Source organism: Agreia sp. Leaf283 (assembly GCF_001422485.1).
Lineage (GTDB): Bacteria > Actinomycetota > Actinomycetes > Actinomycetales > Microbacteriaceae > Agreia.
The window spans coordinates 1,880,956-1,937,624 of the sequence record NZ_LMNF01000001.1 but is presented as its reverse complement, the minus strand read 5'-3'; the positions used below and the strand labels follow the sequence as shown (position 1 = coordinate 1,937,624).

The following is a 56,669-nucleotide window of genomic DNA, read 5'->3' as shown; positions in this document are numbered from 1 at the left end:
CGTTGGCGCCGGAGACGATCTCGATGACCGCCTCCTCCTGGGCCGGGTACAACGTGATTCCGCGGGAACTCGCCCAGGTCTCGAAGGCCCCGAAGACCGTGTCCTCGTCGAACGCCTCGGGGAGCAGCGACAGGAGGGAGGCGGTTTCGGCCTCGCCGATCTGCTCGGTGGCGTCGTCGCTGTCGGCGGCCTCGGGCAGAGTCACGGTCATGATGTATCGATCCTGCCCTCTGCAGGGCCGAGCGCCTAACCGGCATCGTCACCCCGTTGACAAGTTCGAACATATGTTCGAACATTGCTGAATGAATTCGGTCGCAGCTGTGGAATCACCGGCCTCGGTGAGGCAGGCTCTGCAGGCGCGCATCTCGTCGATGCAGTCCACCAGACTCGACGACGATGCATTCCCCGTGCTGCCGAAGATGCGCGGAGTCCTGGCCCGCGGCCTGCGTCGCGGAACGGTCTACTCGCTCACGGGCTCGACTTCTCTGGCACTCGCCCTCGTCGCCGCCGCGTCGCAGCAGGGCGAGTGGTGCGGTGTGCTCGACGTTCCCGACCTGGGCCTCGAGGCCGCAGCCGGCTGGGGCATCGATCTCGATCGGCTCGTCTGGGTCTCCGACCCCGGTGAGCGATGGATGTCGACGGTCGGCGCGATGGCCGATGTGCTCGGTCTCGTGATCGTGCGGCCTCCGACGCGTGTCTCGGCATCCGAATCGTCGCGGCTCTCGGCCCGACTGCGACAGGCACGATCCACCATGCTCGTTCTGGGCGACTGGCCCCAGTCCGAGTCCGAGATCACCGTCGTCTCGTCGTCGTGGACGGGCCTCGGCGACGGGCACGGGCACCTGGCCGACCGTCGCCTCGACGTCGAGGTGCGCCAAGGCCAGCGAGCGGGCGCACCGCGGCGATCACAGCTTCGCATCCCGGCGGGCACGATCCGATGAGTGCCTCGAGTTCCCGAGTCATCGTGGTCTGGGTGCCCGACTGGCCGATCGTCGCCGCGCGCCAAAACCTCCAGGCAACCGACCTCGATCTGACAGACGAGCTGCCGATGGCCCTGATCGACCGGGGAACGGTCTTCGCGTGCTCCTCGCTCGCGCGAGCAGCCGGAGTGCGCAGGGGCCTCGCTGTTCGAGAGGCGCAACTCCGTTGCCCCGAGCTGCTGGTCGCGCCCTACGACGCGCAGGCAGACTCCCGGGCGTTCGAGCACTTCGTCACGCTGATCGAAGAGCTCGTCCCCGGCGTCCGCATCCTGCGCCCGGGCTTGTGCGCAATACGAGCGCGGGGTCCTGCCCGCTTCTACGGGGGCGAGCAGCAGGCCGCGGCGACCATCCGACAGGCACTGTCCGAGAGCCTCGCCTCGGCGCGCGTCGGTATAGCCGACAGCCCGTTCGGGGCAGAACAGGCGGCCCTGCGCACGCAGGAGTCCGCCCCCGTTCGCATCATCGATCCCGGCACGACGCGGGGCTTCCTTGCTCCGCTTCCCATCTCCACGCTCGACGACGCCGCACTCGTGCCGGTGCTGCGTCGACTGGGGCTGCACACTCTGGGCGATTTCGCCGGCCTCGACCGAACAGCCGTCGGGGTGCGCTTCGCCGAAGCGGGCCTGCGCGCGCACGCCAGGGCATCCGCCACCGATCGTCTCTCGGGAGCCGAACACGCCCCTGAAGCCGACCTCGGAGCCGACGTCGCGTTCGAGCCCGCCCTCGACCGCGTCGACCAGATCGCCTTCGGAGTGCGAGCAGCAGCGGAGTCGATGATCGAACAGCTCGCGCACGCCGGCCTGGTCTGCACCGCGCTGCTCATCACGGTCACCAGCGAATCCGGCGATCGCAGCGAACGCTCCTGGTCGCATCCCCACCACTTCTCGGCAGCCGATGTTGTCGACCGCGTGCGCTGGCAGCTGCAGGGATCAGGCGGAGCCGCCGCGGGGCCGTCGGCTCCCGTCGAACGCATAGAGATCTCTCCCTCGCGGGTCGACGCGAGCACGAACCACGAGGCGGGGCTCTGGGGAACGTCCCTCGACGAGCGCGTGCATCACGCCCTCGCGCGGTTGAGCAGCCTGCTCGGCCACGGGGCTGTATCGACTCCCTCTCTGGGCGGCGGCAGGTTTCTGGCAGAGAGACGCGTGCTCGTGCCCTGGGGTGACGAGTCGCCCCAGACGCAGCGGGATCTTCCCTGGCCGGGCAGCATCCCGCCGCCTGCACCCGCCACGGTGTTCAGCGCGCCGCGCCGCGCCGAGGTGCGCGGAGCGCTCGGCGAACCGGTCGACGTCGACGCCCGGGGAACGACGAACACCGCCCCTGTCTGGATGGCATTCGACCAGGCCCCTCCGCTCACGATCTCTGCATGGGCCGGCCCTTGGCCCGTGCAGCAGCGCTGGTGGGATTCCGACAAGCGGCGAAGCGCAGCACGCTTCCAGATGATCGATTCCACGGGCATGGCCTGGCTGCTGATTCTCGAAGACCACACCTGGGCCGCGGAGGCCCGGTACGACTAGACGGAGCGCGCTGTGAAGTGGACCAATCCGCCCATCCCCTGGTCGGAGTTCGAACGGATCGCGTCGGGAACGAGCAGGCGCGACGAGCGCCCGCCCGGTGCAGACGGTGGCGACAGCCCGGCGTGGTCGCGCAAGCGCGCTCCGTACGAGCCGACACCCCGGGCCGATCGGCCGTCGGGAGCGGTCGTGCCCTACGCCGAGCTGCACGTGCACTCGAACTACAGCTTTCTCGACGGCGCCTCGTCGCCCGAGCACCTGGTCGAAGAGGCGGTGCGGCTGGGCCTGACGGGCCTCGGCCTCACCGACCACGACGGCCTCTACGGAATCGTCCGAATGGCGGAGGCGGCCGAGAGGCTCGACCTCGCGACCGTTTTCGGGGCCGAACTCTCGCTGGGCCTCGGGGCTCCCCAGAACGGAGTTGCCGACCCCGAGGGAGACCACCTCGTGGTCCTCGCCCGCAAGGAGGCCGGCTACCACCGTCTGGCCGGGGCGATCACCCAGGCGCAACTCTCGCCGGGAGCGGAGAAGGGCCACCCCGTCTATTCACTCGACGAGCTGTCGCAGACGGCGCAGGACTCCTGGCTCGTGCTGACGGGTTGCCGCAAGGGGGCAGTGAGGCGCGCCCTCCAGAGCGAAGGTGCCGTGGGCGCCGACCGCGAGCTCGGTCGTCTCATAGACCTCTTCGGCCACGACAATGTCGCCGTCGAACTCTTCGACCACGGAGATCCCCTGGCCTCGAGCATCAACGACTCGCTCGCAGACCTGGCGCGGCGCTCCGGTCTGCCGGTGATCGCCACCAACAATGTGCACTACGCGACTCCCGACGCGCATCCCCTGGCTTCCGCCCTCGCCGCGATCCGGGCACGCCGCAGCCTCGACGAGATGGACGGCTGGCTGCCCGCCACCGACTACGCGCACCTGCGCAGCGGGGCCGAGATGGCGGCACGGTTCTCCCGCTTTCCCGGGGCGGTCGAACGCACGGTCGACATCGCCGCCGATCTGTCGTTCTCGCTGCGCTCGGCGCGCCCGAACCTGCCGAAGCTCGACGTGCCCTCGGGGCACACCCCCATCACCTGGCTTCGCGAGCTCGTGCGCCGCGGAGCGGAGAGGCGCTACCCGAATGCGACCCCGGCCGTGCACGAGAGGCTCGAACGCGAGCTCGCCGTCATCGAGGAGAAGGACTTCCCGGGCTATTTTCTGATCGTCGAAGACATCGTCGGCTTCGCCCGCGGCCGAGGCATCCTCTGCCAGGGCCGCGGGTCGGCGGCAAACTCGGCGGTCTGCTACGTGCTCGGCATCACCGCCGTCGACTCGATCGCCCGCGGCCTCCCCTTCGAACGCTTTCTGTCGGCGCTGCGCGAAGAGGAACCCGACATCGACGTGGACTTCGATTCCGACAGGCGCGAGGAGGTCATCCAGTACGTGTACGAACGCTACGGGCGACGCAACGCCGCCCAGGTCGCGAACGTCATCAGCTATCGGCCCAAGAACGCCGTGCGCGATGTCGCGAAGGCGCTCGGCTACAGCCAGGGCCAGCAGGATGCGTGGTCTCGGCAGATCGAGAGATGGGGCAGCCTCACCGAGTCCCACGACCACGACATTCCGGATGCCGTGACCGAGCTCGCGCAGCAGCTCCTCAAAGCGCCGAGGCATCTGGGCATCCACTCCGGAGGAATGGTGCTGACGGAGAATCCCGTGGGCGAGGTCGTGCCCATCGAACACGCCCGCATGGAGAACCGCACCGTTCTGCAGTGGGACAAGGACGACTGCGCGTGGATGGGCCTGGTCAAGTTCGATCTGCTCGGCCTCGGAATCCTTGCCGCCCTGCAATACACCTTCGACCTCGTCGCGGAACACACCGGAGAGGTGTGGGACCTCGACAGCATTCCGAAGGAGGAGGCCGGGGTCTACGACATGTTGTGCCGCGCCGATGCCGTAGGCGTGTTCCAGGTCGAGAGCCGCGCCCAGATGGGCACGCTGCCGCGGCTCCTCCCCCGTCGGTACTACGACCTCGTCATCGAGATTGCGCTCATCAGGCCGGGGCCGATCCAGGGAGGTGCCGTGCATCCGTATCTGCGGCGCAAGACGGGCGAAGAGGCGGTCAGCTATCCGCATCCCCTGCTCGAGCCCGTGCTGGAGCGCACGCTCGGGGTGCCGCTCTTCCAGGAGCAGTTGATGCAGATGGCCATGGCCGTCGGTGGCTGCTCGCCCGCCGACGCGGATCTGCTGCGGCGGGCCATGGGGTCCAAGCGCGGGGTCGAGAAGATCGAGTCGCTGAAGGCCACCCTGTTCGCGGGGATGGCGCGCAACGGCCTCGACATCGAGACGAGCGAGGACATCTACGCGCGCATCCAGGCATTCGCCAATTTCGGCTTCGCCGAGAGCCACGCGCTCAGCTTCGCCCTGCTGGTCTACGCCAGCGCCTGGCTCAAGCTGCACTACCCGGCAGCCTTCCTCGCGGCGCTCCTGCGTGCCCAGCCCATGGGGTTCTACTCGCCCCTCACACTCACGGCAGACGCACGACGGCACGGCGTCGACGTGCGGCGACCGAGCATCCAGTCGTCTCTGCCCGACGCGACGCTCGAAGCCGTCGATCCGCATCACGCAACGCACCCCGATGGGCGGGCGGAGTGCTGCGATCCGAGCCAGCCTCCGGTCGGCCCGTTCGACCGTGGCGCTCCCGATCTCTCGGCGATGCATCGACGCGACGGTCGCTTCGCCGTGCGCCTCGGACTCGCAGGGGTCACCGGCATCGGAGCCGACCTCGCGCGACGCATCGTCGAGGAACGCACCCGGTCGGGCGATTTCGTCGACCTCGCCGACCTGTCACGCAGGGTGGGGCTGACGACGGAGCAGTTGGAGGCCCTCGCCGCCGCCGGGGCATTCGACTCGCTGGGCGTCAGCCGGCGCGAGGCGTTCTGGCAGGCCGGCGAGGCGTCGAAGGAACGCGCAGACCAGCTCGCGGGCTCATCGGTCAGCGTGCAGCCGCCGCTGCTTCCCGTTCTCTCGTCGACCGAACGCCTGGCCTACGACATCTGGTCGACGGGCATCTCGCCCGACGACCATCCGATCAGCCAGGCCCGCGCCGCCCTGACCGCGCGCGGCGTCTCGCCCATCTCGGCTCTGGCACGCGCCGAGACGGGCCGACGAATATTCGCGGGCGGAGCCGTCACCCATCGCCAGCGCCCCCAGACGGCCGGCGGAATCATCTTCATGAACCTCGAAGACGAGACCGGCATGCTCAACGTCGTCGTCAGCACGGGCGTGTGGAATCGCTATCGGCGGCTCGCTCGCGAGTCTCCCGCCCTCGTCGTGAGGGGCATCCTGGAGCGTTCGCCGGAGGGCATCATCAATGTGGTGGCCGACCGCTTCGAGGAGCTTCCGTTGCAGACGCGCACCCGATCGCGAGACTTCCGCTGACGCACCGTAGACGAATGTCGGGGGCTGGAGCGAGACTGGATGCGTGCCAGAACTCCCCGAGGTCCATGCGCTCGTCGCCGATCTGGGCGCCCGACTGCTCGGTCGCACCGTGGCTCGTCTCGACATGGTGTCGTTCTCGGCCCTCAAGACCTTCGACCCGCCTGTCTCGAGCCTCAACGGCCAGGTCGTCGAATCGATCGCCCGACACGGAAAGTTCCTCGACCTCGGCATCGGAGACGTGCATCTCGTGCTGCACCTGGCCCGTGCCGGCTGGATCCGCTGGCGCGAGACCGAACCTCCTCCGCGGACCAAGCCGTCGTCCGGCCCGCTCACCGCGCGCCTGGTCCTCGACGACGGCTCCGGCTTCGACATCACCGAGGCGGGAACGAAGAAGAGCGTCGCCATCTGGATCGTGCGCCACGTCGACGAGATACCGCAGATCGTGAGGCTCGGCCCCGATCCGCTCGACGCGGCGTTCACCCGCGAGGTCTTCCGCGGCATCCTGTCGTCGGCCGGGCGCATGCAGATCAAGGGTGTTCTGCGCGACCAGTCGCGGATCGCCGGCATCGGCAACGCCTACTCCGACGAGATCCTTCACGTCGCCCGCATGTCGCCCTACAAGCCGGCCGCGATGAGCGACGACGAGGCATCCGAACTCTACGACGCCGTTCGCGAGACCCTTCAGGCTGCGATCGACAGGTCGGAGGGAGTCAGCGCGTCGAATCTCAAGCGCGAGAAGAAGACGGCCATGCGCGTGCACGGTCGGGCCGGCGAGGAGTGCCCGGTCTGCGGCGACACGGTGCGGCAGGTCATCTTCGCCGACCGCACGCTCGAATACTGCCCCAGCTGCCAGACCGGCGGCAAGCTGCTGGCCGACAGGGTGCTCTCCCGTCTGCTCAAGTAGGCGTCTCGCCCATTCAGGGCGTCATCGTCACCAGCCGAACGACGAGTCCGGCCGGCGCGAGCCGAGGTAGGAATCGACCACCGCCGCACCGAGGTCGTCGAGCTCCGGAGAGACGACGTGCCCGCCGACACGTTTCGCCATCGAGTCGATGAACCGGGCCAGCCCCGGGTCTTCGCCCAGCCTGAAGAAGGTCGTCGACGCCCCCAGCCGCATGGAGTTCTCGAGCTCGCGCACGGCGTAGGCCACCGTGAGGGGGTGCGGCGGGTAGTCGAAGAACACCTCTCCGCTCGATTCGAGATGGGAGGTCGGTTCGCCGTCGGTGACGATGAGCAGCACGGGCTGCGCGTTGGGATGCTTCCGGAAGTGCCGGTTCGCGAGAAGGAGGGCGTGATGCAGGTTGGTGCCCTTCTCGTACTCCGCCTCGAGGCCGGTGAGCTGCTCGATCTCCATGACCTCTGCCTGACGACCGAACGCGATGAGCTGCAGGTCGTCGCCGCGGAAGCGGCTGGTCACGAGGGTGTGCAGGGCCAGCGCGGTGCGCTTCATCGGCACCCACCGGCCGTCCATGGCCATCGAGAACGACGTGTCGACCAGCAGGGCGACGCAGGCCTGCGTTCGCGCCTCTGTCTCCTGCACCTCCACGTCGCCGATCTCGATGCGCACACCCTGGCCGACGGCTCCCCCGCCACCCGCGGTGCGTGAGATGGCGTTGGTGATCGTGCGCGTCACATCCCACGGCTCGGTATCGCCGAACGCCCACTCGCGCGTGGCGCCGGAGAGCTCGCCTGCGGCACCCGCCTGGCGCACGTCTCGCTCGCCTTGGCGCCCGGAGAGCCGGGTGGCGACGTCGCGCAGCAGAGACTTGCCGAGCAGCCTCATGGCCTTCGGCGTCATCCGCAGGGTTCCGTCTGAGGCCCGCTTCATCGTTCCCGAGTCGCGCAACGCGTTCTCGAGTTGCTTCAGGGTGCGCGCATCCACCGATGCCTCGTCACCGAGCTGGCGTGCGAGGGCGTCGAGATCGAGATCGTCGAGGCGCGACCCTCCATAGCCCTGGGCCAGCTGCTCGCTCAGAGCGTCGAGTTCGGCGATGTCCTGGAAGACACCCGTGCCGTCGCCGAGGCCCAGGCTCTCGGAGCCGCTCATGCTCTCCGACCCGCGCCAGTCGGCACCGGGGCGAAGCGACTGCAGCTGCTCGTCGAGTGTGGCCAACGACGACATGAGTTCGGGCGATCCGAAGGCCTGGGATGCGAGTGCGTCGAGTTCGTCGCGCTGCTCCTGGCTCATCGAGTTGCGCATTCGAGCGGCCGCCGCGGCGCGCTCGGCGAGGGTGTCGATGAGTTCGTCGATCGTGCGGGGGTTCTCCGGGAAGAAGTCCCCGTGAGCCTGCATGAACTCCTCGAACTGCTGCTGGTCGGCCTCGCCCCGCGCGTGCCTGTCGAGCAGCCCGGTGAGGTCGGCGAGCATGGCGGCGATGGCCGCCCTGTCTTCGTCGTCGGCATTCTCGAGGGCCTGCTTCATGCCGGCGAAACGCTGGTCGAGCATCTCTCGGCCGAGCAGGTCCTTGATGCGCTCGAAGTCCTGGCGCGCCTCGGTGCTGCGCCAGGCGTAGTCGTTCAGCTCCTTCACGGCAGCCGCCGCGGAGGGCGGCAGGGCGCCGAGCTGCATCTCGGCGAGTGCCCGGGCGTCGTCGTCCATATCGACGTCGCGGGCCAGCTGCTTGCGTTCCTCGAGCACGGCCTTGTCGAGCAGCCTCTTCACTTCTTGGAGAGTGCCGTCGAGGTTGTGCTTCGCGGCGAGTTCGCGCCGTTTCTCCGCGACCCGGCGCGCGAGGTCGTCGAGTCCGGGCTTGTCGTCGGTGCCCCGGCGGAGGAACTCGCGGAGCGATGCTTCGGGAGAGTAGCCCGCCATCACGTCCTGCCCGATGGCGTCGAGGGCCTGCCTCACGTCGACGGGCGGCGCGAGCGGATCGGGCCCTCCCGCGTACTTGCCGTAGCGCGATGCGCGGGTGAGCCGTCGATTGGCCCTAGCCATAGATCGTCTCGCCTCCGCCGCTCGCCTTGCTTATCCTTCGATCGAGGAAGAGGCCTTCGAGGGCGAGCTCGATCGCGCCCGCCCGCTGCCCGTCTGTGCGCGCGTCGAGCCGGTCGGTGATCTGGTCGTACAGGTCGGATTCGCCGAGCACGGGAAGGCCTCCGAGGAACTCTCGAGCCGACACCTGCTCGCCGGTCGTCACCACCGCGCCGTCCTCGACGGCCGACACGAGCGCCCTGAAGTCGATGCCTCGCAGATACGCGTGCACCGTCTCGGCGGTGGCTCGTCGAAGGAGGTGGTCGAGGATCTCGTCCTCGCGGCCCTCCTCCCCCGACTCGAACTCGATCTTGCCGCCGAGCACGTCGACGGCCGTCTCCAGGTCGACGGGCCGGGCCACGGCATCCGGTTCGCCCTGCCGCGTGGCGCGATGGATGGCCGCCGCAGCGATCGTCTCTGCTCCGGCGATGGCGAACCGGGCGCTCACGCCGCTGCGCTGGTCGACGGACGCGGACTCGCGGAGCGCCCGCGTGAACCGGGCGAGGATCTCGACGAGGTAGTCGGGCACCTCGGCGACGAGGTCGGACTCCTGCCGAATGATAGACACCTCGTCGGCCAGTTCGAGCGGGTAGTGCGTGCGTATCTCCGCGCCGAAGCGGTCTTTGAGCGGGGTGATGATGCGGCCGCGGTTGGTGTAGTCCTCGGGGTTCGCGCTGGCGACGACGAGCACGTCGAGCGGCAGCCGCAGCACGTAGCCGCGGATCTGGATGTCGCGTTCCTCCATGACGTTGAGCATGGCCACCTGGATGCGCTCGGCCAAGTCGGGCAGCTCATTGATCGCGACGATGCCGCGATGGCTTCGAGGGATGAGGCCGAAGTGGATGGTCTCGGGGTCTCCGAGGCTCCGGCCCTCCGCCACCTTCATCGGATCGACGTCGCCGATGAGGTCGGCGACCGACGTGTCGGGAGTCGCGAGCTTCTCGGCGTAGCGCTCGTCGCGGGATCTCCAGGCTACGGGGAGCTCGTCGCCGAGCTCCTCGGCGCGACGGATGCTCTGGCTGGTGATGGGCTCGAAGGGATGCTCGCCGAGCTCGGATCCGTCGATGACGGGCGACCACTCGTCGAGCAGGCCGACCATCGTGCGAAGAAGCCGGGTCTTGCCCTGCCCGCGCTCGCCGAGCAGCACGATGTCGTGGCCGGCGATGAGCGCGCGCTCCAGCTGCGGGATGACCGTGGCCTCGAAGCCGTGAAGGCCCGGCCAGGGATCGCGGCCCTCGCGAAGGGCCGACAGGAGGTTGTCACGGATCTCGACCCGAAGGGACTTCTGCACGTGGCCCGAAGCCTTGAGCTGACCGACTGTGGAGATGAGGGGACGCGTCATCTCTGCAACGCTACTCCCGCCTCAGACGGTGCTGTCCCTGATGCGACTGTGAATTCTCGGGAGGGAGAGACGACCGCACAAAGAGAAGAAGCCCCGGCCATGGCCGGGGCTTCTTCAGTCCTGTTCTGGTGGAGCATAGGAGATTCGAACTCCTGACCTCTTCGATGCGAACGAAGCGCGCTACCAACTGCGCCAATGCCCCGGAACTGCCTTGGAAGACTATCACGACCGCGGCAGCGACTTCGAACCGAGCGGGTTGTCAGCCAGCCCTGCGGCGGGCGAGAACCTCATCGAGGTCGAGCCCCGAGCGGTCGTCGGTGTCGACGATGCCCATGGATGCGAAACGGCTGGGCAGGCGGGGCGCCACCGGCTCGGCGACGGGCGCGAGCGGCAGCTCGATGGGGGCCACCGCGGGCCCGGCGGAGGCTGCTGCGCGCAGGGCGTTCTCGGCATCCGATGCGGCCCGACGAAGATCGGCCTCGATCTCGAGCGAGACCTCGCGCGCCACGGACGGAAGGGCCGTGGCGAGCCCGGGAGCGGAGACGCGGGCGGCGTAAAGGGGCTTCGGGAGAGGAATCGGAGTCCACTCGCTGGGAGCGACCGGCACGGCGACCGGCTGCGGCTCGGCCTCGAGGAACGAGCCGCCGTGGTCGACGAGCGTCTGGTCGTGCACCGTGAGCTTCGGGGCAGGAAGACGCAGGCTTCGACCGGCCTGGGCGAGCTTGCCGAGCATCACGACGCAGAGCGACGCCACCGAGGCACCGATGGCGACGACGACCCAGGCACCCGCAAGGGAGATCTGGAAGCCGGCCAGCACGGCGACGGAGACGGAGAGCAGCAGGATGCCCGTCGTGACCGCGCGCGAACGCTTGATGCGGGCCGCGATGAGGATGGCGACGGGAGTGGCGTCTTGTGAGACCTGGCGCAGGTAGCGCTGCTGCTCGGCGACACTGCGCGCCGTGGTCGCGACGCGGATCTCGTCGGGCACCTCGCTCGTCTCGGCGAGGATGCGCAGGGTCTGCTGCAGGCGCACGGCGTTGCGTTCGGTCGCGAAGTACTCGCGTCGCCGAGACCAGGTCGGCATGAAATAGATCAGCCACAGCCCGGCTGCGACAGCGATGATGAGGCCCCCGCCCAGCCAGTCCGTTGTCATGCCTCTACGGTATGAGAGAGCGGAGCGGTTGAGGCCGTCTGCCTGCGTGTGTCGCGAAGACCCTTCAGCCAATTCGCAGTGGTGCGATCAGCGCGGCAGCGTCTCGATCGCTCGCTGCGCGGCCTCCCGGTCGCTGAGGGGCACCGTGCCTTCGCCCGCGGGAACGCGTCCGTCCTTCCATCGGCGGAGCACGCCGACCGGCAGCTCCTCGGAGACGAGGGCGAAGCAGAAGTGATCGCGCCAGTCGCCGTTGATGTGGATGAACCGGCGGCGCAGGCCCTCGTAGCGGTAGCCCAGCTTCTCGACGACGCGCAGGCTGGGGCCGTTCTCCGGACGGATGCAGATCTCGATGCGGTGGAGGCCCACCTGGAAGAACGCGTAGTCGGAGGCGAGGGCGACCGCCGTGGGCGTGATGTTCTTGCCCGCGAACCGCTCGGACACCCAGTAGCCGATGCTGGCCGACGACACCGATCCGTAGCTGATCGACGACACGTTCAGCTGACCCGCCAGCTCACCGTTGTACTCGATCAGAAAAGGCAGGCCGTAGCCGGCCCGCGCGTTGCTCTGCAGAGACCGGATGCTCGCCCGCGTGTCGAAGGACATCGGCCCGTGCGGGTTGGTCGCCTCCCACTTGCGCAGCCAGCCGCGGTTCTCCATGAGCTCGCGTTCGAGCGCCCGCGCATCACGCACCCGGATGGGGCGGATGACGATCGGACCGTCGGACAGGGTGGGAACAAACATCGGCGGTGACAGTCATTCCTTCTGCGTGGTGGTGGATCTTCGGGGCTGTTACAGGCCCTTGGCGTACTCCTTGAGCCAGGGTCGGAGGTCGGTGCCCAGGTCTTCGCGGTCACTGGCCAACTGGATGATGGCCTTGATGTAGTCGAGCTTGTCTCCGGTATCGTACCGGCGACCGCGGAACACCACACCGTACACACCACCCGCGATCGACGTGTCTCCGGCGAGGGTCTCGAGCGCGTCGGTGAGCTGGATCTCGTTGCCCTTGCCGGGAGCCGTGTTCTCGAGCACGTCGAAGATCTCAGGCTGCAGCACATAACGGCCGATGACCGCGTAGTTCGAGGGGGCGTCTTCGGCGGATGGCTTCTCGACGAGTCCGGTGATGCGCACCACGTCGTCTTCATCGGTGGTCTCGATCGACGCGACGCCGTACATGTGCACCACGGACGGGTCGACCTCGAGGAGGGCGACGACACTGGCGGTGCGCGTCTCAGCGACCTCGATCATGCGCGAGAGCAGTTCGTCGCGGGCATCGATCAGGTCGTCACCCAGGAGCACGGCGAAGGGCTGGTGGCCGACATGCATGCGGGCGCGCGACACGGCGTGGCCGAGACCGCGAGGATCGCCCTGCCTGACGTAGTGCATCTCCGCCAAGGCGGTGGCCTCGTTGACCATGCGCAGCTTGTTGCCGTCGCCCTTGGATTCCAACGTGGCTTCGAGTTCGGTGACGCGGTCGAAGTGGTTCGCCAGGGCGTGCTTGTTACGGCCGGTGACGACGAGGATGTCGTCGAGGCCGGCTTTCACGGCCTCCTCGACGACGTACTGGATGGCCGGCTTGTCGACGACAGGCAGCATCTCTTTAGGCAGCGCCTTGGTTGCGGGCAGGAAACGCGTTCCCAGTCCGGCTGCAGGAATAACGGCTTTTGTGATCTTGGTCCCCATGGGCACAAGGCTATCCAATGGCGAGCGGTCGGCGCGCCGGATTGCGAAACACGGCCGATACATCCATGCAACTAAAATCTCTTAGATGGTCACCGACCCGAGCAATATCAAGCGAGCACTGCGAGCCGAGCTCCGTGAGCGCCGCCGCACCCGCACCTCCGTCGAGAGAGCATCTGCCACCGAGGGCTTCACTCGCAACCTGCAGAAGCTGGTGACCGACTCCGGCGCGACCTTCATCTCGTGCTACCTGTCGGCCACCCACGAGCCCAACACCCGCGAGTTCCTCAACTGGGCAGAGGCGAACGGCATCCGCGTGCTGTTTCCCATCGCCCGCGAAGACGGCCTGCTCGACTGGACCCGTGGCGACGGCGAATCCGAGGCGCAGGGTCTCTTCGGCATGCCGGAGCCCGTCGGCGAGATCCTCGGGCCGATGGTGATCAACGACGTCGACCTCATCATCGTTCCTGCGGCCGCGGTCGACGCATCCGGGGTCAGGCTGGGCTGGGGTCGGGGATACTTTGATAAGACGCTCGGCAGCATGCAGAAGTGCCCTCCCGTCTACGCCGTGATCTTCGACGACGAACTCCTCGAGTCCGTTCCGCGCGAGATCCACGACCAGCCCGTCGACGGCATCGTCACCCCCACGCAGATCCACACGTTCTAGACCAGCGCCGCTCGGCACTCTTTCTCACCGTTCCAAGGAGCTTTTCCCGTGCCCACCTATTCCTACCGCTGCACCGAGTGCACGAACGCCTTCGACATCCACCAGGCGTTCACCGACGACTCGCTCACGGTCTGCCCGGTCTGCGGCGGCAAGCTGCGCAAGGTCTTCAGCGCCGTGGGCGTCACGTTCAACGGCTCGGGCTTCTACCGCACCGACTCGCGCGCGGCCGACAAGTCGAGCGGCTCGGGCAGCACGGGCGGCACGGGCAAGGCCAGTGGATCGGGCGAATCGTCGTCGGCCTCGAAGCCCGCGGCGCCGTCGACGCCGACTGCGCCATCGACCACGGGAGGCTCGAGCTCGTCGTCGGGCTCGAGTTCGTCACCCGCCGCGGCCAAGTAATACTGGTAGACGAGAACTGTAAGTACAGCTGAGGGGGCCCACCATGTTCAAAGGATTCAAGGAGTTCGTTCTCCGCGGGAACGTCATCGATCTGGCCGTCGCCGTCGTCATCGGCGCGGCATTCACCTCGGTCGTGAACTCGATCGTCGAGAATGTCTTCAACCCCGTCATCGCGGCGGCATTCAAGGCCGAAGACCTGGTGGGCGCGTTCCCGATTCCCATCGGAGACAGCGCGATCCAGCTGGGCTCCGTGCTCGCCGCGATCATCCAGTTCCTCATCGTGGCAGTGGTCGTGTACTTCGCGTTCGTGCTTCCGATCAACCACCTCAAGAAGGTGGCCTTCATCAAGAAGCAGCAGCCGACCCCCGCCGAGACGGTCAGGACTCCCCCGACCGAGGCCGAGCTGCTCACCGAGATCCGCGATCTGCTCGCCAAGCAGCAGACGTCGTCGGGCACTCAGCACGACGCCTGACCGGTTCAGAGGCAGGGCCCGCTCACCAGTGAGGCGGCTTCTCCAGCTTCAACCTGTCGTCGTTCCTGTCGCTGCCGCGCGGTGAAGGGGCACCCCACGACGCATCCGTGTCTTCGTCGGCCTTCTCGACGGCCGAACCATCTGCACGCTGGGGCGTCGGGTCGGAGCCGGCCACGGCATCCGTTGTGACCCGACGGCGCCCCGTACGCCGAATCGGCGGATGAGGGAGCGCCGCAGCGGGGTCGTGAGTCTCTTTCGGCACCTCGGGAGCCTACCGGGAGAACGGGAGCGGCGCCGTCTCGTCGGAACTGTGCGAGATGGCCGGCCGGTCGACGGCCTTGAGCTCGCGCACCCCGATGACCTGGGCGATGCGCGCTGCGACAGCCTCGGGGTCGCTGAACAGCTCGAAGCTGTGCACCCGGAGGTAGTGCCAGCCCAGCCTCCTGAGCATGTCGGGGCGCAGGCGCAGCGACTCGCGGAGGCTCGACGCGTGCACGACCGAATCCGTCTCGATGGCGATGGCCCGACCGTCGTGCGAGGCCACCAGGGTGAGCTTGCCTCGGTGTTCGAATGCCACGTCGAGGCCGCGGGCTCCGAGTCGGCGTGCAAGGTCGATGAGCAGCGCGTCGCCCGGGCTCGAGAACGTGTCGGGTGTGGGGCCGGACTCGACCTCGGTGAGGATCTGCCGCAGCGCCACGATGCCGTGGGCCATGCGCTCCTCGTCGATGTCGTGCGGGTGGAAGCAGCTGACGATGTCCATCGACCGGCGCGCGCGGGTCATGCCGACGGCCAGCAGTCGCTCGCCGCCCGGTCGGCCCAGTGCGCCGAAGTTCGTGAGCACGCGGCCGTGCGTCGTCTTTCCGTAGCCCACCGAGAAGATCACCCGATCGCGACTCTGCGCGACGGACTGGTCGAGGGTGGCGACCATGAACGGCTCGGCACGGTCCTTCAGAATGAAGTCGCTGAGATCGCTGCGCTTCGCGAATGCAGAGAGCACGGCCTGCTGCACGCGCACGGCGTGGCGCGGGCTGGCCGTGATGACCATGAGCGATTCGCCCGGGTAGTGGATGGCGTGGTCGAGCACGAGGGCCACGACGCGATCCACCTCGTCGTCGACGCTCTCGACCGCTCCGGTCTCGGCGTCGGGCATGCCGCCGCGACCCTCGACGTAGTGCAGCGCGAGGCTGCCGTGGCCGAGGAAGGTGCCGGCCCAGGGCAGCGAGTCGATCTTGCCGCCGTAGAAGCGGTGGTTCACGAGTTCGGCGAGGTCTTCGCCGCCGGCCCGGTAACTGCGGGTCAGCTGCAGCGTGGGAACGAGTTCGGCGAGTCGTGCGAGGGCCGACTCGGCGTGCAGTTCTTCGACCGACTGCTCCGGCTGGGCGCGGTTCGACGAGTCGGGAGTCGCGGCGATGGCGATGTCGAATCGAGACGGCGTCTGCGTGACCGGGTCGCCGAAGGCCACGACCTGGCGCCCGCGGCGGATGGCTCCGACGTTCTCGGCCAGGGTGGTCGCCCCGGCATCGACCAGAATCACGGTGTCGAAGTGCAGGGAGTCGGAGATCTCTGCGATCTCGTACGGCGAGGCGAGCCAGACCGGCGCAAGGACGCGGCCCAGATGCGGCGCGGCCTCGTGCAGCGCCTGCGAATCGACGCCGTCGGTGCGCAGGATGTTCTTGAGCGCGGCCGCCTCTTCCGGGTAGTCGACGAGCCCGACGCTCCACGTCTCGGCCAGCTGCCAGGCCAGCAAGGCGCCGCTGGCCGAGGCGTGCGCCTCGTCGACCAGCCTGAAGTCGGCCTCGAGTCGATCGAGCACCGAGGTGTTCGCGCCGAGCAGGGCACGGTCGTTGGCCAGCATCAGCTCGAGCACCGACTGCCACCAGGCGAGCTCGAGCTCGTCGGCGACGGCGCTCTCGGGCACGTGCCTCTGTGACAGGTCGGTGAGCAGGGGGTCGAGCGAGTGCTCGCGAAGCGTGTCGAGAAGCGCCGTGCGCTCCTGCAGGTTCGCCAGCACCTCGGAGTCGGCGGCCAGACCCTCGACCAGCGACACGAGCTCCTCGATGGGCAGGCTCGACAGCTGGCGCGCCGTGCCGACAGACCCCAGGGGCAGGTCGAGCTGGGCGAGGTCTTCGGTGACGCGCTGGTAGGCGACTTGCACATCGGCGATGCCGATCGGGATCTCCGGCGGAATGCCCGCGGCGGCGAAGCGGTACCACAGCGTGCGCTGCTGCTGGATGTGCTTGAGGGCCTCGTTGAGGTCACCGATGTGCACGCCCGGACGCACGTACTCGCGGGCGAGGCTGCGCAGCCGGCGACGGCTCGTCGACGAGAGCTGCGGCGAGTCGCGACGGTTCGACGTGGCGGCGATGAGCTCGGTCAGCGACCGGTCGAAGACCACGGGCTGGAACTTGTCGAGCGTCTCGCGCAGGTCGAGCAGCAGACGCAGGTAAACGCCGAGCTCGGTCAGCGTGGCGAAGGGCCGCATGCGGGTCTGGCCGATGAGCTCCCAGGCGCCCGACAGCAGGTTCGGCAGGTCGGTCTTGTGCAGCTTCTTCGCGAGCTGGTGGGCGCTGTGCGCGTCGTCCGACGTGGCGAACGCGGCGCCGTACCAGGGCGAGTCGTCGGGTCCGTAGCGGAACTCGCCGAGAGCCGCCGCCTTGCTGAGCGTCTTCGCGGCCTGAACACGACCGGATGCGAGCCCCTCGAGGGCATGGCGGTCGAGGCGCGCCTTGGTGGAGGGAGGCGTCTGCAGCAGTTCGAGGCGCGCGAGTTCGCGCAGCGCATCCAGAACCGAGACCTTGAGAACCGGGTCGACCCGGCCGAGCGACGAGCGGTAGTCGAGCAGCACGCCGCGCAGGCGCACGAGGGCCTCGTCGACGTCGGCGACATGGGGCTGGCGGGCCTTCTCGTTTCGGCCGATCGACTGGATGAGGTCACGGCGCAGGGTTCGGGGCGACACGGCGACGCCGGGCAGGCCGACATCGGTGAGGCGCCTGGCGATTCCCCGCAGGCTGAGGCGGCGAGGGCTCACGACGAGAACGCGCTTGTTCTGCGCGATCAGGGCTCCGACCGCGTTGACGATCGTCTGTGTTCCGCCGGTGCCCGGCAGCGTCTTCACGACGAGGGAGTTGCCGGCGCCGATCTGGGCGATGACATTCTCCTGCTCGGGATCGGCGTCGAGGAGGAGCGTGTCGGTGGCCGGCGGTCGCTGATCTTGGGGAGTGGCGTCGACCGGGTGGTAGGCGTCTTGCACGCCGCGGCGCGCCGTGACGTTGCCCGCGAGCGCGTCGAGAACCGGATGCGCGAGGTCGTCGGCGTCGTCGACCAGCGCCTGGCTCACATCGGCGAAGGTCGAGACGGCGAGCCGGGGGCTGACGCTGAACCACGCGAGCTGCGAGGTGAGGCCGCGAAGCTGGTCGATGACGGGCTGCGGCTTGAAGACGCCGTTGTTGATGGCGAGCGCCACGAGCGCGTCGGCATCGAGCTCGATCTGGAACTGGTCGGACAGGGCGCGCACGAGCTCGGGGTTGACCACGGGCCCACCCCGCAGCTTCAGCTCGAAGTCTCGACCGTAGCGTCGCACCGACACAGGGCGCAGCAGCACGGGGGCGCTGAACGACTCCTGCTCGACGCGCCATTCGGCGAAGCCGATGCCGAGGTTGACGGCGTCGATGCCGCGCACGCTGCGGAGCTCGACGCCCTTGTCTGTGATCGCGGCCGCCGCGAGGCGGGCCGTGCGCAGGGCGAGCTCGTCGCGGATGAGGCTGCTGAGGAGGGTGGCGTTACCCGTGATGAACTGGGCGAGCCCGCCCGGATGCGTCGCGGAGAGGTCGATGCGGTTGCGCGGGGAGTCGTCGAAGTGGATGAGCGGCGATGCTCCACCCACCCGACTGAGCTCGTGTCGCCAGCGTTCTCGATTCGGCTCCACCCGACTCTCACTGGTGAGGTTCGTCAGAGGTCGACCGCCCTTTTCAGGCGCGGTCTGGCTACCCCACGCCGACGAGTCGTCGTCGGCGACAGTCGGAAGTCCGTCTGCATCTAGTTTCTTATCGGCGCGCCACACACGGTTACCTTAAGCTCGCCACGCCCGAAAACGCGGCATCTGCAAGGGGTTTCGTCGCATTAGTCGGGTTTGGGCCCCTTCGGTGGTCGCTCCAGTCGTCGCTTCGGAATAGCGGCGGCCATCCGTGACGTTGATGCAATCGATGCTGAATCTCTCCGTTCTCGACCTCCTGCCCGTTCGTACCGACCAGAGCACGGCCGACTCCGTTGCGGCCGCCGTATCGCTCGCCCGCCGGGCCGACGACCTCGGCTTCACACGCTTCTGGGTGGCGGAGCACCACAACATGGAGGCCGTCGCGGCGACCTCTCCGGCCGTGCTGATCGCCCATCTGGCGGCGAACACCCGCCGAATCCGGGTCGGGTCGGGCGGCGTCATGCTGCCGAACCACGCACCGCTCACGGTGGCCGAGCAGTTCTCGCTGCTCGAGGCCATGCATCCGGGTCGCATCGATCTCGGAATAGGGCGGGCCCCGGGCTCCGACCCGGTAACCGCCTACATGCTGCGCGGCCCGCGCGCCGAGGAGACCGGCGCGGACTCCTTCCCGGGCGACGTCGAGCTGGTGGCAGGACTCCTCGGTTCGTACGACACGCCGATCTCCGATCCTTTCGACGCCGTGTCGCAGCCCTCGGTCACGATTCCGCTTCGAGGCCAGGACTACACGCTGAGGTCGACGCCGCGAACGTCGTCGTCTCCCTCCGTGTGGCTGCTCGGCTCCAGCACCTACAGCGCCCGACTGGCCGCCCGCGAGGGTCTCGCCTTCGTGTACGCCCACCACTTCGGGCAGTCGGGAATCGACGACGCCCTCGCCCTGTATCGCCGTGAGTTCCAGCCGTCGCCAGCCCTCGCAGAGCCCATGACGTTCCTCACGGTCAACGCCGTGGTCGCGGACACGCTCGAGGAGGCGTCCGCTCTCGCCCTCCCCCAGCTGATCACCATGGCGCGGCTCCGCTCGGGCGGCGCCCTCGGCCCGCGCATGACGGTCGAGCAGGCGCAGGCGGTGACGCTGAGCCCCATGGAGGAGGATCTCGTCGCCGACCAGTCCGCCCGCTGGATCATCGACACCCCCGAGGCGGCCTGGTCGCAGGTCACCGCGCTCGCCGCGAAGTACGGGGTCGACGAGGTCATGGTGTCACCTGTCGCAAGCGACCACGAAGGTCACGACGCGAAGGTCGGCGTGGCAGCAGAACGCACCCTCGAGCTTCTCGCACAGCAGCGGGGCTGAGTCGGGGCGGGGCCGACCCCGGCTCGACTACCCCGCGATGGCACGCACCACGTCGGAGTACCCCTCCGGCGCGCGACCGAGCAGTCGCGACGACGTGAGCACGGCGGCTCGACCCGTGCTCGCGACCGACAGCCCGAGCTGTTCGAGCGATGCGACCAGCCTCACGTCCTCGCCGGTCGTGAGCGGTTCGAACCCGCCGGCGGCGAGGTAGTGGTCGGCCCGAACCCCCAGGTTGGCTCCGTGCACATTGCGATGGCTCTCGCGCAGCGGGTGGCGCAGCAGGTAGTGCGCGAGCTGCTCCGCGTCGAGCCCCTCCTCATCCGGCCGGACCGCGCCGAGCAGGGCGGCATGCCCTGCCTCGGCCGCCTCCAGCTGCACCGTCAGCCAGTCCACGGGCACCGCCGAGTCGGCATCGGTGTTCGCGATCCAGGTCTCGTGCGGCTCCGCGTCTCCGGCCGCGAGCGCCCGTTCCACTCCCAGCGCGCGCGCCTCGCCCACCCTGCCGGCCGAGCTGACGACGGATTCGACCGTCGACCGGCCGGCCACGATCTCGGCCGTGTCATCCAGGCACCTGTCGAGCACGACGACGATGCGCACGTGGGGGCCATCGACCGGACGCGCCTGCCGGAGCGCCTCTGCGGCGGCGTCGAGGGCGTCGAGGCAACGGCCGATCGAGCGTTGCTCGTCTCGGGCGGGAACCACGACGGCGATGTTCCGGATGCGCTTCGTCACACGAGTCCTTCCTCTGCGGCGACCGAGGCGGTTCCCGGAACGCCGAAGACGTCAAGCAGAAAGTCCGCATCGTCGTAGCCGCCGACGCGAACGAGATCGTCGCTGTGCCGGAAAGCGTCGTGCACCTGGTCTCCGCGCAGCGGGTAGTCGGTCACCGGATGCCGCCAGTGACACACGATCACGGCGCCACCGTCGCGCAGACCGGCCGCGACCCGCCGCACGAGCTGTTCGAGGCCGTCGAGCGACAGGTAGTAGCCGACCTCCGACACGACGATCAGGTCGAATGTCTCGTCCGGCCACTCCTGAGGGAGCGTGCGCCGTTCGAAGCGCACCCCGGGCTGCCCCGCCAGACGCTCCCGCGCCACAGCCAGCGGAGCCTCGGCGATGTCGATGGCCAGGAGCCGGTCGACTCGGGGGGCGAGCTCGGCGGTCGTCACCCCGATCGAGCAGCCCACCTCGAGGGCCGAGACGTACCGCCGGCGGGGAAGCGCGGCGAGGGTGAGCGCGCGCTTGCGGCGCTCGTACCAGCGTGTCTCGAAGCCCCACGGATCGGCGCGGCCCTCATAGAAGTCGTCGAAGTAGCCCTGGGCCAGTGAGGTGTGCGAACGGCCCGGCGACGTTGCCTCGACCGCGCTCACGAAGAAGGTCTCGAAGTCGCGTTGGAAGTGCTCGGAGAACGTCGGCGACACGATGGCCTCGTCGCCCGGCATCCCCGACAGCGGCTCCGTCTGGCTTCGGTGCAGCTCGAGCGCCGCGACCTTGCGTGCGACCTCGTTCGGGCTGAGGGGAAGGGTCCGCACGCGCGCCCACGGCCACTCCGGCGAGTCGGGTGTCGACCGATGCCAGCCCCAGATCGGGTACTCGAGATGCTCGGCGCCCCGGGTCTCGGCCGCCGCGGCTGCGGCGTCGCCCGCGGCGGTGTGATCCGGATGCCCGTCGCCGCGCCAGGGCGAGACGACCAGCACCCCGGTGCGGCCGTCGATGGCCGCCGCGATGGCGTGCCGAAGAGGTTCGGTGTGCTCGCGGAGGCCCCCGTCGCGGAGTCCGAGCAGGTGCACCGCCGACCCGGGAGCCAGCTCGTCGATCGCCCGCACGACCTCGACCCGGCGGAGCGCCGCCAGCTCGGCCGCCGAGACGGTGGGCGAATCCGGATGCGAGTGCTCGCCCAGGGTGGCGACGATCACGGTCACGGGAATGCCGGCGGCGTGCGCCGTTGCCATCAAGCCACCCGCCCCGAGGGTCTCGTCGTCTGGATGCGCGGCGACGACCACGAGCAGAGTCACGCCGTCGAGGGTCAGCTCCGAGGCCTCGTCCCACGCATCGGCGGCGAGCCAGGTCGCGTTCGTCGTTCCCTCGTCTCGATGATCGAAGCTCACCACGGTCGCTCGCCCTCGAGCAGTCGACGACCCAGCCATGCCTCGTCGCGTTCCGCGTGGTGCTGACGCACATAGAGTTCGAGGTCGGCGACGCGGCGCGCGTGCTCGGAGTCGAGGGCCAGGGGCGCGGGTCCGAGAGAGTGTGCGGCGCGGCGGAGCACGTCTTCGACGACGTCGGCGACGACGATGCGCGTGCGCGCGGCGAGCAGCTTGCCCTCCGCACCCACGGCACGGCCCTCGTCGATGCGTCGGCCGGCGTCCGCCAGCACCACTCGCGCCGCGAACAGCTGCGCGTCGACGGCGCCGAGGTGCATCAGGGCGATCTGGTCGGGCTCCCGATTCGCCGACTGCGCGGCAGACCACAGCCGGCGAGCGAGACCCTCCGCTCCGCCCAGCCAGCATGCGGCCACGCCGATGCCGCCCCAGGCGAATCCCGGCCTGTCGAGGTACCAGCCGTCGGCGCCCACCGGCGAGGCGGCGACCTGCGAGAAGTCGACAGAGCCGCTCGGAACTCCCTGCAGGCCCAACGCGACCCACTCGCCCGACCGCACCTCCACACCGGGAGCCCGCAGATCCACCTCGAACAGTCGTCGATGGCCACCGTCGGTGTGCGCTGTCACGAGCGCCCGGTCGAGAACCCCGGCCACCGAGCACCAGGGCTTGGTTCCCGAGAGCACGAATTCTCCATCGACCTCGCGTGCGTCGAGTCGAACCGCAGGCGCCTCCGCGGCGAAGACGCCCCACGCGCCCGCCTGCGGATCGAGACCCGCCTCGCCGAGGATCGCGCGAGCATCCAGATGCGCCTCGACCACGCGCGCTGCCGTCAGATCGGAGCGACCCAACGCGGTGAGCAGCTCGAACAGTGCCGGAGTGTCACCGCCGCCGGGACGCGGCGCGCTCCGCCCCAGCTGGATCGCGAGGGCGACGGCCCGATGCGCGTCACCGTCGACCTCGGCCACCTTCTCGGCCCACGAATCGACGCGCTCGGCTTCATCCATCGAAAAACTCCCTGCTCGGCGTGAAGGTCTGGTGACTGCCCGATTCGACACGAATGCCGGGGCACCTGCGGTACCCCGGCATTCCTGTCGATGACGCGTCAGCCTCTGGCTGCGCGTGCGTCGTCAGTGCTTGAAAGCGTCTTTGACGTTCTCTCCGGCCTTGCGGGCGTCTGCGCCCACCTGGTCGGCCTTGCCTTCGGCTTCGAGTCGCTCGTTGTCCGTGAGCTTGCCGGTGGCTTCTTTCGCCTTGCCGGCCACGTCGGCTGCAGCGTTCTTGACCTTGTCGTCGAGTCCCATGGCATCCACCTTTCGTTCGCCGGAGTCCTTGTGAGTTCCGGTTCGCCTTCGAACCTACGCCTCGCGCATGCTCCGGGTCTGGGGCTTGTGATGCCCCGGACGATCGGTTACGGACAAGCGGGTCAGTTGGGAATCTCCTCGCCGGGAGCGTCGCCGACGAGCTCGTAGGAGACGGGCTCGGGGGTGACGGGACGAACGAGCCGCCACACCCGCTCCTGCGATTCGCCTTCGACGTCGAAGGTCTCGGTGATGGTCTCTCGGGGCTTTCCGTCGACGAAGTTCTCGACGGTCTCCTTGCCTTCGGAGAGTCCGCCCGATTGAAGCAGTGCGCGATACGTGTCAGCCATGGAATCTAACCCCTTTGTCGACTCCGGAAACGGTTCCCGGTTCACCACAGTTTCCCGGATCGCTCCGCCCCGCGTCCACCCCTCGGCACGGGCCGGGAAAACGTGCAGTCGGCGCTCAGGCCGCGGCGGTGGACGCCGACACGAGCATGAGCACGGCCCGGCCGTATGCCTCTGCGGGCTCGGCCGCGACGTGGCTCGACGGCTCGCCCCTGAAGACGATGTCGACCCTGTACTCCGGTGCCGAATCCTCGGATGTCTCGAGCCGGACGAGCGAACGGAACGCACCCCGCAGCATGTCCCGCAGCTGGTCTTCGCGCGGCAGCCACAGGGCCTCGTGCAGGTCGACGGAGTCGAGCGCCCACTCGGTGGTGCCGTTGAATCCGAGGATCGTGCCGGTGGGATAGTGCTGCGCCTCGATGGTCATGTCACTCACCGTGAAGACCTCGGCGTCGAGGGCCTCTGGGTCGAACGCCGGGGTGTCGATCGAGAATCGATCGCCCGACGCGGGCTTCCAGATCAGTCCGGCAGCGCGCAGCGATCGGGCGAGTTCGACGGTGATCATTCAGACATTATGGCTCCGGATGCTGCGCCTCGGCCCCGAGCGGCGGCCATCGGTGCACGATATGCTCCGGCGATGACCTCGACGACCTCGCGGGCCGGCTCCCTGCTGCTCGACCTGCTCGACTTCGGCTGGAAGCAGGCCCTGTCGTGCCTTTTCGCCTTCTCGATCGTGCTGGGGCTCGCGATCACCCACTTCGTCGATGTCGGGGTGGCCCGCTACGACGCGATGCTCGTGTACTGCATCATCGTGCAGATCGTGCTCGTCGCAACGAAGATCGAGACGCGCGACGAGCTGCTCGTGATCTGTCTGTTCCACGTGCTCGGCCTGGGCCTCGAGCTGTTCAAGGTCTCGGTGGGGTCGTGGAGTTATCCCGATGCCGGCCTGCTGCGCATCGGCGACGTGCCCATCTACAGTGGCTTCATGTACGCGGCCGTCGCGAGCTACATCTGTCAGGCGTGGCGCCGTTTCGATCTGGACATCGACCCGGTTCCCATGGTTCCGACGATGATCACGGCCGTGCTCTTCTACGTGAACTTCTTCACGAACCACTGGCTGCCCGACGTGCGATGGCTGCTGCTCGTCGTGGCCGCCGTCATCCTTCGGCGCACCTGGGTGCGCTTCAGGGTGCGCCGAACGATCTACCGCATGCCTCTTCTCGTGTCGTTCGTTCTCATCGGTTTCTTCATCTGGTTCGCCGAGAACATCGCCACGCGGCTGGGCGCGTGGAGCTATCCCGACCAGGAGGCGGGCTGGACGTTCGTTCACGCGAGCAAGATCGGATCGTGGACCGTGCTGGTGATCTTCAGTTTTATGCTCGTGCTCTGGTTCAAGCAGCGTAAGAAATCATTGACCGCTTGACGCGCCTGACGCGCTCGACACGCTTCGACCAGCTCCAGCCGGCCACCCTGTCGAGGCGGGCCCTGCGCTCCTCGGGATACGGCTTGTCTGCAGTCGCGATGCGTTCGAATCGACGCTGGTTCGCGCACCACATCGAGAGCATGTGCTCGTGCCGGTCGTCGTCGGAGACGTCGGCCGTGCGGGCCGGAGTGCGCCTCGGAAGCCTGCCGTGCGTAGCGACGAACTGCTCGAGCAGCTGGATCATCTGCAGCCAGGTCTGCTCTCGACGAGACGGCCAGCCCGGGGTCGCCAGCACGGCGTCGTAGCGACTGCGGCCGAGCTCGTCGTCTCGACTGGGGAGACGCTCGACCTGGTTCTTGACCCAGCCGGCGAGGCGCCGCTCGTGCGGATCGTCGGCCGTCAGGCGCGGGTACCGTCCATGCTCCGCGAAGTGACGCTCGACGGCCGCGCGCTGGTTCTCCCAGTGGTCGGATCGCGGACTCGGCCCGCGTCGCGGATTCCACTCCCAGCCCTCGACCGTCTCGAGCGCGATCTTGCGGTCGGGCCGCAGCGACTGAGAACGCTGGCCGCGGTAGAGGCGTCGCTGCTCGTGCGCCCACTCCGAGAGCCTCGCCTCGAGGAGATCGACGGACGGACGTCGAGGATGGCGCCCGTGGACGCGTACGAAAGTGCGATAGTTCTGCAGATGGGTGTTCCATCGTTCGTCATGGGGAGACGCCATGTCAGCTCCTGTACTCCCCCAACGGCGCCCAGTATGTCAGAACTTCCGTTCGTTTCGCCAGAGATGTCGCCGGGAGACGGACGAGGAGGGCGGCTACCTGTCGAGGAGGCGGTGCAGGAACTGCTTCGTGCGCGGCTCACGCGGATTCTGCAGTACCTCGGACGGCGGCCCCGATTCCACGACCACGCCGCCGTCCATGAAGACGATCGTGTCGGCCACGTGGGTGGCGAAGGTGAGCTCGTGTGTCACGAGCACCATGGTCCAGCCCTCGGTCGCGAGTTCGCGGATCACGTCGAGCACGTCGCCCACGAGCTCGGGGTCGAGCGCCGAGGTGGGCTCGTCGAAGAGCAGCAGCTGAGGCTTCAGCGCCAGGGCGCGAACGATGCCCACCCGCTGCTGCTGGCCGCCCGAGAGTTCGAACGGGTACGCGTCGGCCTTCGCGCCGAGACCGACGCGCTCGAGCAGCGCACGAGCATCCGCTATCGCCTCGGCCTTCGGCCGTTTCTGCACCTGCACCGGGCCCTCGATGACGTTCTCGAGAACCGTGCGGTGAGGGAACAGGTTGAACTGCTGGAAGACCATGGCGGAGCGGTCGCGCAGCGACGCGAGCTGCCTCTTGGTAGGACGCTCGGCGAAGTCGACCACGTCGCCGCCGGCGAACGCGACCGTGCCCGCCTCGGGAACCTCGAGGCCGTTGAGGGAGCGCAGCACGGTGGTCTTGCCCGAGCCCGACGGCCCTATCAGGGCCACGACGTCGCCGCGCGGCACGGTGAGGTCGATCGACTTGAGAACCTCGACCTCGCCGAAGCTCTTGCGGATTCCGCGGGCCACGAGCAGCGGCGCCTCGATGGGCGCGTCGAGCGGCGCGGGCGCGAGGGGGTCAGTGGGCGACATAGCGGTCCAGTCTCTTCTCGAGCACGGACTGGGCGCTCGAGAGCACGAGGCAGATCACCCAGTAGACGACGGCGGCCTCGATGTACAGCGCCATGAACTCCTGACTGAACGCCGCGATCTCCTGCGCCTGCCTGAAGAGCTCGGTGACCAGGATGAGCGAGGCGAGCGATGTGTCTTTGACCAGGCTGATGAAGGTGTTCGACAGCGGAGGAACGGAGACCCGCGCGGCCTGCGGCAGGATCACCCGCACGAGCGTCTGACCGCGCGACATGCCGATCGTGTAGCCCGCCTCCCATTGGCCCTTGGGCACCGACAGGATCGCCGCCCTGATGACCTCGGCCGCGTAGCCGCCCACGTTGAGCGAGAACGCGATGATGGCGCTCGGCCACGGATCGACGAGGATGCCGATCGACGGCAGTCCGTAGAAGATCACGAACAGCTGCACCAGCAGCGGGGTGCCCCGGATGATCGAGATGTACACCCGCGCGATGCCCGACACGACAAAGATGCGCGAGAGGCGCATCAGGGCGATGCCGAGGGCGATGACCAGGCCCAGGGCGAACGACAGCAGGGCCAGAGGGATGGTGCCGGTGACAGCCCCGCCGACGATGGGCAGGAACGACCGCAGCAGCAGATCCCACAGCGATTCGTTCATGCGTCAATCCTCGCCCACGGGGGTGTCATCGATCGACCCTACTGCGCAGCCGCGCTACTGCGTGACGTCGCTTCCGAAGTACTTGTCGGAGATCTCCGCGAGGGTTCCGTCGGTGCGCAGCTCGTCGAGCGCCTTGTCGACGGCCTGCTGCAGCTCGGTGTTGCCCTTGGTGAAGACGAAGGCGTTGAGCGACGGGTCGTCGGTCTCGGCCGCGATCTTCAGTCCGGTGTCGCCCTTCTGCTTCTCGTAGTCGAGGAAAGTGAGGTTGTCGTTGACGGTGGCGTCGACGCGCCCCTGCTCGAGCAGCGCCACGGCCTGGGCCCATCCTTCGACGGCCTCGACGTTGGCGCCGTTCTCCTGCGCCAGCTCGTACCAGTTGCTCGTGAGCGACTGGGCGGTGGTCTTGCCTGCCAGGTCGGCGAACGAGGTGATGTCGGTGTTGTCGTCCTTCACGACGATCACGCCCGGGCTCACCGTGTACGGCTCGGAGAAGTCGTACTTGGCGGTGCGCTCGTCGTTGATCGACACCTGGTTCGCGATCACGTCGAAGCGACCCGCCTCGAGGCCGGCGAAGATGGCGTCCCACTGAGTCTCCTCGAACTTCACGTCGACGCCGAGCTTGTCGGCGACGGCGGTGATGATCTCGACGTCGTAGCCCGTGAGGTCGCCGGTTCCGTCTTCGTGGTAGCTGAACGGCTTGTAGGTTCCCTCGGTGCCGACCGTCAGAACACCGGCCTCCTGGATGGCCGCGAGCGAGTTCGCCTTCAGCTTGCTGCCGCTCGCCCCGTCGTCGGATGTCGATGCCGGGCTCGCGCACGCGCCGAGGACGAGCGCGGTCGCGGCGGCGATGGAGAGGAGTCCGACAAGAGAGGTGGCGCGTTTCACGGGGGTAGTCCTTTGCTGTGGGCGGAAGTGTCCACAGTAGCCAGCGCCCGAGCCGCCCGATAAATTCCGTGACGCCGCATGACGGTCCGAGCGGGGCATCCGAAATCGAGCCGCGCGTATAGTGGAACGCAATCAGCACGCGGGCCTGGATTTGGGCTCAACGGTCCTCTGTCGAGTACCAGCCATCACTCCCCCCGCGACGAAAGATGCCGATGATCGACGACTCCTCCGTTCCTGACGTGCACGAGATCCAGGATGCGCTGGGGCGCGTCGAGCGCGGCGACACGGTCACGCAGGCCGACGCCGAGCTGCTCTTCTCGGCCCGCGGCGGCGAGCTCGACCGGCTGCTCGCCGTGTCGTCACGGCTGCGCGACGAGGGTCTCGACGCTTCCGGCCGCACGGGCGTCATCACCTACTCGAAGAAGGTGTTCATTCCGGTCACGCACCTCTGCCAGGACAGGTGCCACTACTGCATCTTCGTCGAGACGCCCAACAAGCTCGCCACCAAGGGCAAGCCCATCTACATGTCGCCGGACGAGATCCTCGAGGTGGCCAGGGCGGGCGCGGCCCTCGGCTGCAAGGAGGCGCTGTTCACCCTGGGCGACCGCCCCGAGAACCGCTGGCCGGTCGCGCGCGAATGGCTGGATGCCCACGGCTATTCGTCGACAATCGACTACATCAGGGCCATGGCGATTCTCGTGCTCGAGGAGACGGGGCTGCTGCCGCACCTGAATCCCGGTGTGATGTCGTGGAGCGAGCTGCAGGCGCTTCGGCCCGTCGCCCCCTCCATGGGCATGATGCTCGAGACCACCGCGACCAGGCTCTGGTCGGAGAAGGGCGGCGTGCACTACGGCTCCCCCGACAAGGACCCGGCGCTGCGCCTGCGCGTGCTCGACGACGCCGGCCGATCGAAGGTTCCGTTCACCACGGGTGTGCTGCTCGGCATCGGCGAGAACAACGCCGAACGCGCCGAGGCGCTCTTCGAGATCCGCGCCTCGCACGAGCGGCACGGTCACATCCAGGAGACGATCGTTCAGAACTTCCGCGCCAAGCCGCGCACGGCGATGCAGAACGAGGTCGACCTGGCCCTGCAGGAGTACGTCGCGGCCGTGGCCGTCGCCCGCGTCGTGATGGGGCCGCATGCCACGATCCAGGCGCCGCCGAACCTCACCGACGCGCACGAGCTCGGCCTTCTGCTGCGCGCCGGCATCGACGACTGGGGCGGAGTGAGCCCGCTCACCGCCGATCACGTGAACCCGGAACGCCCTTGGCCGGAGCTCGACACCCTCGCCGCGCTCACGCGAGACGCCGGATTCGAGCTGCGCGAGCGGCTCACCGCGCATCCGCAGTTCATCGGCGACCCCGATCAGTGGATCGACGTCCGCATCCGCCCCCACGTCGAGGCGCTGGCCGCGCCGAACGGACTCGCCCAGGAAGACGCTCCCGTCGTCGGCCGCCCGTGGCCCCGTCGTTCCCTGAGCCTGTCGAAGGGCCCCCGTTCCCTGAGCAGTCGTTCCCTGAGCCCGTCGATGGGCCCAGCCCTCCTCGCCGCCTCGACCACCCCCGCGGCCCTCTCCGACGCCCACTACCTCGACCTCCTCCAGGCGAGCGGCGAAGAACTCGACGCGCTCGCCTCCCTGGCCGACGACATCCGGCACGACACAGTCGGCGACGACGTGACCTTCGTGATCAACCGCAACATCGACTCCTCGCTCTACGGAGTCGACACGGTGAACAGCCTGACCCTCGACCAGATCGGCGATCTCGCCGACGAGGCGTCGGCGCTCGGAGCGACAGAGCTGTGCATCCAGGGCGCGGTGCCCGCCCACATGCCGGCCACGGCATATCTCGACATCGTGCGTGCCATCCGGTCGCGCCAGCCGGGCCTGCACCTGCACGCCTACCGTCCGACCGAGATCGCCGACGGGGCCCGGCGCCTCGGGCTGCCGCTCGACGAGTACCTGTCTGCGCTCCGCGACGCCGGGGTCGACAGCGTGCCGGGCACGGGTGCGCGCATCCTCGACGACGACGTGCGGCGCATCCTCAGCGAGGGCGGCGACCCGCCCGCGTCCCAGTGGATCGCCGCGATGACGGCCGCGCATCGCGCGGGCCTGCGTTCGACGGCGACCATGATCTACGGCCATGTCGAGACGCCCGGGCAGCAGCTCGCCCACCTGCGATCGCTCGCGCGCCTGCACGACGAGACCGGCGGCTTCACCGAGTTCATTCCGATGCCCTACGTGCGACTGGATGCCCCGGCGCAGGTCGCGCGGGTCGCCGGGCCCGGTCCGGACGCACGACAGTCACGCGCGGTGCACGCCGTGGCGCGACTGATGCTGCACGGCCGCATCGACCACGTGCAGGCGGCGTGGACGAAGCTGGGACTCGCCGAGAGCCAGTCGGTGCTGAGCGGCGGCGCCGACGACCTCGGCGGGCTGCTGCTCGACGGAACGGCCAGGCCCGAAGCAGGAGCCGAGGCGCACCGCTCGCTCACGATCGCCGACCTCGAGCGCACGGCCGCCGAGATCGGGCGCGGTGTACGTCAGCGCACCACAGGCTACGGATCCCCGACGACCGAGCAGCTGGCGTTCGCGCGCCGGGCCGACGCGCCGCCTGCCTCGAGGCTGCAGCTGCCGATCTCAGAGCGGCGCAGTCTGCTCGAGCCCGCCGGGCGATGACTCTGCACGACGAGGCGCGCACGGCGAGGGCTACGAGCGCTACGTCGGGTTCCGCCGTCGTGCTGTTGCACGGGCCGGGTGGCGGAGCGACCGAGGAGTTCGACTTCCTCCGGCCGATGCTGGCGCGCACCCGCGACGTGCTCTCGATTCGTGTGCCCGACCCCGCCGGCCGCCGCGCCATCGACTGGAACGAGTGTCTGGCTGACACCGTCGGAGACGCCACTGTCGTGGCGATCGGTGGTCATTCTTTCGAGGCGATCAGAGCGGCACGCCACCACGGTTCGCTCGTCGGGCGCATCGTGCTCATCGATCCCGGGCCCGCCGACGCGGGTGCGAACGGCATCGACGCGTCGCGCGTTCTCATGCTGTCCACCGGCGCCGACCGTCGCACGCTGCGCGACCAACCGGCCCGAATCCTGAGCCTCATCGAACAGTTCATCGATGGCACCGGAATCGACCGCGCGCCGGAGACGGCCCGGTCGACTGTCGCTGCCACATGCATCCGGAACGCCGCCCCACGCACCTCGCTCGACGGCACGATCGAGGTCGACACGGTGATCGTCGGCGCCGGGTTCGCAGGGCTCGGCGCGGGCATCCGGCTGGCGCGTCGCGGCGAGGAATCCTTCGTGATCCTCGAGCGCGCCGACGACGTGGGCGGCACCTGGCGCGACAACGTGTACCCCGGCGTGGCGTGCGACATCCCCTCGCACCTGTACTCCTTCTCGTTCTTGCCCAAGCCCGACTGGTCGGGCTTCTTCGCGAGCGGCCCCGAGATCCATGGCTACCTGCGCGATGCCGCGCGCACCGAGGGCCTCGAGCGCCACCTGCGGCTCGGCTCCGAGGTGCTCGAGATGCGCTGGATCGCCGACGATCGTCGCTGGCAAGTGCGCACCGGCGCGGGCGACTACGTGTGCCGCACGCTGATCGTCGCCGCGGGCCGCCTGTCGGATGCGCGCATGCCCGACATGCCCGGACTCGACTCGTTCCCCGGACCGGTGATGCACTCCTCGGCGTGGGACGACTCCGTGGCTCTCGAGGGTCGGCGCGTCGGAGTGGTCGGCACGGGAGCGTCGGCGGCGCAGCTCATTCCGCGGCTCGCGCAGACCGCGGCGAGCGTGGTGGTGTTCCAGCGCAGCGCGCCCTATGTGGTGCCGCGGCCCGACCGGAACTACTCGCCCGACGAGCAGGCCGGCTTCGCGGCCGATCCGGCGTCGCAGACGGCGATGCGCGACGACCTCTTCTGGGGCGCCGAGACGGCATTCGCCGAGCGGATGCGCCTGCCCGGCTACATCGATCGGCTGCGCGACCGCGCGCTCGGTCACCTCGAGGCGCAACTCGCCGATCCCGCACTGCAAGCCGTTGCGACGCCGGACTACGAGATCGGTTGCAAGCGCGTCATCATCTCGAACGACTACTACCCGGCGCTCGCCTCCCCCGCCGTGACGCTCGAACCGTCGGCGCTCCGCTCCGTCTCGGGCAGCGTCGCGACGTCGGCCGACGGCCGGAGCGTCGAGCTCGACGTGCTGGTCTTCGCCACCGGCTTCGAGTCGACCCGCCCGCCGTTCGCCGCGCGCACGTTCGGAACCGACGGCATCCGTCTCGCCGATGCCTGGAACACCGGAATGCGGGCGCACGCCTCGACGACCGTGCACGGCTTCCCCAACATGTTCGTGCTCGACGGTCCGAATGCGAGCCTCGGCCACAACTCGGCCGTCGTGATGATCGAGGCGCAGCTCGACTACGTGCTCGCGGCCCTCGAGCATCGCAGCGAGGAGGGCATCGACGCCCTCGACGTGTCTCTCGAGGCTCAAGACGACTACACCCACGAGATCGACGCGAAGGCCGCGTCGTCGGTGTGGCTCACCGGCGGCTGCGAGAGCTGGTACGTCGACGAGCGCAGCGGGCGGCTCACACTGCTGTGGCCCGACTTCGCCTACGCCTTCCAGCGACGCCTCTCGCGCTTCGACCCCGAGAACTATTCGGTGGTCTGAGCCTCAGAGCTCGATCTCGCCCGTGTAGTCGCGTCCGCCCTCGTGCCGGGCCCGCTCGAGCGTCATCACATCGACGCGATGCCCCAGCTCTTCCGCGAGCGCCACGATGCGATCGCGCGTCGACGTCTCGACGAGCACGACGGGAAAGGAGTCGGAGTCGATATCGAAGACCACGAGTTCGAGCCCGGCCGGCGCGAGGATCTCGTTTGCGCGCAGCATGCCGAAGGTGAGGTGCGCGTCGGGGTCGTCGACCGACTGCAGGTCGACGCCGCTCGAGAGAACGGCGCTCATGCGGCTGAGTCCCCAGGCGAGTTCGGCCGCGTTCTCCTTCCAGTCGAGTTCGTGCGCGAGCTCGTTCTCGATCAGCCAGTCGATCAGGGCGAACCACGGGTCGACGTCGTCGTCTTCGAGGCCGCGGTTCTCGGCCTCAGCGACGTGGAGGCGCAGGTAGTCGGCGGGCGAGCCGTGGGCCAGCAGTACGACCTCGGCGAGCCCGGCATCCGGAGTCAGCAGGGCGGCGAGCTCGCGCCAGCGCGCGGCGACGGCATCGTCGGGTGACTGCGGCCGATTTTCAGACGACGGCAGCGGCGCTCGTTCGGGATCGGACCTGCGCCGGAACGGGTTCCAGTCCATGGTCGTCTCCTCCCCGTGAGAGCGGGCCGCCCTCACGTCTCACCAGCCTGACACCGACGGCCTGCCGACGCATACCCCTTTAACCAGGAACGGGCCGCGCCCCGCCGACAATTCGGCGGGGTTCGGCCCGTTCGCACGAGAGAGAGTGTCAGCTCTGCATCATCGAGACCGCGAGCATGGCACCGATGATCATCGACACGATGTTCGCGGCGATACCCACGAAGCTCAGGATGATTCCGGCGAGGGACAGGGTGCGGGCCTGCGGCTCACGCTTGCGAGACATGAAGCCGAGGATCACGCCGGCGATGGCCAGGAGAATCCAGATGATGGGCAGGAACAGGCAGAAGACGATGCTCACGATGCCGAAGACGAGCGACAGGATCGCGAGGGTCTTCTTGCTCGAGGCGGCCGGCGCGGGGGTGTACGAAGGGGTGGTCATCGGTGAGTTCTCCATCGGTGAAATGAATCGTGATCGTCGTGCGGAACGCCCATACCGTACCGTACGTTCGCGACGTGCAGGCGCTGGGCCCGCCCTATGCCTCGGATGCGACCCTCTGCAGAATTCGTCGGCGCCACGCCTGCGGCAGCCCGAAGAGCACGCGCCCCGATCCGCGCATCACCAGCGAGTGGATGCCCAGGCTCGCCACGACGATCAGCGCCGTGAAGAGCAGCGGCGCCAAATGGCGGATCCATGCGACGCCGAGCGACCACTCGACCGGAGGCAGCAGGTACAGCAGCCAGATCAGCGGCAGCTGCAGCACGAAGATGGGCAGCGTGCGCCTGCCGATCGCCGAGGCCGTCGCGGCGAACGGCTGCCAGCGCACGAGCAGGGCGATCACGATGATCGACAGCACGACGGCAGAGCCGTCTCGCAGCAGCCGCAGAGCGCTCTCGAGCACGGTGCCCTCGACGCTCTGCTGCCACAGCAGCTGGCATGCCATGAATGCGCCGACGGCCAGGGGCACGCGCCAGCGCGCTCTGTTCGCGGCGAGCGCCCGCAGCGCGGGCGCGAGGTAGACGCCGACCGCGAAGAACACCGCGTAGTAGACGACGTGCAGCCAGAGCGCCTCATCCCTCGTCACGGGCGCGGCTCCCGTCGCGACGGAGATGATCGCGAGCACGGCGAGCATCACGGCCGGCCGCACCCGATGAAGACTGGTGAGCAGCACCACGTAGGCCGCGAGCGCGAAGATGAACCACAGCATCGAGTCGGGCACCACGAGCTGCGCGGCGTAGTGCCCGAACGTCATGATGCGAAAGGGAATGCCCGGCGAGATCACGACGATCGACAGCAGCGCGTACACCGTGAGCCACACGAGGTAGAGCCAGTACAGCGAGACCGCGCGCAGAAGCGTGCGTCGGTCGCTCCATCCGGCGCGCACGCGCTTCGAGGCGACGAGCCCCGACACCACGAACAGCAGGGGAAGCCGGAACGCCCCGAAGAACTCGGTGAGCTGCGTCCAGATCTCGACGCCGTTCGTGGCAGGCGTCAGTGGCGCGTACACGAAGATGCGCACGTGCAGCAGAACGACCAGCAGCACGCAGACGCCGCGCGCGGCATCCACCCACGCGAGCCGAGCACCCACCCGCTAGCTCACCGGAACGGCCCGACGCACGACCGGCTCGAACATGCGGTCGAAGACCACGCGGCGGTCGAACTGCAGGGCGTACTCGCGGGCGCGTGCCGCCCACTCCTCGCGTTCGTCGGCCGTGGTCTCGACGAGAGCCCGCACGAGGGCCCGGGCGATCGCATCCGGGTCTTCGACGGGAACGACGATCGCGTGGTCGCCGATCGCCTCGCCGATTCCGCCGGTGAGGGTCGTGATGATCGGGCCGCCTCCGGCGAGCATCTTCTCGGCGAGGGCGATGCCGAACGTCTCGACGAATTCGGGCCGCGGCTTGCTGGGCAGAACGAAGGCCGCGCATCCCTTCATCAGGTACGGCTTCTCGGCGTCTCCCACGTCATCGAGAAACCGGATGCGCGACGAGACCCCGGATGCCGCGGCGGCCGCGCGGAATGCGTCGGCCTGCGGGCCCCGGCCGGCGATGACCAGGGTCTTGTCGCGGTGCACGCCGCTCCGCTCGAAGCCCTCGATGAGCTCCTCGACGCCCTTGGCGTGGGTGAGTCGCGAGAGGAACAGCACGTAGCCGTCGCGCTCGAGTCCGCGGGCAGCGAGCACCTCGTTCAGCAGTCCGTCGTCGAGATCGACGTAGGCGTCGGCGTCGATGGCGGGGTACGAGACGCGGATCTTGGCGCGGCACTGCTCGGCGAAGCGGGTTCCGTGCTGTTCGTCGACGCGCTCGGCCTCGCTGATGATGAGCTGGCGGGTGTAGTCCGAGACGGCAACGCAGTAGTCCTGGCTGAGGTAGCTCGTGAGGATGTGGGCCGCGGCGCCGAGCCTGCCCTCCTCCACGGCGGTGCGCACCACGTTGGTGACGTCGGAGCCCACGGCCTCGGCAATGGTGGTGACGTTCACCGGCAGGCCGGTTCCTTCCGCGGCGCGAACGGCGTCGGCCGCGGCGATGGTGTGCGGGCTCAGGTAGAGCGAGAGGCACACGGTGGGAACGCCGTCGGTGAAGAGCTCGACGAGGCGTCCGGTGATGCCGGCGAGGTGGCGGCCATCGGGCACCTTGTAGTCGCCGACCGGTTCCGGGCGCTCGACGATGATGCCGTCGCTGTAGGGCAGAACCGAGTCGAGCGGCTTGAGCGGCAGACCCGCGCGCTCGAGCACGTCGATGGGCCAGGTGATGATGCGCACCTCGTCGAAGCCACGCTCGAGGGCGGTCTCGGCCAGGTTGCGGGCCTCCACGGAGTGGCCGCAGATGACCGGATCGGCTCGCACGATGATCACGAGACGGTTGTCGATGGTGGTCATGGCTGTACTCCCTGGATTGGTGAAATGGAGGGTTCGCGTACCGGGCCGGGACGCGATGGAGGAAGTTTCGTCGTGGCCCAGTCGCTGGGTTCGGGGCCGAGGTCGACCAGCAGCTCGCCGCCGCGATGCAGCTCGGATCCGCTGATCCAGCTGCGGTCGAGCGGGGCGCCGTTCAGCTGCATCGACTGCACGTACTGCACCGGGCCGCCATGCACGGGTTCGACGAAATTGCGGGTGCGGATGCGGAAGCTCTCGTCGCCCACAGCGATGGTCGCGCTCGCGAAGAGCGGCGCGTTCACGAGAACGACGTTCTGGCCTGCGACGGGGAACAGGCCGAGCGAGGCCCAGACGTTCCACGAGCTGAGCCCGCCGGAGTCGTCGTTGCCGGGCAGGCCGCCGCGGCCGGTTCCGAACTGCTGCAGCAAAACGTTGTGCACGATCTCGGCGGTGCGGTCGGGGCGCCCGGCGTAGTGGTACGCCCAGGGAGCCTCCATGTCGGGCTCGTTGTTGAGGCCCTCGAAACGTCCGAGCTCGTAGCCGGCGAGCATCTCGACGACGCCGGGCTTGTTGCCCGGCTGCGTCACGGCGGGAGCGCCGAAGCCGAAGAACTCGTCGAGCTGTGTGACGAAGGCGTCGGCCCCGCCGCTGAGCTCGATGCGCGAGGCCATGTCGTGCAGCAGCCGGAACGAGTAGTTGTAGCGACTGCCCTCGTAGTACGTGGAGTCCTTCAGCAACCCGCTCGACGGGTCGAAGGCGTTCACCCAGCGTTCGGCGAGCGCCTCGAACTGCTCCGCGAGCGCCGTGTCGCCCACCCGGCGTGCGACCTTCGCCGTGGCCCAGTACCCGAAGGCGAGGTCGAGGGTGTGGCTGATCGGATGCGCCTCGCCGTGCAGCAGGAATTCCTCGCCGTAGGTGCGGCGCAGGTCGTCGGACATGTGCACGAGCGCCCATTCCCAGTCGATGCCGGGCAGTCCGAGCTGGCACAGATCGGCGAGGAAGGTGTGCGCGAGCGCGCTGCCCTGCCGCGAGAAGCGGTCGCTCCCCCGGGCCATGCGGTAGCCGATGGGAAAGTTGCCCTCCTCCTCGCAGATAGTGAGCAGAGCATTGGCCAGTTCGACGGCGCGCTCGGGCATGAGTGCGGTGAGCAGTGGAAGCTGCGTGCGGTAGATGTCCCACATGGTGCTGATGTCGAACGCGAAGGGTCCGTCGCTGGGCCAGAAGGGGCTCTCCGACGGGGCCAGGCAGGGCTTGATCAGCGAGTGGTAGAGCGCCGTCGAGAACACGGTCTGCCGCTCGGCTGAGCTCGTCTTGACGGCGACCGACTTGAGCTGCTTGCGCCACGTGCGCTTCGTCTTCTCCCGCCGCGGATCGAACCGGGCTGGCCCGTCGCCGCAGTCGTCTCGCAGGTTGCGCCGGGCCTGCTCCACTCCGCGCAGCGAGAACCCGATGCGCAGCTCGATGGTCTCGCCCGCCTTCGACGGCCCCGCCCACATGAGCCCGAACGGCCTCAGGGTCGTGGGCCGGATGTGGTCGAAGTCGAGCCGCTTGCCGCCCGGCATCAGGCGGCGGTCGTAGAACAGCATCTGCCGCCACTGCGGGGTGTCGCACTCGATGTACACGGCGATCGGCGTGCCCTCGACCACGATCTCGCCCTGCGCGACGCCCGGCTCGAGGGTCTCGAGGTGGGCGCGCAACGGGATGGTCGCGCCATAGGGAATCGACAGCCCGCCGAGCGAGAAGTCGATCACCACACGCGCCCGCGGGTCGTCGGGGAACGTGTACCGGTGCACGGCGCTCTTCGGTCCGACGGTCAGTTCTGCTCGCACACCGGAGTCGAGCGTGGCGGAGTAGAAGCCGGGTTCTGCGGTCTCGTCCGTGAGATCCCACAGCCGGCCCAACGCATCCAGTGGCTCGACCATGGGCGTGACGCGGAAGTAGTTGTAGTACTTGCGAATGGCGCCGGTGCCCGACTGCTGAAAGTGCGTGAATCCGGATGCCGTGGGCTTCTCGTGCAGGGTCGAGGGAACGCCCTCGAGACTCAGGTCGTAGCGGCCGTAGCCGGTCGGATAGGCGCCGGAATAGGCGCAGGCCGAGACCATGCCGAGCGGGTAGGTGGCGCCCGGATGCGTGTTGCCGATCTGGGGCTTCGGCCACCACCAGGTCGCGGCGAGTCCGGTCTGCGGGGTCAGGGCGGTGGGCTCCGACCCGATGAAGGGGTCGACGTGCCCGATCATGCGAGTGCCGGCCGTCGATTCATGATGTGACGCTAAGAGCCGGCGGCATCCGAATGGTGAACCAGCCGGAGCGACGAGATGAACGCAGGGCCAACGGTGGTGTGCGTTGGGTTGCGCGGGGCGCCGGATGCGCCTTCTGCGATACTCGGGACGAGGCTGTTCGATCGGGCCCGCTGAGATCAGGAGCAGACCCGCATGACTTTCGCACCGCATCCCATGGCCATGCCCGTCACCTCACGACGAGCCCTCGTGGGCTTTTGGCTGTGGGCCGGAGCCGTTGCTCTGTTCATCGTCGGAGTCATTCTCGGCATCACTTTCTACGACGTGCTCCCCAGCGACATGGGCGTGAACGAGTCGCTCGTGTTCCCGATCGCGGCAGGATTCATCGCGATTCCGGTGAGCACGATCGGACTCGGTTTCGCCATCACGTCGCTGGTAAAGCGCGAACCACGCAAGGTCCTGGCCATTGCGACGATCGTTCTGTGGGCGGCGACGCCGATCGTGGTGCTCGCCGTGGCCCGCGGCCTCGCGACTGTCGCCTCTTAGCCGCCTTCCGCGTGCCGCTGCGCGAGCGCCGCGGCCACCCGCCCGATGAGGTCGTACGGGATGGGTTTCGAGTACGGAAAGTTGACGGAGTCTTTGCCGGCGCGGAACGGCGCTATCTCTGCTTCGAGGGCGTCGTGCTCGGTCGACTCGCCGTCGTCGAGTCTCGCGATCGGATAGAGGCCGATGAACTTCTTCCAGGCAGCGTAGTGCAGTCCGTAGCGGCCGCCGAGCATCACGGCGGGCATGTCGTAGCGGTACTTCTCTTCGCCACCAGGCACCGCCTCGAGCAGCGTGCGCCTGATCTCGCGCAGGATCTGCTGCCGCTCGGCGGGGAACGAGTCGATGTACTCGTCGACCGAGGTGAACTTCTCTGTCATGCGCCTCAGGGTCGCACGGTGCGGCTCGCCGATCAAGATCGGTCAGGATCGGAGAAGCGCGTGGCTGGCGGGCATCCCTAGTCTGAAGTCGACGCCGCATACGCCGCGGCGCCCCCGTTCATGTATGACCGAAGGAGACCACCATGGCCGCAGCTGCCGAAGGACTGTCGAAAGAAGAACGCGACGCGGTCAAGGATCGCGCGAAAGAACTGCGGGAAGAGGCCAAGGCGGGCAAGAACCGCGAGACGGGCGAGAAGGCCGTGGCGAAGGCGATCGCCGAGATGCCCGAATCGGATGCCGCTATCGCGGGTCGTATCCACGAACTGGTCGCGGAACACGCGCCGCAGCTCACACCCAAGACCTGGTACAGCCAGCCCGCCTACGCGAACAAAGAAGGCAAGGTCATCCTGTTCGTACAGAGCGCCGCGAAGTTCAAGACGCGGTACTGCACACTGGGCTTCAGCGAGGACGCGGCGCTCGACGACGGAGAGATATGGCCGACGTCATTCGCGGTGACCGCGGTGACGCCCAGCGTCGAGAATGCGATCACGGAGTTGATCGTGCGGGCGTCTGGCAGGTAGATCATGCCCACAGGCGGCGCCAGAGGCAGCGGCTCCGAGAACCTCTGACGACATCTCCTGAATGGATTGACGCCGAAAAGCCTGCATTGGGAACCGCTGCGACCCGAGCGGACACTATAGGTATATGGGCGCAAATGAAATCGAGGAGTGGCGCGTTCTCGAGCGCGTCAATGCGGGCGACGCAGACGCGTTCGGGTTGCTTTTTGATTTGCATCACGATCGAGTCTTCCGGCATGCATTGCGCCTGACCGCATCAGTGCACGATGCCGAAGACATCACCGCCGTCGTGTTTCTCGAGTCATGGCGCCGCAGAACCTCAATGCGGGTCACAGACGGGTCGACGATTGCCTGGCTGCTGGTGACGACCAACTATGTGTTCCGCAACTTTGCCCGCTCTTCGCGGCGTTATCGCGTTGCTCTCGAACATCTCCCGCTGCCCGAGGACACCCCCGATCACGCGGAAGCGACAGACGAGCGGCTCGATCTGGATGCCCGCCGGGTCGCTCTCCGAGAGGCACTAGCTCAGCTTCCACGCCGAGACCAGGACGTCCTCACGCTGTGCCTCCTCGAGGAGCTCAGCACCGCCGAGGCAGCCGAGGCGCTCGGCATAGCCCCGGGAACGGTGAAGTCCCGCCTTTCCCGCGCAAAGGTGCGACTCAGCGAACTTTTGCGACAACCAGATTTGACTTCGATGGGAGGCGAGCGATGAACAACGAACCGACTTTCGACCCGCGGCGCAAGAGTGCGATCCGCGATCTCATCGTCACATCCGCGCGAACGTCGACATCGAGATCCCGACGCGGTCGCGGCATGCGAGTAGCCGGAGTCGCCACGTTGGTGGTGCTGGCGCTCGGCATCTCGAGCGGAGTCGTCTATGCGTTGAGCACGGGCATCCTCGACCCGAGCCCTGTAGCCAGCGTCACTCCGACCCCGAGCCAGACTCCTACGCCGGCCCCCGCCACCCCTACTCCCATACCGACAACGCCTCCAACCCCAGCGGCGCCCACGATCGACCTCAACGATCCCAGCACCTGGGTCATCGGTTTTGATGGGGTCGGCCCGGTCAAGCTCGGTTCCTCGTTCGAAGAACAACAACAGACGCTTCCCGCCTTCACAGACTTCACCGACACGGTGTGCGTCGGTTTCAATGTGGATCTCCAGGCTCCAACCGGATTCGCCATTCGCTTCATCGGATCACCGGACCGGCCAAACACGACGGCGGCGATCACGTTCGGCGATGGCGGTTCGCCCGTCATCGACGATCGAGCGACCACCCCGAAGACAGCCGAAGGCATCGGCATCGATTCGACGAAGGAAGAACTGCTGTCGACCTACCCCGGCATTGAGAAGACAGGGATGTATCAGGGCGACGAAAACTCCTACTACGGTCTCTCCGACGGCAACGGTGGGTGGATCGTCTTCGCCATCATCAACGACACCGTGGGGGTGATACAGATCGCCAACGAGTCCCTCATTCCGTACGAAAACAACAGCGTCAAGACCGTGCCCTCCGAGCGCTGCCCAGCGTGACCGCCAATGCACCGCTCACCCTCGCCTGACCAGCGGCGCGCCACAATGTTTCTGGGCGATGGGATGCAGCAAACGAGAGTCTGTTCGCTGAGCGACTGCTGACGGAATAAACCGCCGGCGTCCAGGACAACGCCGGCGGCGCAGGTAGCGCCGCTCGATCCAGATGCCCGAATCGGATGCCGCTATCGCGGGCCGCATCCACGAACTGGTCGCGGAACACGCGCCCCAGCTGACTCCGAAGACCTGGTACAGCCAGCCCGCCTACGCGAACAAGGAGGGCAAGGTCATCCTGTTCGTGGAGAGCGCCGCGAAGTTCAAGACGCGGTACTGCACGTTGGGCTTCAGCGAGGACGCGGCGCTCGACGACGGGGAGATATGGCCGACGTCGTTCGCGGTGATCTCGGTGACGGCCGCGGTGGAGAAGAAGATCGCCGACCTCATCGTGCGTGCTGCTGGCTAAGACTGGATTGGCGGTAGATGTCGCGCTGAGTCGGTGGCACGATGTCGGCATGAGCATCATCGTGACGCCTGAACCGGGCGAGGCGACCGGCGAGGTCGCAGAGATCTATGCGGAGGACATTGCAGACATGGGCTACGTGCCCAGCCATACGCGGGTGATGGCAACCAACCCCGAGGCCTATCGCGCCTGGGAGAACCTCATCGGCGCTATCGCGCGCCCCATGGACAAGCGGCGCTACGAACTGATCACGCTCGCGGCCGCGGGGGCGCTGCGCTCGAAGGCCTGCCGCCTCGCGCACGGAAAGAAGTCCCTGCAGTACATCTCCGAAGACGAGCTCGTCCGCATCGCCCGCGACTATCACGACGCCGGTCTGTCGGCCGCAGAGGTCGCGATGATGGATTTCGCCGAGAAGCTCAGCACCGACTCGGCCGCGATGACGGATGCCGACAGCACGACCCTGCGCGAATACGGCTTCACCGACCGCGAGATCGTCGACATCGCCCTCGCGGCTGCGGCCCGCAACTACTACAGCCGCGCGCTTCACGCGCTCGGCGTCGAGGTGGATGTTCCGTCAGGGCTCAGCGAGCCGCTTCGCTCGGCGCTGGTCGACACGCTGTAGCTCTCGCGTGCGAGGGGTGACCATGTTGAACTGGAGAACGTCAGCCACCTGTACGTCCGACAAGATCAATCAGAGAGAAGATCGGCCTCATGACGACTATCGACCCGACCCCAGCCTTCAGCCCCCAACACGAGGCCCTGATCAAGAGCGTCCCTCTCCGTGACGGCAGTTCGATCCAGTCGGAGCGCATCTCATACAAACACGATGGTTCCTCCCTCGAGGGTTACCTCGCCTGGGACTCCTCCGCCGCCGGACCGCAGCCTGGAGTGCTCGTCATCCACGACTGGTTCGGGGAGGGGGAATACGTGCACGCCCGGGCCCACATGCTTGCCCGCCTCGGGTATGTGGCTTTCGCCGCCGACATCTACGGAGCCGGAGTGCGCCCCCAGGGTGATGAGGCACCCGCCGTGGCCGGCACGTTCTACGCCGACAAGCAGCTGCTTCGCGCCCGGGTCCAAGCGGGCTTCGATCGCCTGCGCTCGGATTCCCGAGTCGACCCCGACCGCATCGCGGTGATCGGCTACTGCTTCGGCGGGTCGGCCACCCTCGAGTTCGCGCGCACGGGAGCGCCTATCGCGGGCGCGGTCTCCTTCCACGGGGGACTCATCACCCATGAGCCCGCGGATGTCGCGAACCTCCGCGCGCCCCTGCTCGTGCTCACCGGCGCCGACGACCCGGTCGTACCAGACGAGGCCGTCGTCGCCTTCGAGAATGAACTGCGCACTGCGCCAGAACTGGACTGGCAGATCGTGAGCTACAGCGGAGCCCCGCACGCATTCACCCAACCGATGCTCCCGAGCTACAGGCCGAAAGCAGACGCCCGCAGCTGGAGGGCGATGGAAGCGTTCTTCGAAGAGATACTCGCCTGAGCTGGCCCGGCACGGGCTTGAGGCTGAGCTGGTGCCCCTGGAGGGACTCGAACCCCCAACCTGTTCCTTAGGACGGAATTGCTCTTCCATTGAGCTACAGAGGCTGGCCTTTAGGAGTTTAGCTTAGAGGGAAGGGCGGGTGGTCTCGATACGGTCGCTGAGCGACCTACTCGACCGGCGCATCAAAAGTGCCCGCGGCGAAGCAGCCCCGTAATACGGCACGGCGAAGCCGTTCGATGGCGACGCGAGCCCTTCGACAAGCTCAGGGAACGGGGGGCGGGCTCAGGGAGCGGCGGCGGCTACGCCGCGCTCTCGATGTAGCCCTCCCAGGCCGGCTCGGCGCGCTCCGCTCCGCGGACCGTCCAGCCCGACTGGTGCGGCATCTTGGGCGTGGCCCGCAGAGTCCAGCCCATCTCGGCCGGAGTGCGGTCGCTCTTGATGTTGTTGCAGCGCAGGCAGCAGGCCACGAGGTTCTCCCACGTGTCCTTGCCTCCGCGCGACTTGGGCTGCACGTGGTCGATGGTCGTGGCCGCTCCCCCGCAGTACAGGCAGCGCATGCCGTCGCGGCGCAGCACTCCCCTGCGCGACACGGGCATGAGCCTGGTCGACGGGATGCGCACGTAGCGGGTGAGGATGATCACGCTCGGCCGGTCGAACAGGCCAGAGGTGGCCCAGACCGGATGCTCGACATCGCTCTCGATGATGGTCGCCTTCTCGTTCATCACGAGAACGATGGCGCGCTTGAACGAGACCACTCCGAGTGGCTCGTATCCCGCGTTCAAAACAAGTGTTCGCATTGTTGCCCTTTCGAATTGCCCTGCACGGCTTGCAGGGACCCGATGTGTCACCCATCGATTTTCAAGCGATTACAAGAGCAAATGGACACAAAAAAAGGGCACCGTCGAAATGACAGCACCCTAACTGAGCCGAACCCGGCTCAGACAACGTCCACTCGTGTGCCTCCTGACACTCAGCAGGCGGCAACCCGTGGTGCGGATGCTCCTGCCAGATATCACGAGGTCTCCTCTAAAGGCTCGAATAATTGCAGTAAGGCTAACCCACGAACGGCGTACCACAAATTCGTGGCACGCCGTTCGGGTGAGCTGTAACCGATTGTTCACAAACCGGCCAGCGACGATTCTGTCTAGACGATGCGCACGAAGTAGTAGCTGCCCCACAGTGCACGGTGCTCGACCATACGGCCCCAGTCGGGCGAGTCGATCACTCCGCCGGCACCGTCGTAGATGCCGATGTGGTACATCGGCCACACCACGAGGTCGCCCGGCTGGGCGTCTTCGGGCGAGACGCGGATGCCCATGGCCGCCTGGTTTCCGACGATGCGCGGCAGGTAGATGCCGAACTGGCCGAACACGTACTGGGTGAGCCCGTCGCATCCGAAACCGGCCTCGGGTGTGGCGCCGGCGCTGTAGGGAACGACGCCGACGAACTGCTCGGCGTAGTCGACGACGGCCTGGCCGCTGTAGGCGCCCGAGGGCGGGTTCACGGCGAAGGTGCCGGCGGCGGGTGCTTCGGCGGAGGCAGCCGAGGCTGCGGCGGTGCTGGCTTCGGTGGCGGCGACCGCGGCTGCGGCGGCGTCGCGCGCTGCCTGCAGTTCTTCACGCGTAGGAGCGGTGTAGGCGTCGCGGCTGACGGCCAGCGCGGCAGCGGTGTCGTCGACCGTGATGCTCTGCGCGGCCCCGGCCAGGTCGGCGGAGTTGTTCGCGTCGAAACCCGCGGTGCCGTTGCCGAACGCGTAGGCAGGAAGGGCCATCGTCGCGATGAGACCCAGGGCGAAGGTCATGACGACTCCGCCTGCGACGTTGCGGCGGGTCGGCATCTTCAGGCGGCGCGGCGGGGCGGTCTGCACGGTCGCCTTGGCGACGGGTGCGGATGCGCGGGGCGCCGCGATCACCGACGTCGCCGAGCGGGTCACCACGGTGGTGGGTCGCGGCACAGACGGAACGATGTCTGACTCCGACTCGCGACGCTCGCGGCGCGATCCTGGCGCGGCAGCCGTGTGGCTCACACCGGCAGGGGTGTCGATCGAGGTGTTCGGGTTCTGCTGGTCGTTCGGGGCGTCCAGCGGCTCACGAAGTTCGGTCAAGATCTATACCTCCGGCACCTCTCGCAGCATCTAGGGTGCCGCCCCGTCCCACTGAATTGTCTGCGGGTCACGCTCACCGAGAGACGGGGGAAAGAGGTGTCTCGGCGCCGTCCAAGGCCGCGATCTGGCCGTCTGGACTCGTCCGATGGTACGGGAGCGTTACCGTTTTGTCACCTTCCAGAAGACATTTTTAACGAATCGGTAACGGGAAAGATGAATGAACCTCAGCAGAAACGGCTACTTGAAGTCGGTGTCGAGGTTCACGTTGAGCCCCTCGGTCGCGTTTCCCACATCGATATGCATGTGGGTGCACGAGTCGCTGAACTCCCTGAAGTTCTGCAGATTCAACGAGATTCCGGCCGACGACCGGCACTCTCCCTGGCCCAGGTTCGAGCCGGGCGGCATGATCGGATCGAGGATCTCGGCGAACTTCACCGTGTTCGCGTCGGCGCCCGGAACGGAGGCTCCGTTGATCAGGTAGAAGTCCACGGCATGCCCGCCACCGTTGGTGTAGTGCGACGAGCTCGTACCGCCGCCCTCGATCTGGCCCGTGCACTTGCGGTTGATGTCGCTCACCGCCACGGTGTTGAACGAGCGCACGGCGATCACCATCACCTGCAGGATGCGCAGGTCGATCCCGCAGTCGGGCTTCACCACGCCGTCGGCCAGGGCCTGGATCTCGGGGATGTGATCGGGCACCGACCCCTTGAGCCTGCCGGTCGCGACGGCCGCCATCAGCTCCTGGGCGAGCTTCTGCGATTCCTTCGACACGTAGCTGTTCGTCGTGGAATAGAGGGAGCCGGGGGCACCCTCCGCGTAGAAGTCGTCGCGAACCGCGTTGAGCGCCGGCCCCTCTCCCACGGAGAGGTTCTGGCTGTCGGTGACGTCGCCGACGCCCTGCACCGCTTGGAAGTCGGAGGGGGTCGCGAAGCCCAGCGATGGGATCGACAGCGACACCACGAACAGAGCGGCGATCATCATCACGAAGCCGGCTAGAACGCGGCGCTTGATCGGCTGCGAGCGGGCGTGCGACACGAACGTTCCGCTCGACGACGACATGAGCTCGGCGACGGGCACGGAGCGTCTCACGCGCGGCGAGGCGATGGGCACCGGCCGTGGTGCCTCATCGGCTCCAGACGTGGCCAGCGCCGAGAACGGCTCGGGTGCCACGTGGGGTTCGGCGAAGTCGACCTCGGCGCTCAGCACCGTCTCCGCGGCGATGTGCTCGGCGGTCTCGCCCTCGACCACCGGATGCTGCGCCACCAGTTCGATCTCGAGAGGCACCGTCTCGAGATTGGCGACCGCGAGCATCCGCTCGTCGACGGCGGGCTCGGGAGTCTGCTCGGCCGTTGTCTCTACGGAGGGCTCGGCCGTTGCCTCAGCGGCTGGCTCGGACGCCGGCTCCGGCGTCGTCTCGGCGGACGGCTCGGGCGTCACCGTCGGGTCGACGTCGATGGGGGCACCGGCGCGGGCGCGGCGTCCACGACGAGAGATCGGGGCGTCGGCGGCAGGCTCGGTCTTCGGCGGCGCAGTCTCGACGACAACGGGCTCCGGGTCGGGCTCGGGCTCCGACTCTATCGCCGGCTCCAGCACAGGCTCCGGCTCGACGACGGGAACCGGGTCGACCACAGGCTCCGGGTCGGGCTCGGGAACCGTATCGACCTCAGCCCGCGGGTCCGGCTCGACAGCCGGAATCGGCTCGACCACGGGCTCCGGCGCGACGGGCGCGCCTGGCTGGGCCGCGGCATCCGGACCCCCATCGACGACGGCGGGCCGCTCGGAGTAGCGCTCGTCGAGCTCGCGCTCGCGCCGCTCGCGTCGACTCAGCCCGGCTGAGGCCTGGGCTGCGCCGGCGCGGTGCTGCGCCTCCGCCTCGGCTTCGGCCTGTTCCCGATCGCGCAGTTGGCGGCGGCTCAGCGGAGCGGCGGGCGGGGCCGTGCGTGAATCGCGTCGTCGTCGAGGATGCTCGACGCTCTTGTGCGATTCAGCGGGTTCGACCACGGGGCTTGAGATCCTTCGACGCCATCAATGGCAGACATGTCCGACCGTCTGGGCGCAGAACGGGACCGGGTAGTGCAGGAGACAGTCGGAGGCGCATCCTGATCCGGCGCTCCGCCGCCCGAACGAGCGGGGGAACTGTTCGAGGGTATGCGAATCTCCCTCATCTGTCACTCTGGCCCGGCCAGCTGTCAGGCCGCGACCAGCGCGCAGACAGAATGCGCGCCCTTCGGTCAGATGCCGACGAAGATGTGACCCGCGACCTCGTTGGGCAGTTCGAGTCCCTCGGGGAAGCCCTCGACCTCGACGAGGATGTACGAGCCGACCTGCGAGAACGCGGCCTTGTTGCCGGGAACGACGCCGAACTGCTTGAGCTGCAGCAGAAGCTCGGGGTCGACCTGTGCCGGCTCGCCGAGGCGGCGGATGGTCTTGGTCTGCGGGCCCACGGCACCGTGAACGAGGCTGAGCAGATTGACCACGCCGCGGGTGAACGGCACCGCTGCCGCGTCGCCGAACTCGTCGAGGCCGGGAATGGGGTTGCCGTAGGGAGACTCGGTGGGGTGATCGAGCATCTCGATGATGCGGCGTTCGACCTGCTCGCTCATGACATGCTCCCAGCGGCATGCCTCTTCGTGCACGTACTCCCAGTCGAGCCCGATGACGTCGCTGAGCAGGCGCTCGGCGAGGCGGTGCTTGCGCATCACGTGAACGGCCTTGGTGCGGCCGATGCCGGTGAGCTCGAGGTGACGATCGCCGGAGACCACAACGAGGCCGTCGCGCTCCATGCGGCCGACCGTCTGAGAGACGGTGGGGCCGGAGTGGCCGAGGCGCTCCGAGATCCGAGCGCGCAGCGGAATGATGTTCTCCTCCTCCAGTTCGAGGATCGTGCGGAGATACATCTCCGTGGTGTCAATGAGATCGGCCAACGATCACTCCTTAGGAAGTTGCGCACGTACGCCTCCACCATAACGTTTGAGAACGGTGGGTAAGGCTCGGCTCACTAGACTTAACCCCATGCCTGAACTGACAATTCCCAGCGCCCTTCTGCCCACCGACGGCCGTTTCGGCTGCGGACCGTCGAAGGTGCGGCCCGAGCAGCTCGTCGACCTCGCCACCCGCGGCGCCTCTCTTCTGGGAACGTCTCACCGCCAGGCACCGGTCAAGAACCTCGTGGGATCGGTTCGCGACGGGCTCTCGAACCTCTTCTCGCTGCCCGAGGGCTATGAGGTCGTGCTCGGCAACGGCGGCTCGACCGCCTTCTGGGATGCGGCCGCATTCGGTCTCATCGAGAAGCGCAGCGAGCACCTCACCTTCGGCGAGTTCGGCTCCAAGTTCGCCGGTGCCGCCAAGGCTCCGTGGCTCGAGACACCGCACGTGATCAACGCCGCGGGTGGGTCGCGTAGCGAGATCGAGGTCGTCGAAGGCGTGGATGTCTACGCCTGGCCCCACAACGAGACCAGCACCGGCGTGATGGCTCCCGTGAAGCGGGTTCACGGCGACGCGGGCGCGCTCACGGTGGTCGACGCGACCAGCGCGGCCGGCGGCATCCAGTTCGACGCGGCCGAGACCGACGTGTACTACTTCGCTCCGCAGAAGAACTTCGCGTCAGACGGCGGCCTCTGGTTCGGACTCTTCTCCCCCGCCGCCCTCGAGCGGGTCGAGCGCATCGCCGCGTCGGGGCGGTACATCCCCGAGTTCCTCAGCATCAAGAACGCCGTCGACAACTCGCGACTCAACCAGACCCTCAACACTCCCGCCATCGCCACGCTCGTGATGCTCGACAACCAGATCGAGTGGATCAACGGCAACGGCGGGCTCGCCTGGGCCTCGGCGCGCACTACGGAGTCGTCGTCGGCACTGTACGACTGGGCCGAGGGCGTCGACTACGCCAGCCCGTTCGTGGCCAACCCCGAGCACCGCTCGCAGGTGGTCGTCACGATCGACTTCGACGACTCGATCGACGCGGCCGCCATCGCCAAGGTTCTGCGCGCCAACGGCATCGTCGACACGGAGCCCTACCGCAAGCTCGGTCGCAACCAGCTGCGCGTGGCCACCTTCGTGGCGATCGAGCCGTCCGACGTGCGCGCGCTCATCTCGTCGATCGAGTACGTGGTCGAGAACCTCTAGCGCTCGCGCGCCCCGACGCTGGTCGAGTAAGCCGCCCGCGGCCGTATCGAGACCCGCATCCGATGGTCTCGATACGCTCCGGCCGCGGGCGGCCTCCGCTACTCGACCGGCGCAGCTCTGAACGCAGAGAACGGGCGGAGATTCGCACATCCGACGCTAATAGCGCGTCGGATTGTCAGATCTCCGCCCGTTTCGGCGTGCCTACCCCCTCGTTGGTCGAGTAGACCGCCCGCGGCCGTATCGAGACCCGCATCCGATGGTCTCGATACGCTGCGGCCGCGGGCGGCCTCCGCTACTCGACCGGCGCCGTTCTGAACGCACAGAACGGGAGGAGATCTGCACTTCCGTCGCAAATAGCGCGTCGGATTGTCAGATTTCCTCCCGTTTCAGTTCGGTCTCGCCGGAAGTGGCCCTTCGACAGGCTCAGGGAACGGAACGCGGAGCCCTTCGACAGGCTCAGGGAACGGAACGCGGAGCCCTTCGACAGGCTCTGGGAGCGGACAGGCGCTTCTCAGCGGAGGTCTTCTGGCGCGTCTTCGTCGTAGTAGACACTCGAGCGGGGCTCGGAGTCGTCGAGCTCGACGACCGTGAGGCCCTCTTCGTCGACGTCGACGGTCTGCTCGGGCGAGGCCTCGCGAGGCGCGTCGTCGCCGCGAACGAGAACCGACGCGTCGAGAACGGCAGCCTCGGCATGCTCGTGCACGGCGTCGTCGAGAATGTCGTCGTCGAGGATGTGGTCGTCGAGGTCGAGCTCGTCGTCGATGTCCTCGTCGTCGGAGTCGACATCTGCTTCGTCGTCGAAGTCCTCATCATCGTCGTCCTCCGCGAGCGCGGCCGCGTCCTGGGCAAGCTTGTAGTCCTCGAGCCGTTCAGACCACGGGGTCCACTCCGGAGAGAGCACAGCGCCCTCGCCGGGAAGCAACTCGGTCTCGAGCACGTTGGGCTCGCTCTCGCCGTCGATGCGCGAGAGCGTCGCCGTCCAGTGCCAGTCGGGGTACCCGGGCATCAGCGAGGCGAAATGCAGGCTGAGCACGTGCTCGTCGTGGGTGGTGTGCCCCACGACCGCGCCGATGGTCGACGCGGGCGTGATCTCGAGCAGCGCAGCGCGCGCCTGATCGACAGCGGCGAGCAGCACGGGGTCTGCCTCGAACTGCACAGACGCCTCGACGGTGTCGGCTTCGACAGTCTCGGTCTCGGGCTCGACCTCTGCGTCGGACGAGCCGTCAGGGGTCGGATCGGAGTGCTGCACCGGTGTCTACGCGTCCAATTCGTCGGCGACCTTGCGCAGCAGCGCAGCGATCTTGCGGCTGTGCGCCGTGTCGGGGTAACGACCCCGCTTGAGGTTCGTGCCGATTCCGTCGAGCACCTTCACGAGGTCTTCGACGATGATCGACATGTCGTCGGCCGGCTTGCGGCTGAGCTTCACGAGGCTGGGCGGGGCTTCGAGCACGCGCACCGAGAGGGCCTGAGCGCCGCGCTTGCCGTCGGCGATGCCGAACTCGAGCTTGGTGCCGGCCTTGACCGTCGTACCTGCGGGCAGGGCTGACGCATGCAGGAAGACCTCTGAGCCGTCATCGGAACTGATGAAGCCGAAGCCCTTCTCGTCGTCGTAGAACTTGACCTTGCCGGTAGGCATTCGCGGATCTCCTTGTGTGAATTCGGCTCGCTAAGTGGCTAGCGGGCACACGATAGCCTAACGGCCCCGCGCTGAGACCGTATCCTTGGAGCTGTGACAGACAAGCAGACACCGCCGGTTCGCTCAAGCGAGCGCATCCTCGCGTACATGATCGCCGGCATCATCGGGGCGTCGCTGCTCTGCTTCGCGGCGTTCCTCATCGCCTCCCTCGCAGGAGTGCGCGGCGAGGCACTGTCGCAGGGCGTCTGGCCGGCTGTGGTGATCTTCCCCCTGATCGGCCTTCCCATCGGCCTCGTGCTGATCCTCGTGCTGCTCTTCACGAATCTCCGCCGCCGCGCCAAGGAGGCACCGAAGCCTCGATGAGCGACACTCTCGCTCTCGCCGGTCGACTCCAGCTCCTGGACGACGACCATCTGGTCGCGCTCGCCTCGCTGAGGCTGCACGACGCCCGCGGCATCAAGGACTTCTTCGACCTCGCCGACAGGCTCCTCGACCCCGCGTCGATCGACGCGGCGCTCGCCGCCCTGCCCCGCCGCACCCTCGCGGCCCTCGCACATCCATCGCCCGACACCGACCCGGCAGACCTCGAGCCGGCAGCGCGCCTCTTCCTCACCGACGGCGAGACGCCGGGGCACGCTCTGGATGCCGTCACCCGGGTTGTCGAATCGTGGCCAGACCGCGGTCTTCCGTCGCCCGAGCAGCTCGCCACCGAGCCCCCGCCTGCCGACACCGACCGTGCCCAGCAGCGCGACACGAGCGACCGGATGGCCGCGGAGCGCGCGTTCACGGCGACCGCCGGCATCGCGGAGCTCATCCACGAACTGCGCACGATGCCCGTGCGCGAACTGGCCAAGGGCGGCGTGGCCGCACCCGACGCCAAGCGGCTCCTGGCCTCGCTCGCCATCGCGCCCAACGACCTCGACGCGCTTCTGCGCATCGCCCGCCGCGCCGGCCTCGTGACGCTCGACGACCTTCTCTGGTCGACGACCGAAGAGGCGCTCCCCTGGCTCCTGAAGGGGTCTGCCGATCGATGGGTCGCCCTGGCGACCTCGTGGCTCGACGCCCTCGCCGACGACATCGGAGGGGTTCTGCGCTCGCGCAGCCGCCGACCGTGGGGCGCAGACGCGCAGCGCACCATCGCCTACCTCTATCCGGCAGGCGGAGACGCCCTCCGCGGTCGCGTGGCCTTCGTGCTCGACAGCGCCGAATACCTGGGCATCACCGCGAACGGCTATCCCGGTGCCGCCGCACGGGCCCTGCTCGACAACACCACGGAGCCGCTGTCGAGCGTGGCCGCGGCACTCCTGCCCGCAGAGGTCTCCAATGTGTACCTGCAGCACGACCTCACGGTCATCGCGCCCGGTCCGCTGACTCCGGATGTCGACGTGCGGCTGAGAACGCTGGCCGACATCGAGGGCCGCGGCCTCGCATCCACGTATCGCATCTCGGCCGCTAGCGTGACCCGCGCCCTGGCCGAGGGAGAGACCGCCGAGGGCATCCTCTCGTTCTTCCGTTCCGTCTCGCTCACCGGTGTTCCCCAGCCCGTGGAGTACCTCGTCACCGAGGCCAGCTCCCGCTACGGCCGACTGCGGGTGGGAGCGGGCAGCCCCGACGACGAGGCACGCGGCATCGCGAGCTATGTGCGCAGCGACGACGATTCGCTGCTCAGCACGCTCGCCGTCGACCACGGCCTCGCCTCGCTCGGGCTCGAGCACGATGGCGCAGACCGCCTCACCAGCCGGTTCCCGTTCGACACGATGTTCTGGATGATCTCCGACGCGCGCTACCCCGTCGTGGCGGAGCGGGCATCCGGCGCCACCTTCGCCCCTGTTCGCACGCGCACCGCACCACGCAAGGCCGCGCCGACCCCCACCCCCTTCGTCGACCTCGTCGCACGTCTGCGCGAGTCCGCGCACGCGGCCGGCGATGCGCCCGAGGCGTGGATCGCGCGCCAGCTCGACGTCGCCATCAAGGCCAAGAGCCCCCTCGCGGTGAGCGTGGGCATGCCCGACGACAAGACCACGGTGTTCCTCGTGACCCCGCTGTCGCTTGCTGCGGGTCGACTGCGGGCGATCGACGAGAAGGCGGGAGTCGAGCGCACCCTTCCCCTGCGCAACATCACCGCCGTCGCACCAGCGCCGTAACGCGCAAGCCCCCGCCGCCACGGGCGTGACACCCCGTTCAGCGGGTAGGATCGTACGTTATGCCGTCTGGCCCATTGATCGTCCAAAGCGACCGCACCGTGCTTCTCGAAGTCGCGCACCCCGATGCCGAGAACGCGCGCCATGAGCTCGCCGTGTTCGCCGAACTCGAACGCGCCCCCGAGCACATCCACACCTACCGCATCACCCGCCTCGGGCTCTGGAACGCCCGCGCGGCCGGCCATGAGGCCGCCGAGATCCTGGGCACGCTGGAGCGCTACTCGAAATTCTCGATCCCGCAGGCCGTCTCCATCGACATCGAGGAGACGATCGCGCGCTACGGCCGCCTCGTCATCGAGCGCGACGACGAGGGCGGGCTGCTGCTGCGCGCCACCGATTCCGCGGTGCTCAGCCAGATCGCATCCGGCAAGAAGATCGCCCCCCTGCTGGTCGAGCGCCGCGCCCCCGACACCTATGCCGTCGCGCCATGGGCGCGCGGCCAGCTCAAGCAGGAGCTGACCAAGCTCGGCTGGCCCGCTGACGACCGCGCCGGCTACACGCCGGGCACTCCTCACGAGATCGCCCTTCAGGAAGACGGCTGGGCCCTGCGCGACTACCAGAAGCTCGCGGTCAGCAACTTCTTCGAGCGCGGCTCGGGCGTCGTCGTGCTGCCCTGCGGCGCCGGCAAGACTCTGGTCGGCGCGGGAGCCATGGCCACGGCGAAGACGAACACGCTCATCCTCGTGACCAACACCGTCTCCGCCCGGCAGTGGCGCAGCGAGCTGCTCAAGCGCACGACCCTCACGGAAGACGAGATCGGCGAATACTCGGGCCAGCTCAAAGAGGTCAAGCCCGTGACCATCGCGACCTATCAGATCCTCACCGCCAAGCGGAAAGGTGCGTACGCGCACCTCGAGCTGCTCGACGCGCTCGACTGGGGACTCGTGGTCTACGACGAGGTGCACCTGCTTCCCGCGCCGGTCTTCAAGCTCACGGCCGAGCTCCAGGCCCGCCGCCGACTCGGCCTCACCGCCACGCTGGTGCGCGAAGACGGACGCGAGGGCGACGTGTTCAGCCTCATCGGCCCCAAGCGCTTCGACGCCCCGTGGAAGGAGATCGAGGCCCAGGGCTTCATCTCCCCCGCCGAGTGCTTCGAGGTGCGCATCGACCTTCCCCAGAACGAGAGGCTCGAGTACGCGGCGTCGGCCGACGACGAGCGGTACCGCCTCGCCGCCACGGCCCCCGCGAAACTGGATGTCGTCAAGCGGCTCATCGAGAAGCACTCCGGCGAGCGCATCCTGGTGATCGGGCAGTACCTCGACCAGCTGCAGCAGCTCGAGACCGAGCTGGGCGTGCCCTCGCTCACGGGAGCCACTCCCGTCGCCGAGCGCGAGCGGCTCTACGAGGCGTTCCGCGACGGCACCGAGCCCATCCTCGTGGTGAGCAAGGTCGCGAACTTCTCGGTCGACCTGCCCGAGGCGAGCGTGGCCATCCAGGTGTCGGGGTCTTTCGGATCGCGCCAGGAGGAGGCCCAGCGCCTGGGCCGTCTGCTGCGCCCGAAGGAGTCGGGACTGTCGGCCAACTTCTACACGCTCGTCGCGCGCGACACCGTCGACCAGGACTTCGCGCAGAACCGCCAGCGGTTCTTGGCCGAGCAGGGCTACAGCTACACGATCCTCGACGCCGACGAGCTCAGCCCGCAGCCCGCCCGCTGACTCGCACCCCTCTCCCCCTACCTGCCCGACCACGCACCGACTCGCCACAAACGCACGCAAAACCGACGACGAAGGTGCATCTGCGCCGACTCGAAGGCGATCGCCGCATCCATCCGACGCATATGCACCTCATCCGCGCGGTGTCGGTGCTTGTGAGGAGAGTCGATGACGGCTGGCCCGTCGAGACGGGCATACGTCAGAGCAGGATGCGCTGGGTCAGGAGGTGATCCTGCCACTCGCCGGCGATCTTCAAGTAAGCAGGAGCCACTCCGATCGACTCGAACCCGGCTCGAGCGAGCACGCGCCGTGAGGCCGCGTTGCGAGGAAGCACGCTTGCTTCGAGCCGATGCAGCCCGAGTTCATCGCGGCTGTGTGCGACGACGGCCTGGAGCGCCGCCGAGGCCAGGCCCCGGCCCGTGAACGACCCGTCAACCCAGTAGCCGACGCTCCCACTCAGAAACGGGCCGCGCACGATGTTGGACACATTGATGCGCCCGACGACGCTTCTGCCCTGGCAGAGCACGAGAGGCAGACACCCGCCTGTCGCGTGCTGCCCGAGTTGGGTGGACACAACAGTCGTCTGGTGAGCGGCGGTGAAGAAAGCGTCCGAGCGCACGGGCTCCCACTCGGCGAGATGCTGGCGGTTGCGCACGTAGGCATCCGCAATCGCCTCCGCATCCCCTTTCTTCGCAAGCCGGAGAATGATGTCGTCAGCGAGAGGAGTAGAGAAAGTCACCGCACGATCGTAGTGCGCGCCTGAGGTGGCAATCACCGGCATTCGGGCTCACAGGAAAGTTGACTTTTGTTCCCCAACCACTCCCAGACAACGCCCAGACAACCCGCAGATAATTGAGCCTATGACTGGCCCACGCATCCTGATCGTCGACGACGAACCCAACATCCGCGATCTGCTCACCACGAGCCTTCGCTTCGCCGGCTTCGCCGTGCGAGCCGTCTCGAACGGCGCCCAGACCATCTCGGCCGTTCTCGAAGAAGAACCCGACCTGATCATCCTCGACGTCATGCTGCCCGACATGAACGGCTTCGGCGTCACCAAGCGCCTCCGGGCATCCGGCTACACCGCGCCGATCCTGTTCCTCACGGCGAAGGACGACACCGAAGACAAGATCACCGGCCTCACCGTCGGCGGCGACGACTATGTCACCAAGCCCTTCAGCCTCGACGAGATCGTCGCCCGCATCAAGGCCATCCTGCGACGCACGATGCAGGCAGACGAAGACGCGATCATCCGCGCCGGCGAGCTCACCATGGACCAGGACACGCACGAGGTCTACGTCGGCGACTCGGCCATCGAGCTGAGCCCCACCGAGTTCAAGCTGCTGCGCTAC

At 68.0% G+C, this 56,669-nt stretch carries 54 protein-coding genes and 2 tRNA genes (2 of these 56 only partly in view); 23 read left to right on the top strand and 33 right to left on the bottom strand.

Annotated elements, in window-relative coordinates:
- Positions 1-211: the beginning of an RNA helicase gene (locus tag ASF51_RS08875; protein WP_082479636.1), read on the bottom strand. 2,384 nt of this gene lie to the left of the window's left edge; the window shows 211 of its 2,595 coding nt (coding positions 1-211); the start codon lies at positions 209-211; its stop codon lies beyond the left edge, outside the window.
- Positions 212-302: 91 nt separating this feature from the next.
- Here ASF51_RS08875 and ASF51_RS08870 point away from each other — a divergent pair, with 91 nt between their 5' ends.
- From ASF51_RS08870 to ASF51_RS08855, 4 genes are read left to right on the top strand one after another with little or no spacing between them, the layout of a single operon-like run.
- Positions 303-941, top strand: a complete 639-nt coding sequence (locus tag ASF51_RS08870) for a hypothetical protein (protein WP_157412064.1) — start codon at positions 303-305, stop codon at positions 939-941.
- Positions 938-2,497 (top strand): DNA polymerase Y family protein, encoded by a 1,560-nt coding sequence (locus ASF51_RS08865; protein ID WP_055927609.1) that lies wholly within the window; start codon positions 938-940, stop codon positions 2,495-2,497. The genes ASF51_RS08870 and ASF51_RS08865 overlap by 4 nt, the downstream gene beginning before the upstream one ends.
- Positions 2,498-2,509: 12 nt before the next feature.
- Positions 2,510-5,917, top strand: coding sequence for an error-prone DNA polymerase (locus ASF51_RS08860; RefSeq protein ID WP_055927606.1), 3,408 nt, complete (start codon positions 2,510-2,512; stop codon positions 5,915-5,917).
- A gap of 43 nt (positions 5,918-5,960) precedes the next feature.
- Positions 5,961-6,821, top strand: coding sequence for an Fpg/Nei family DNA glycosylase (locus tag ASF51_RS08855; protein WP_055927603.1), 861 nt, complete (start codon positions 5,961-5,963; stop codon positions 6,819-6,821).
- Between the two features lie 27 nt (positions 6,822-6,848).
- Here the strand turns inward: ASF51_RS08855 and ASF51_RS08850 are convergent, their stop codons facing one another.
- The 6 genes from ASF51_RS08850 to galU all read right to left on the bottom strand — a co-directional run bounded on the left by ASF51_RS08850 (position 6,849) and on the right by galU (position 13,063).
- Positions 6,849-8,852: a VWA domain-containing protein gene (locus ASF51_RS08850; protein WP_055927600.1), complete on the bottom strand. Its 2,004-nt coding sequence runs from the start codon at positions 8,850-8,852 to the stop codon at positions 6,849-6,851.
- A complete protein-coding gene (locus ASF51_RS08845) occupies positions 8,845-10,230 on the bottom strand; it encodes a hypothetical protein (protein ID WP_055927597.1) in 1,386 nt (461 codons plus the stop codon). Before ASF51_RS08845 ends, ASF51_RS08850 begins: the two co-directional genes overlap by 8 nt.
- Positions 10,231-10,356: 126 nt before the next feature.
- Positions 10,357-10,432, bottom strand: a tRNA-Ala gene (locus ASF51_RS08840).
- A 57-nt stretch (positions 10,433-10,489) separates the two neighbouring features.
- On the bottom strand, positions 10,490-11,383 hold the full coding sequence (locus ASF51_RS08835) for a hypothetical protein (RefSeq protein WP_055927594.1): 894 nt from the start codon (positions 11,381-11,383) through the stop codon (positions 10,490-10,492).
- Positions 11,384-11,470: 87 nt separating this feature from the next.
- Positions 11,471-12,124 carry a GNAT family N-acetyltransferase gene (locus ASF51_RS08830; protein ID WP_055927591.1) on the bottom strand — a complete coding sequence of 218 codons (654 nt, stop codon included), beginning with the start codon at positions 12,122-12,124 and terminating at the stop codon, positions 11,471-11,473.
- Positions 12,125-12,172: 48 nt separating this feature from the next.
- Entirely contained in the window at positions 12,173-13,063 is an 891-nt protein-coding gene (galU, locus tag ASF51_RS08825; protein WP_055927589.1) for a UTP--glucose-1-phosphate uridylyltransferase GalU, read from the bottom strand.
- Between the two features lie 85 nt (positions 13,064-13,148).
- Between galU and ASF51_RS08820 the strand changes: the two genes are divergently transcribed.
- The 3 genes from ASF51_RS08820 to mscL are packed head-to-tail and all read left to right on the top strand — an operon-like array spanning position 13,149 to position 14,598.
- On the top strand, positions 13,149-13,727 hold the full coding sequence (locus tag ASF51_RS08820) for a 5-formyltetrahydrofolate cyclo-ligase (protein ID WP_055927586.1): 579 nt from the start codon (positions 13,149-13,151) through the stop codon (positions 13,725-13,727).
- A gap of 48 nt (positions 13,728-13,775) precedes the next feature.
- Positions 13,776-14,126: an FmdB family zinc ribbon protein gene (locus tag ASF51_RS08815; protein WP_055927583.1), complete on the top strand. Its 351-nt coding sequence runs from the start codon at positions 13,776-13,778 to the stop codon at positions 14,124-14,126.
- A gap of 43 nt (positions 14,127-14,169) precedes the next feature.
- Positions 14,170-14,598 carry a large conductance mechanosensitive channel protein MscL gene (gene mscL / locus ASF51_RS08810; protein ID WP_055927580.1) on the top strand — a complete coding sequence of 143 codons (429 nt, stop codon included), beginning with the start codon at positions 14,170-14,172 and terminating at the stop codon, positions 14,596-14,598.
- 22 nt (positions 14,599-14,620) lie between these two features.
- Here the strand turns inward: mscL and ASF51_RS19060 are convergent, their stop codons facing one another.
- Positions 14,621-14,860, bottom strand: coding sequence for a hypothetical protein (locus ASF51_RS19060; RefSeq protein ID WP_157412063.1), 240 nt, complete (start codon positions 14,858-14,860; stop codon positions 14,621-14,623).
- 9 nt (positions 14,861-14,869) lie between these two features.
- Positions 14,870-18,658, bottom strand: a complete 3,789-nt coding sequence (locus ASF51_RS08805) for an AAA family ATPase (protein WP_369797297.1) — start codon at positions 18,656-18,658, stop codon at positions 14,870-14,872.
- A gap of 142 nt (positions 18,659-18,800) precedes the next feature.
- Here ASF51_RS08805 and ASF51_RS08800 point away from each other — a divergent pair, with 142 nt between their 5' ends.
- The gene (locus ASF51_RS08800) at positions 18,801-19,880 is read left to right on the top strand and encodes an LLM class flavin-dependent oxidoreductase (protein ID WP_235497173.1); all 1,080 of its coding nucleotides are present in this window, start codon (positions 18,801-18,803) and stop codon (positions 19,878-19,880) included.
- 27 nt (positions 19,881-19,907) lie between these two features.
- On the opposite strand, the gene ASF51_RS08795 is transcribed toward ASF51_RS08800, so the two are convergent.
- The 6 genes from ASF51_RS08795 to ASF51_RS08775 form a co-directional block, all read right to left on the bottom strand.
- Entirely contained in the window at positions 19,908-20,612 is a 705-nt protein-coding gene (locus ASF51_RS08795) for a glycosyltransferase family 2 protein (protein WP_055927577.1), read from the bottom strand.
- Entirely contained in the window at positions 20,609-21,991 is a 1,383-nt protein-coding gene (locus ASF51_RS08790; protein WP_055927574.1) for a PIG-L family deacetylase, read from the bottom strand. Before ASF51_RS08790 ends, ASF51_RS08795 begins: the two co-directional genes overlap by 4 nt.
- Positions 21,985-22,986, bottom strand: coding sequence for an acyl-CoA dehydrogenase family protein (locus tag ASF51_RS08785; RefSeq protein ID WP_055927571.1), 1,002 nt, complete (start codon positions 22,984-22,986; stop codon positions 21,985-21,987). The genes ASF51_RS08790 and ASF51_RS08785 overlap by 7 nt, the downstream gene beginning before the upstream one ends.
- 123 nt (positions 22,987-23,109) lie before the next feature.
- The gene (locus tag ASF51_RS18700) at positions 23,110-23,283 is read right to left on the bottom strand and encodes a CsbD family protein (RefSeq protein WP_082479635.1); all 174 of its coding nucleotides are present in this window, start codon (positions 23,281-23,283) and stop codon (positions 23,110-23,112) included.
- Between the two features lie 122 nt (positions 23,284-23,405).
- On the bottom strand, positions 23,406-23,630 hold the full coding sequence (locus tag ASF51_RS08780; protein ID WP_055927568.1) for a hypothetical protein: 225 nt from the start codon (positions 23,628-23,630) through the stop codon (positions 23,406-23,408).
- Between the two features lie 115 nt (positions 23,631-23,745).
- The gene (locus ASF51_RS08775) at positions 23,746-24,192 is read right to left on the bottom strand and encodes a hypothetical protein (protein ID WP_055927565.1); all 447 of its coding nucleotides are present in this window, start codon (positions 24,190-24,192) and stop codon (positions 23,746-23,748) included.
- Between the two features lie 72 nt (positions 24,193-24,264).
- Here ASF51_RS08775 and ASF51_RS08770 point away from each other — a divergent pair, with 72 nt between their 5' ends.
- Positions 24,265-25,050 carry a DUF817 domain-containing protein gene (locus tag ASF51_RS08770; RefSeq protein ID WP_055927562.1) on the top strand — a complete coding sequence of 262 codons (786 nt, stop codon included), beginning with the start codon at positions 24,265-24,267 and terminating at the stop codon, positions 25,048-25,050.
- On the opposite strand, the gene ASF51_RS08765 is transcribed toward ASF51_RS08770, so the two are convergent.
- The 4 genes from ASF51_RS08765 to ASF51_RS08750 all read right to left on the bottom strand — a co-directional run bounded on the left by ASF51_RS08765 (position 25,019) and on the right by ASF51_RS08750 (position 28,205).
- Positions 25,019-25,771 (bottom strand): helicase associated domain-containing protein, encoded by a 753-nt coding sequence (locus ASF51_RS08765; protein ID WP_055927560.1) that lies wholly within the window; start codon positions 25,769-25,771, stop codon positions 25,019-25,021. The genes ASF51_RS08770 and ASF51_RS08765 overlap by 32 nt on opposite strands.
- A 93-nt stretch (positions 25,772-25,864) precedes the next feature.
- Positions 25,865-26,665, bottom strand: a complete 801-nt coding sequence (locus tag ASF51_RS08760) for an amino acid ABC transporter ATP-binding protein (RefSeq protein WP_055927557.1) — start codon at positions 26,663-26,665, stop codon at positions 25,865-25,867.
- Entirely contained in the window at positions 26,652-27,320 is a 669-nt protein-coding gene (locus ASF51_RS08755) for an amino acid ABC transporter permease (protein WP_055927554.1), read from the bottom strand. The genes ASF51_RS08760 and ASF51_RS08755 overlap by 14 nt, the downstream gene beginning before the upstream one ends.
- Positions 27,321-27,374: 54 nt before the next feature.
- Positions 27,375-28,205, bottom strand: a complete 831-nt coding sequence (locus ASF51_RS08750; protein ID WP_055927551.1) for an amino acid ABC transporter substrate-binding protein — start codon at positions 28,203-28,205, stop codon at positions 27,375-27,377.
- Between the two features lie 212 nt (positions 28,206-28,417).
- On the opposite strand from ASF51_RS08750, the gene cofG reads away from it, so the two are divergent.
- A complete protein-coding gene (cofG, locus tag ASF51_RS08745) occupies positions 28,418-30,883 on the top strand; it encodes a 7,8-didemethyl-8-hydroxy-5-deazariboflavin synthase CofG (RefSeq protein ID WP_157412062.1) in 2,466 nt (821 codons plus the stop codon).
- A complete protein-coding gene (locus ASF51_RS08740) occupies positions 30,880-32,874 on the top strand; it encodes an NAD(P)/FAD-dependent oxidoreductase (RefSeq protein WP_235497172.1) in 1,995 nt (664 codons plus the stop codon). Before cofG ends, ASF51_RS08740 begins: the two co-directional genes overlap by 4 nt.
- Positions 32,875-32,877: 3 nt before the next feature.
- Here ASF51_RS08740 and ASF51_RS08735 read toward each other — a convergent pair whose 3' ends face one another.
- The 5 genes from ASF51_RS08735 to ASF51_RS08715 form a co-directional block, all read right to left on the bottom strand.
- Positions 32,878-33,507, bottom strand: coding sequence for a DUF6630 family protein (locus tag ASF51_RS08735; RefSeq protein WP_055927547.1), 630 nt, complete (start codon positions 33,505-33,507; stop codon positions 32,878-32,880).
- A gap of 148 nt (positions 33,508-33,655) precedes the next feature.
- Positions 33,656-33,946 carry a DUF4190 domain-containing protein gene (locus tag ASF51_RS08730; RefSeq protein ID WP_157412061.1) on the bottom strand — a complete coding sequence of 97 codons (291 nt, stop codon included), beginning with the start codon at positions 33,944-33,946 and terminating at the stop codon, positions 33,656-33,658.
- Between the two features lie 94 nt (positions 33,947-34,040).
- Positions 34,041-35,072, bottom strand: coding sequence for an acyltransferase family protein (locus tag ASF51_RS08725; protein ID WP_162236935.1), 1,032 nt, complete (start codon positions 35,070-35,072; stop codon positions 34,041-34,043).
- 24 nt (positions 35,073-35,096) lie between these two features.
- On the bottom strand, positions 35,097-36,383 hold the full coding sequence (locus ASF51_RS08720) for a glycosyltransferase (protein ID WP_055927539.1): 1,287 nt from the start codon (positions 36,381-36,383) through the stop codon (positions 35,097-35,099).
- Positions 36,380-38,617: a glycoside hydrolase domain-containing protein gene (locus tag ASF51_RS08715; RefSeq protein ID WP_055927536.1), complete on the bottom strand. Its 2,238-nt coding sequence runs from the start codon at positions 38,615-38,617 to the stop codon at positions 36,380-36,382. Before ASF51_RS08715 ends, ASF51_RS08720 begins: the two co-directional genes overlap by 4 nt.
- A gap of 195 nt (positions 38,618-38,812) precedes the next feature.
- Here ASF51_RS08715 and ASF51_RS08710 point away from each other — a divergent pair, with 195 nt between their 5' ends.
- Positions 38,813-39,163: a hypothetical protein gene (locus tag ASF51_RS08710; protein ID WP_157412060.1), complete on the top strand. Its 351-nt coding sequence runs from the start codon at positions 38,813-38,815 to the stop codon at positions 39,161-39,163.
- Here the strand turns inward: ASF51_RS08710 and ASF51_RS08705 are convergent.
- Complete coding sequence (locus tag ASF51_RS08705) at positions 39,160-39,540, bottom strand: iron chaperone (RefSeq protein WP_055927530.1); 381 nt, start codon at positions 39,538-39,540, stop codon at positions 39,160-39,162. The genes ASF51_RS08710 and ASF51_RS08705 overlap by 4 nt on opposite strands.
- A 143-nt stretch (positions 39,541-39,683) precedes the next feature.
- Between ASF51_RS08705 and ASF51_RS08700 the strand changes: the two genes are divergently transcribed.
- The 6 genes from ASF51_RS08700 (at position 39,684) to ASF51_RS08675 (ending at position 43,599) form a co-directional block, all read left to right on the top strand.
- On the top strand, positions 39,684-40,121 hold the full coding sequence (locus ASF51_RS08700) for a DUF1801 domain-containing protein (RefSeq protein ID WP_055927527.1): 438 nt from the start codon (positions 39,684-39,686) through the stop codon (positions 40,119-40,121).
- A 124-nt stretch (positions 40,122-40,245) separates the two neighbouring features.
- On the top strand, positions 40,246-40,830 hold the full coding sequence (locus ASF51_RS08695; RefSeq protein ID WP_055927524.1) for an RNA polymerase sigma factor: 585 nt from the start codon (positions 40,246-40,248) through the stop codon (positions 40,828-40,830).
- Between the two features lie 128 nt (positions 40,831-40,958).
- On the top strand, positions 40,959-41,651 hold the full coding sequence (locus ASF51_RS08690) for a hypothetical protein (RefSeq protein ID WP_157412059.1): 693 nt from the start codon (positions 40,959-40,961) through the stop codon (positions 41,649-41,651).
- A gap of 163 nt (positions 41,652-41,814) precedes the next feature.
- On the top strand, positions 41,815-42,111 hold the full coding sequence (locus ASF51_RS08685) for a DUF1801 domain-containing protein (protein ID WP_055927518.1): 297 nt from the start codon (positions 41,815-41,817) through the stop codon (positions 42,109-42,111).
- 49 nt (positions 42,112-42,160) lie between these two features.
- Entirely contained in the window at positions 42,161-42,730 is a 570-nt protein-coding gene (locus ASF51_RS08680; protein WP_055927513.1) for a peroxidase-related enzyme, read from the top strand.
- A gap of 89 nt (positions 42,731-42,819) precedes the next feature.
- Positions 42,820-43,599, top strand: coding sequence for a dienelactone hydrolase family protein (locus ASF51_RS08675; RefSeq protein ID WP_055927510.1), 780 nt, complete (start codon positions 42,820-42,822; stop codon positions 43,597-43,599).
- A 29-nt stretch (positions 43,600-43,628) separates the two neighbouring features.
- Here ASF51_RS08675 and ASF51_RS08670 read toward each other — a convergent pair.
- The 5 genes from ASF51_RS08670 to ASF51_RS08650 all read right to left on the bottom strand — a co-directional run bounded on the left by ASF51_RS08670 (position 43,629) and on the right by ASF51_RS08650 (position 48,627).
- A tRNA-Arg gene (locus ASF51_RS08670) sits at positions 43,629-43,703 on the bottom strand.
- A 195-nt stretch (positions 43,704-43,898) separates the two neighbouring features.
- Positions 43,899-44,396 carry an HNH endonuclease gene (locus ASF51_RS08665; RefSeq protein WP_055927508.1) on the bottom strand — a complete coding sequence of 166 codons (498 nt, stop codon included), beginning with the start codon at positions 44,394-44,396 and terminating at the stop codon, positions 43,899-43,901.
- Positions 44,397-44,743: 347 nt separating this feature from the next.
- Complete coding sequence (locus ASF51_RS08660) at positions 44,744-45,703, bottom strand: C40 family peptidase (RefSeq protein ID WP_055927505.1); 960 nt, start codon at positions 45,701-45,703, stop codon at positions 44,744-44,746.
- A gap of 237 nt (positions 45,704-45,940) precedes the next feature.
- The gene (locus ASF51_RS08655) at positions 45,941-47,704 is read right to left on the bottom strand and encodes a hypothetical protein (protein WP_055927502.1); all 1,764 of its coding nucleotides are present in this window, start codon (positions 47,702-47,704) and stop codon (positions 45,941-45,943) included.
- A gap of 230 nt (positions 47,705-47,934) precedes the next feature.
- On the bottom strand, positions 47,935-48,627 hold the full coding sequence (locus ASF51_RS08650; protein WP_055927500.1) for a metal-dependent transcriptional regulator: 693 nt from the start codon (positions 48,625-48,627) through the stop codon (positions 47,935-47,937).
- Positions 48,628-48,715: 88 nt separating this feature from the next.
- On the opposite strand from ASF51_RS08650, the gene serC reads away from it, so the two are divergent.
- Positions 48,716-49,828 carry a phosphoserine transaminase gene (gene serC, locus ASF51_RS08645; protein ID WP_055927496.1) on the top strand — a complete coding sequence of 371 codons (1,113 nt, stop codon included), beginning with the start codon at positions 48,716-48,718 and terminating at the stop codon, positions 49,826-49,828.
- A gap of 511 nt (positions 49,829-50,339) precedes the next feature.
- On the opposite strand, the gene ASF51_RS08640 is transcribed toward serC, so the two are convergent.
- Positions 50,340-51,077, bottom strand: a complete 738-nt coding sequence (locus ASF51_RS08640; RefSeq protein ID WP_055927493.1) for a DUF3027 domain-containing protein — start codon at positions 51,075-51,077, stop codon at positions 50,340-50,342.
- 6 nt (positions 51,078-51,083) lie between these two features.
- Positions 51,084-51,464 (bottom strand): cold-shock protein, encoded by a 381-nt coding sequence (locus ASF51_RS08635; protein WP_055927490.1) that lies wholly within the window; start codon positions 51,462-51,464, stop codon positions 51,084-51,086.
- Between the two features lie 93 nt (positions 51,465-51,557).
- Between ASF51_RS08635 and ASF51_RS08630 the strand changes: the two genes are divergently transcribed.
- The 3 genes from ASF51_RS08630 to ASF51_RS08620 are packed head-to-tail and all read left to right on the top strand — an operon-like array spanning position 51,558 to position 55,320.
- Entirely contained in the window at positions 51,558-51,827 is a 270-nt protein-coding gene (locus tag ASF51_RS08630; protein WP_055927487.1) for a hypothetical protein, read from the top strand.
- Entirely contained in the window at positions 51,824-53,608 is a 1,785-nt protein-coding gene (locus ASF51_RS08625) for a helicase-associated domain-containing protein (protein ID WP_055927484.1), read from the top strand. Before ASF51_RS08630 ends, ASF51_RS08625 begins: the two co-directional genes overlap by 4 nt.
- A gap of 59 nt (positions 53,609-53,667) precedes the next feature.
- Entirely contained in the window at positions 53,668-55,320 is a 1,653-nt protein-coding gene (locus ASF51_RS08620) for a DNA repair helicase XPB (protein WP_055927482.1), read from the top strand.
- A gap of 196 nt (positions 55,321-55,516) precedes the next feature.
- Here ASF51_RS08620 and ASF51_RS08615 read toward each other — a convergent pair whose 3' ends face one another.
- Positions 55,517-56,098 (bottom strand): GNAT family N-acetyltransferase, encoded by a 582-nt coding sequence (locus ASF51_RS08615; protein WP_055927479.1) that lies wholly within the window; start codon positions 56,096-56,098, stop codon positions 55,517-55,519.
- Positions 56,099-56,177: 79 nt separating this feature from the next.
- Here ASF51_RS08615 and ASF51_RS08610 point away from each other — a divergent pair, with 79 nt between their 5' ends.
- Positions 56,178-56,669: the 5' portion of a response regulator transcription factor gene (locus tag ASF51_RS08610; protein ID WP_055927476.1), read on the top strand. It continues 198 nt past the right edge of the window; the window shows 492 of its 690 coding nt (coding positions 1-492); its start codon is at positions 56,178-56,180; the stop codon falls past the right edge of the window.

Excerpts from the sequence above, each read along its gene's own strand:
- ASF51_RS18700 (WP_082479635.1), bottom strand. The coding sequence starts at position 23,283 with ATGGGACTCGACGACAAGGTCAAGAACGCTGCAGCCGACGTGGCCGGC.
- ASF51_RS08830 (WP_055927591.1), bottom strand. The coding sequence starts at position 12,124 with ATGTTTGTTCCCACCCTGTCCGACGGTCCGATCGTCATCCGCCCCATC.
- ASF51_RS08785 (WP_055927571.1), bottom strand. The coding sequence starts at position 22,986 with ATGGATGAAGCCGAGCGCGTCGATTCGTGGGCCGAGAAGGTGGCCGAG.
- ASF51_RS08620 (WP_055927482.1), top strand. The coding sequence starts at position 53,668 with ATGCCGTCTGGCCCATTGATCGTCCAAAGCGACCGCACCGTGCTTCTC.
- ASF51_RS08770 (WP_055927562.1), top strand. The coding sequence starts at position 24,265 with ATGACCTCGACGACCTCGCGGGCCGGCTCCCTGCTGCTCGACCTGCTC.
- ASF51_RS08870 (WP_157412064.1), top strand. The coding sequence starts at position 303 with ATGAATTCGGTCGCAGCTGTGGAATCACCGGCCTCGGTGAGGCAGGCT.
- ASF51_RS08665 (WP_055927508.1), bottom strand. The coding sequence starts at position 44,396 with ATGCGAACACTTGTTTTGAACGCGGGATACGAGCCACTCGGAGTGGTC.
- ASF51_RS08800 (WP_235497173.1), top strand. The coding sequence starts at position 18,801 with ATGCTGAATCTCTCCGTTCTCGACCTCCTGCCCGTTCGTACCGACCAG.
- ASF51_RS08675 (WP_055927510.1), top strand. The coding sequence starts at position 42,820 with ATGACGACTATCGACCCGACCCCAGCCTTCAGCCCCCAACACGAGGCC.
- ASF51_RS08685 (WP_055927518.1), top strand. The coding sequence starts at position 41,815 with ATGCCCGAATCGGATGCCGCTATCGCGGGCCGCATCCACGAACTGGTC.
- ASF51_RS08625 (WP_055927484.1), top strand. The coding sequence starts at position 51,824 with ATGAGCGACACTCTCGCTCTCGCCGGTCGACTCCAGCTCCTGGACGAC.
- ASF51_RS08780 (WP_055927568.1), bottom strand. The coding sequence starts at position 23,630 with ATGGCTGACACGTATCGCGCACTGCTTCAATCGGGCGGACTCTCCGAA.
- ASF51_RS08720 (WP_055927539.1), bottom strand. The coding sequence starts at position 36,383 with ATGACCACCATCGACAACCGTCTCGTGATCATCGTGCGAGCCGATCCG.
- galU (WP_055927589.1), bottom strand. The coding sequence starts at position 13,063 with ATGGGGACCAAGATCACAAAAGCCGTTATTCCTGCAGCCGGACTGGGA.
- ASF51_RS08730 (WP_157412061.1), bottom strand. The coding sequence starts at position 33,946 with ATGACCACCCCTTCGTACACCCCCGCGCCGGCCGCCTCGAGCAAGAAG.
- ASF51_RS08760 (WP_055927557.1), bottom strand. The coding sequence starts at position 26,665 with ATGTCGCCCACTGACCCCCTCGCGCCCGCGCCGCTCGACGCGCCCATC.
- ASF51_RS08835 (WP_055927594.1), bottom strand. The coding sequence starts at position 11,383 with ATGACAACGGACTGGCTGGGCGGGGGCCTCATCATCGCTGTCGCAGCC.
- ASF51_RS08755 (WP_055927554.1), bottom strand. The coding sequence starts at position 27,320 with ATGAACGAATCGCTGTGGGATCTGCTGCTGCGGTCGTTCCTGCCCATC.
- ASF51_RS08710 (WP_157412060.1), top strand. The coding sequence starts at position 38,813 with ATGACTTTCGCACCGCATCCCATGGCCATGCCCGTCACCTCACGACGA.
- ASF51_RS08850 (WP_055927600.1), bottom strand. The coding sequence starts at position 8,852 with ATGGCTAGGGCCAATCGACGGCTCACCCGCGCATCGCGCTACGGCAAG.
- ASF51_RS08705 (WP_055927530.1), bottom strand. The coding sequence starts at position 39,540 with ATGACAGAGAAGTTCACCTCGGTCGACGAGTACATCGACTCGTTCCCC.
- ASF51_RS08775 (WP_055927565.1), bottom strand. The coding sequence starts at position 24,192 with ATGATCACCGTCGAACTCGCCCGATCGCTGCGCGCTGCCGGACTGATC.
- ASF51_RS08765 (WP_055927560.1), bottom strand. The coding sequence starts at position 25,771 with ATGGCGTCTCCCCATGACGAACGATGGAACACCCATCTGCAGAACTAT.
- serC (WP_055927496.1), top strand. The coding sequence starts at position 48,716 with ATGCCTGAACTGACAATTCCCAGCGCCCTTCTGCCCACCGACGGCCGT.
- ASF51_RS08695 (WP_055927524.1), top strand. The coding sequence starts at position 40,246 with ATGGGCGCAAATGAAATCGAGGAGTGGCGCGTTCTCGAGCGCGTCAAT.
- cofG (WP_157412062.1), top strand. The coding sequence starts at position 28,418 with ATGATCGACGACTCCTCCGTTCCTGACGTGCACGAGATCCAGGATGCG.
- ASF51_RS08715 (WP_055927536.1), bottom strand. The coding sequence starts at position 38,617 with ATGATCGGGCACGTCGACCCCTTCATCGGGTCGGAGCCCACCGCCCTG.
- ASF51_RS08680 (WP_055927513.1), top strand. The coding sequence starts at position 42,161 with ATGAGCATCATCGTGACGCCTGAACCGGGCGAGGCGACCGGCGAGGTC.
- ASF51_RS08700 (WP_055927527.1), top strand. The coding sequence starts at position 39,684 with ATGGCCGCAGCTGCCGAAGGACTGTCGAAAGAAGAACGCGACGCGGTC.
- ASF51_RS08735 (WP_055927547.1), bottom strand. The coding sequence starts at position 33,507 with ATGGACTGGAACCCGTTCCGGCGCAGGTCCGATCCCGAACGAGCGCCG.
- ASF51_RS08740 (WP_235497172.1), top strand. The coding sequence starts at position 30,880 with ATGACTCTGCACGACGAGGCGCGCACGGCGAGGGCTACGAGCGCTACG.
- ASF51_RS08615 (WP_055927479.1), bottom strand. The coding sequence starts at position 56,098 with ATGCCGGTGATTGCCACCTCAGGCGCGCACTACGATCGTGCGGTGACT.
- ASF51_RS08635 (WP_055927490.1), bottom strand. The coding sequence starts at position 51,464 with ATGCCTACCGGCAAGGTCAAGTTCTACGACGACGAGAAGGGCTTCGGC.
- ASF51_RS08820 (WP_055927586.1), top strand. The coding sequence starts at position 13,149 with ATGGTCACCGACCCGAGCAATATCAAGCGAGCACTGCGAGCCGAGCTC.
- ASF51_RS08845 (WP_055927597.1), bottom strand. The coding sequence starts at position 10,230 with ATGACGCGTCCCCTCATCTCCACAGTCGGTCAGCTCAAGGCTTCGGGC.
- mscL (WP_055927580.1), top strand. The coding sequence starts at position 14,170 with ATGTTCAAAGGATTCAAGGAGTTCGTTCTCCGCGGGAACGTCATCGAT.
- ASF51_RS08865 (WP_055927609.1), top strand. The coding sequence starts at position 938 with ATGAGTGCCTCGAGTTCCCGAGTCATCGTGGTCTGGGTGCCCGACTGG.